Annotated in this window: 50 protein-coding genes and 1 riboswitch (1 of these 51 running past the window's edge); of the genes, 19 read left to right on the forward strand and 31 right to left on the reverse strand. The window is 37.6% G+C overall.

The window, feature by feature from the left end; translation table 11 throughout:
- Positions 1–218: 218 nt before the first annotated feature.
- The 4 genes from F960_RS00795 to F960_RS00810 all read right to left on the reverse strand — a co-directional run bounded on the left by F960_RS00795 (position 219) and on the right by F960_RS00810 (position 3,969).
- Positions 219–920, reverse strand: coding sequence for an XAC2610-related protein (locus tag F960_RS00795; protein ID WP_004854885.1), 702 nt, complete (start codon positions 918–920; stop codon positions 219–221).
- A 128-nt stretch (positions 921–1,048) separates the two neighbouring features.
- Entirely contained in the window at positions 1,049–2,503 is a 1,455-nt protein-coding gene (locus F960_RS00800; protein ID WP_004854890.1) for an NAD(P)(+) transhydrogenase (Re/Si-specific) subunit beta, read from the reverse strand.
- 12 nt (positions 2,504–2,515) lie between these two features.
- Positions 2,516–2,830: a proton-translocating transhydrogenase family protein gene (locus F960_RS00805; protein ID WP_004854893.1), complete on the reverse strand. Its 315-nt coding sequence runs from the start codon at positions 2,828–2,830 to the stop codon at positions 2,516–2,518.
- An 11-nt stretch (positions 2,831–2,841) separates the two neighbouring features.
- On the reverse strand, positions 2,842–3,969 hold the full coding sequence (locus F960_RS00810; protein WP_004854899.1) for a Re/Si-specific NAD(P)(+) transhydrogenase subunit alpha: 1,128 nt from the start codon (positions 3,967–3,969) through the stop codon (positions 2,842–2,844).
- Positions 3,970–4,930: 961 nt separating this feature from the next.
- Here F960_RS00810 and F960_RS00815 point away from each other — a divergent pair.
- Entirely contained in the window at positions 4,931–5,857 is a 927-nt protein-coding gene (locus F960_RS00815) for a DMT family transporter (protein ID WP_004854903.1), read from the forward strand.
- A 58-nt stretch (positions 5,858–5,915) separates the two neighbouring features.
- Positions 5,916–6,785 carry an LD-carboxypeptidase gene (locus tag F960_RS00820; protein ID WP_004854906.1) on the forward strand — a complete coding sequence of 290 codons (870 nt, stop codon included), beginning with the start codon at positions 5,916–5,918 and terminating at the stop codon, positions 6,783–6,785.
- 97 nt (positions 6,786–6,882) lie between these two features.
- On the opposite strand, the gene soxR is transcribed toward F960_RS00820, so the two are convergent.
- Positions 6,883–7,365 (reverse strand): redox-sensitive transcriptional activator SoxR, encoded by a 483-nt coding sequence (gene soxR / locus F960_RS00825; protein WP_004854909.1) that lies wholly within the window; start codon positions 7,363–7,365, stop codon positions 6,883–6,885.
- Between the two features lie 64 nt (positions 7,366–7,429).
- Here soxR and F960_RS00830 point away from each other — a divergent pair, with 64 nt between their 5' ends.
- On the forward strand, positions 7,430–7,861 hold the full coding sequence (locus F960_RS00830) for a RidA family protein (protein WP_004854911.1): 432 nt from the start codon (positions 7,430–7,432) through the stop codon (positions 7,859–7,861).
- 54 nt (positions 7,862–7,915) lie between these two features.
- Complete coding sequence (locus F960_RS00835) at positions 7,916–9,106, forward strand: MFS transporter (protein ID WP_004854914.1); 1,191 nt, start codon at positions 7,916–7,918, stop codon at positions 9,104–9,106.
- 147 nt (positions 9,107–9,253) lie between these two features.
- On the opposite strand, the gene F960_RS00840 is transcribed toward F960_RS00835, so the two are convergent.
- A complete protein-coding gene (locus F960_RS00840) occupies positions 9,254–9,442 on the reverse strand; it encodes a hypothetical protein (RefSeq protein ID WP_004854916.1) in 189 nt (62 codons plus the stop codon).
- A 448-nt stretch (positions 9,443–9,890) separates the two neighbouring features.
- Between F960_RS00840 and dusA the strand changes: the two genes are divergently transcribed.
- Together dusA and F960_RS00855 are read left to right on the forward strand one after the other, a co-directional pair.
- Positions 9,891–10,922, forward strand: a complete 1,032-nt coding sequence (gene dusA / locus F960_RS00845; protein WP_004854920.1) for a tRNA dihydrouridine(20/20a) synthase DusA — start codon at positions 9,891–9,893, stop codon at positions 10,920–10,922.
- Between the two features lie 168 nt (positions 10,923–11,090).
- Complete coding sequence (locus tag F960_RS00855; protein ID WP_154650712.1) at positions 11,091–11,621, forward strand: hypothetical protein; 531 nt, start codon at positions 11,091–11,093, stop codon at positions 11,619–11,621.
- Here F960_RS00855 and F960_RS00860 read toward each other — a convergent pair.
- On the reverse strand, positions 11,618–12,391 hold the full coding sequence (locus F960_RS00860) for an AraC family transcriptional regulator (RefSeq protein ID WP_004854928.1): 774 nt from the start codon (positions 12,389–12,391) through the stop codon (positions 11,618–11,620). The genes F960_RS00855 and F960_RS00860 overlap by 4 nt on opposite strands.
- A gap of 108 nt (positions 12,392–12,499) precedes the next feature.
- Between F960_RS00860 and F960_RS00865 the strand changes: the two genes are divergently transcribed.
- Positions 12,500–13,174 (forward strand): YoaK family protein, encoded by a 675-nt coding sequence (locus tag F960_RS00865; RefSeq protein WP_004854931.1) that lies wholly within the window; start codon positions 12,500–12,502, stop codon positions 13,172–13,174.
- A gap of 48 nt (positions 13,175–13,222) precedes the next feature.
- Here F960_RS00865 and F960_RS00870 read toward each other — a convergent pair whose 3' ends face one another.
- Genes F960_RS00870 through F960_RS00880 form a run of 3 tightly spaced genes read right to left on the reverse strand, consistent with a single transcriptional unit; the run spans position 13,223 to position 14,961 of the window.
- Positions 13,223–13,906 carry a DUF799 domain-containing protein gene (locus F960_RS00870; protein ID WP_004854934.1) on the reverse strand — a complete coding sequence of 228 codons (684 nt, stop codon included), beginning with the start codon at positions 13,904–13,906 and terminating at the stop codon, positions 13,223–13,225.
- Entirely contained in the window at positions 13,903–14,271 is a 369-nt protein-coding gene (locus F960_RS00875) for a DUF4810 domain-containing protein (RefSeq protein WP_004854938.1), read from the reverse strand. The genes F960_RS00870 and F960_RS00875 overlap by 4 nt, the downstream gene beginning before the upstream one ends.
- 15 nt (positions 14,272–14,286) lie before the next feature.
- Positions 14,287–14,961: a CsgG/HfaB family protein gene (locus F960_RS00880; RefSeq protein ID WP_004854941.1), complete on the reverse strand. Its 675-nt coding sequence runs from the start codon at positions 14,959–14,961 to the stop codon at positions 14,287–14,289.
- Positions 14,962–15,288: 327 nt separating this feature from the next.
- A riboswitch (Fluoride riboswitch) is annotated at positions 15,289–15,354 on the forward strand.
- Between the two features lie 122 nt (positions 15,355–15,476).
- On the opposite strand from F960_RS00880, the gene crcB reads away from it, so the two are divergent.
- The gene (crcB, locus tag F960_RS00885) at positions 15,477–15,857 is read left to right on the forward strand and encodes a fluoride efflux transporter CrcB (protein WP_004854942.1); all 381 of its coding nucleotides are present in this window, start codon (positions 15,477–15,479) and stop codon (positions 15,855–15,857) included.
- A gap of 53 nt (positions 15,858–15,910) precedes the next feature.
- Here the strand turns inward: crcB and F960_RS00890 are convergent, their stop codons facing one another.
- The 3 genes from F960_RS00890 to F960_RS00900 form a co-directional block, all read right to left on the reverse strand.
- A complete protein-coding gene (locus tag F960_RS00890) occupies positions 15,911–16,819 on the reverse strand; it encodes a LysR family transcriptional regulator (RefSeq protein ID WP_004854945.1) in 909 nt (302 codons plus the stop codon).
- 336 nt (positions 16,820–17,155) lie between these two features.
- Positions 17,156–18,262, reverse strand: a complete 1,107-nt coding sequence (locus tag F960_RS00895; RefSeq protein WP_004854947.1) for a DUF695 domain-containing protein — start codon at positions 18,260–18,262, stop codon at positions 17,156–17,158.
- A 72-nt stretch (positions 18,263–18,334) separates the two neighbouring features.
- On the reverse strand, positions 18,335–19,102 hold the full coding sequence (locus tag F960_RS00900) for a tRNA threonylcarbamoyladenosine dehydratase (protein ID WP_004854948.1): 768 nt from the start codon (positions 19,100–19,102) through the stop codon (positions 18,335–18,337).
- Positions 19,103–19,207: 105 nt separating this feature from the next.
- On the opposite strand from F960_RS00900, the gene F960_RS00905 reads away from it, so the two are divergent.
- Positions 19,208–19,954 (forward strand): DUF4261 domain-containing protein, encoded by a 747-nt coding sequence (locus tag F960_RS00905; RefSeq protein WP_004854950.1) that lies wholly within the window; start codon positions 19,208–19,210, stop codon positions 19,952–19,954.
- A gap of 61 nt (positions 19,955–20,015) precedes the next feature.
- Here F960_RS00905 and acnA read toward each other — a convergent pair whose 3' ends face one another.
- The 12 genes from acnA to F960_RS00965 all read right to left on the reverse strand — a co-directional run bounded on the left by acnA (position 20,016) and on the right by F960_RS00965 (position 39,243).
- Entirely contained in the window at positions 20,016–22,772 is a 2,757-nt protein-coding gene (acnA, locus tag F960_RS00910; RefSeq protein WP_004854952.1) for an aconitate hydratase AcnA, read from the reverse strand.
- A gap of 408 nt (positions 22,773–23,180) precedes the next feature.
- A complete protein-coding gene (locus F960_RS00915; protein WP_004854953.1) occupies positions 23,181–24,005 on the reverse strand; it encodes a TatD family hydrolase in 825 nt (274 codons plus the stop codon).
- Positions 24,005–25,003, reverse strand: coding sequence for an RsiV family protein (locus F960_RS00920; RefSeq protein WP_020846777.1), 999 nt, complete (start codon positions 25,001–25,003; stop codon positions 24,005–24,007). The genes F960_RS00915 and F960_RS00920 overlap by 1 nt, the downstream gene beginning before the upstream one ends.
- A 124-nt stretch (positions 25,004–25,127) precedes the next feature.
- Entirely contained in the window at positions 25,128–25,937 is an 810-nt protein-coding gene (locus tag F960_RS00925) for a hypothetical protein (RefSeq protein ID WP_004854961.1), read from the reverse strand.
- A 132-nt stretch (positions 25,938–26,069) separates the two neighbouring features.
- Positions 26,070–27,659 (reverse strand): peptide chain release factor 3, encoded by a 1,590-nt coding sequence (locus F960_RS00930; RefSeq protein WP_004854963.1) that lies wholly within the window; start codon positions 27,657–27,659, stop codon positions 26,070–26,072.
- Positions 27,660–27,792: 133 nt separating this feature from the next.
- Positions 27,793–29,133, reverse strand: a complete 1,341-nt coding sequence (locus tag F960_RS00935) for an ATP-binding cassette domain-containing protein (RefSeq protein WP_004854965.1) — start codon at positions 29,131–29,133, stop codon at positions 27,793–27,795.
- A gap of 25 nt (positions 29,134–29,158) precedes the next feature.
- Complete coding sequence (locus tag F960_RS00940) at positions 29,159–30,013, reverse strand: aKG-HExxH-type peptide beta-hydroxylase (RefSeq protein WP_004854967.1); 855 nt, start codon at positions 30,011–30,013, stop codon at positions 29,159–29,161.
- 83 nt (positions 30,014–30,096) lie between these two features.
- Positions 30,097–30,297 (reverse strand): hypothetical protein, encoded by a 201-nt coding sequence (locus tag F960_RS00945; RefSeq protein WP_004854969.1) that lies wholly within the window; start codon positions 30,295–30,297, stop codon positions 30,097–30,099.
- A gap of 520 nt (positions 30,298–30,817) precedes the next feature.
- Positions 30,818–33,574 carry a magnesium-translocating P-type ATPase gene (gene mgtA, locus F960_RS00950; protein WP_004854973.1) on the reverse strand — a complete coding sequence of 919 codons (2,757 nt, stop codon included), beginning with the start codon at positions 33,572–33,574 and terminating at the stop codon, positions 30,818–30,820.
- 116 nt (positions 33,575–33,690) lie between these two features.
- A complete protein-coding gene (locus tag F960_RS00955) occupies positions 33,691–34,389 on the reverse strand; it encodes a PA4824 family protein (protein WP_004854977.1) in 699 nt (232 codons plus the stop codon).
- 356 nt (positions 34,390–34,745) lie between these two features.
- Positions 34,746–36,827 (reverse strand): bifunctional diguanylate cyclase/phosphodiesterase, encoded by a 2,082-nt coding sequence (locus F960_RS00960; RefSeq protein ID WP_004854980.1) that lies wholly within the window; start codon positions 36,825–36,827, stop codon positions 34,746–34,748.
- Positions 36,828–37,053: 226 nt separating this feature from the next.
- Positions 37,054–39,243: a carboxy terminal-processing peptidase gene (locus F960_RS00965; protein WP_004854982.1), complete on the reverse strand. Its 2,190-nt coding sequence runs from the start codon at positions 39,241–39,243 to the stop codon at positions 37,054–37,056.
- 193 nt (positions 39,244–39,436) lie between these two features.
- Here F960_RS00965 and nagZ point away from each other — a divergent pair, with 193 nt between their 5' ends.
- Both nagZ and F960_RS00975 read left to right on the forward strand, forming a co-directional pair.
- Positions 39,437–40,456 (forward strand): beta-N-acetylhexosaminidase, encoded by a 1,020-nt coding sequence (gene nagZ, locus F960_RS00970; RefSeq protein ID WP_004854985.1) that lies wholly within the window; start codon positions 39,437–39,439, stop codon positions 40,454–40,456.
- A 289-nt stretch (positions 40,457–40,745) separates the two neighbouring features.
- Positions 40,746–41,591, forward strand: coding sequence for a class I SAM-dependent methyltransferase (locus tag F960_RS00975; RefSeq protein ID WP_004854990.1), 846 nt, complete (start codon positions 40,746–40,748; stop codon positions 41,589–41,591).
- 154 nt (positions 41,592–41,745) lie between these two features.
- Here F960_RS00975 and F960_RS00980 read toward each other — a convergent pair whose 3' ends face one another.
- Positions 41,746–43,083 carry an alpha/beta fold hydrolase gene (locus F960_RS00980; RefSeq protein WP_004854993.1) on the reverse strand — a complete coding sequence of 446 codons (1,338 nt, stop codon included), beginning with the start codon at positions 43,081–43,083 and terminating at the stop codon, positions 41,746–41,748.
- A gap of 354 nt (positions 43,084–43,437) precedes the next feature.
- On the opposite strand from F960_RS00980, the gene F960_RS00985 reads away from it, so the two are divergent.
- The 3 genes from F960_RS00985 to pta all read left to right on the forward strand — a co-directional run bounded on the left by F960_RS00985 (position 43,438) and on the right by pta (position 48,489).
- Complete coding sequence (locus F960_RS00985; RefSeq protein WP_004854996.1) at positions 43,438–44,700, forward strand: glutamate-5-semialdehyde dehydrogenase; 1,263 nt, start codon at positions 43,438–43,440, stop codon at positions 44,698–44,700.
- Positions 44,701–45,054: 354 nt separating this feature from the next.
- A complete protein-coding gene (locus tag F960_RS00990) occupies positions 45,055–46,272 on the forward strand; it encodes an acetate/propionate family kinase (protein WP_004854999.1) in 1,218 nt (405 codons plus the stop codon).
- A 75-nt stretch (positions 46,273–46,347) separates the two neighbouring features.
- Positions 46,348–48,489, forward strand: coding sequence for a phosphate acetyltransferase (pta, locus tag F960_RS00995; RefSeq protein WP_004855001.1), 2,142 nt, complete (start codon positions 46,348–46,350; stop codon positions 48,487–48,489).
- A gap of 100 nt (positions 48,490–48,589) precedes the next feature.
- Here pta and F960_RS01000 read toward each other — a convergent pair whose 3' ends face one another.
- The 3 genes from F960_RS01000 to F960_RS01010 all read right to left on the reverse strand — a co-directional run bounded on the left by F960_RS01000 (position 48,590) and on the right by F960_RS01010 (position 51,552).
- Positions 48,590–49,714 carry a sterol desaturase family protein gene (locus F960_RS01000; protein ID WP_004855004.1) on the reverse strand — a complete coding sequence of 375 codons (1,125 nt, stop codon included), beginning with the start codon at positions 49,712–49,714 and terminating at the stop codon, positions 48,590–48,592.
- 250 nt (positions 49,715–49,964) lie between these two features.
- Entirely contained in the window at positions 49,965–50,711 is a 747-nt protein-coding gene (locus F960_RS01005) for an SAM-dependent methyltransferase (protein ID WP_004855008.1), read from the reverse strand.
- Positions 50,712–50,940: 229 nt separating this feature from the next.
- Positions 50,941–51,552, reverse strand: coding sequence for a class I SAM-dependent DNA methyltransferase (locus F960_RS01010; RefSeq protein ID WP_004855011.1), 612 nt, complete (start codon positions 51,550–51,552; stop codon positions 50,941–50,943).
- Between the two features lie 254 nt (positions 51,553–51,806).
- Between F960_RS01010 and F960_RS01015 the strand changes: the two genes are divergently transcribed.
- From F960_RS01015 to F960_RS01035, 5 genes are all read left to right on the forward strand, one after another.
- On the forward strand, positions 51,807–53,333 hold the full coding sequence (locus F960_RS01015; protein WP_004855017.1) for a fumarate hydratase: 1,527 nt from the start codon (positions 51,807–51,809) through the stop codon (positions 53,331–53,333).
- A gap of 94 nt (positions 53,334–53,427) precedes the next feature.
- A complete protein-coding gene (locus tag F960_RS01020) occupies positions 53,428–53,979 on the forward strand; it encodes a DUF2059 domain-containing protein (protein WP_004855022.1) in 552 nt (183 codons plus the stop codon).
- A 10-nt stretch (positions 53,980–53,989) separates the two neighbouring features.
- A complete protein-coding gene (locus tag F960_RS01025) occupies positions 53,990–54,526 on the forward strand; it encodes a DUF2059 domain-containing protein (protein WP_004855024.1) in 537 nt (178 codons plus the stop codon).
- Positions 54,527–54,581: 55 nt separating this feature from the next.
- Positions 54,582–55,124: a DUF2059 domain-containing protein gene (locus tag F960_RS01030; protein ID WP_004855025.1), complete on the forward strand. Its 543-nt coding sequence runs from the start codon at positions 54,582–54,584 to the stop codon at positions 55,122–55,124.
- Positions 55,121–55,618: a hypothetical protein gene (locus F960_RS01035; protein WP_004855027.1), complete on the forward strand. Its 498-nt coding sequence runs from the start codon at positions 55,121–55,123 to the stop codon at positions 55,616–55,618. The genes F960_RS01030 and F960_RS01035 overlap by 4 nt, the downstream gene beginning before the upstream one ends.
- Before the next feature lie 100 nt (positions 55,619–55,718).
- Here the strand turns inward: F960_RS01035 and F960_RS01040 are convergent, their stop codons facing one another.
- Both F960_RS01040 and clpX read right to left on the reverse strand, forming a co-directional pair.
- Positions 55,719–56,465, reverse strand: a complete 747-nt coding sequence (locus tag F960_RS01040; RefSeq protein ID WP_004855032.1) for a DUF2846 domain-containing protein — start codon at positions 56,463–56,465, stop codon at positions 55,719–55,721.
- A 148-nt stretch (positions 56,466–56,613) separates the two neighbouring features.
- Positions 56,614–57,671: the 3' portion of an ATP-dependent Clp protease ATP-binding subunit ClpX gene (gene clpX, locus F960_RS01045; RefSeq protein ID WP_004855034.1), read on the reverse strand. 250 nt of this gene lie beyond the right edge of the window; only the last 1,058 of its 1,308 coding nucleotides appear in the window; the start codon falls outside the window, past its right edge — the gene reads right to left on this strand; its stop codon occupies positions 56,614–56,616.

Here is a 57,671-nt window from a genome sequence, read left to right on the forward strand (position 1 = left end):
TTTTATACTGTTGCACTTGCTGCTTGAATCCGCCAAATGAAAAACCATATTTATTATGCGCTTTTATGCAATTTTCTATTCTTTTCCGCACCTATTTACGCTAAAAATACGATACTGCAAAAAGCCTATAACACTTAAAATTGTGCAAATTCAAAAGCTAAAAAATCAGCAATATCTGATTCACATCATCACAAGTGTCGGACCTTTATAGTCGAAAATCATTCTTTATAATATTGATCTATCGGGTAATACTTTGTTTTTTCTTTCCACTTACCATTGACTAGATTACGATCAGTCACTTCGACTTTCTCACCCGATGTAACTACTGCTTCAATAAATTCACGAACAAGTAATAATTCCTTATTTGGCACAACCATGTATTCAGATGTAATGTGATAACAACAACCACTTTTATTAAATGTAATAATTCGTTTTTTAGCAGCATCAATTTGAAACATACCCAAATTTTCTTGCGTTAAACTTGATAACTCATCACTCAGTACAAATTTTTTCTTAGTTTTATTAAACACATAAACATCATAAACAGGCCCACCATAGGAACCATAATTACCATTTCGTATGGCTAAATCCTCAGTACCATCAAAATTAAAATCATCAAAAATAAGTGGGCTTTGTTCGTTATAAAGCTGGATCACATTCACCGAAGGTTTAAAGTTTTTATCTAGATATATCGTAAGTTCATCAGAATCAAAGCTCTGTAGCTCATGTTTCGTGCCTTTTGGATATAAGGTAATTTTAGCTTTACCACCACATTGGTCTTGGTCACATTCCACATTAATTTTTGCATCATATTTTTTGGAACCATTTCTAATCTCAAAAATTTGCGCATGAGAGCTTTGACTTAAAACCATCAAAATAAAAGCTAAATTTATCAATTGTAATTTAAAAAATAATTTCATCTTTATTCTACTTTTTCAAACGATCTAGCTGAGATAGTAGCAAATTTCAGCATATAAAAAACCACCCGTAGGTGGCCTATAACGCCCTCCTTTATTAAAGGAGGGTTAGTGAGGATTAATCTTTAAAATTAATGTCCGCCACCATTAATGGCTTTTGTCATTTCTTCAACGACTTTCTTGGCATCACCAAAGATCATCATGGTTTTGTCGTTATAGAACAAATCATTGTCTAGACCCGCATAACCTGTTGCCATAGAGCGCTTGATCACCATGATGGTACGTGCTTTATGTGCTTCAAGGATCGGCATGCCATAGATCGGAGAACTTGGATCGTCTTTTGCCGCAGGGTTTACCACGTCATTTGCACCAATTACCAACACGACATCTGTTGCAGGGAAATCTGAGTTGATCTCGTCCATTTCCAAGATGTCTTCATAGGCAACGTCAGCTTCAGCCAAAAGTACGTTCATGTGACCCGGCATACGACCAGCAACTGGGTGAATCGCAAATCGAACAGTTACACCTTGTTCTTTTAAGATTTCACACAATTCTTTCACCGCATTTTGCGCACGACCTTGCGCCATACCATAACCTGGTACGATCACAACGCTATCCGCATTTGACATCAAGAAGCCAGCATCATCTGCAGAACCTGAACGGTAGTTACGTTGAACTTGCTCACCTTTGTCCGCAGATGCCGCCGCAGCACCACCCATCGCACCACCAAACAAAACGTTAATGATCGAACGGTTCATTGCTTTACACATGATGTAAGACAAGATCGCACCAGAAGAACCAACAAGCGAACCAGCGACGATCAACATGTTATTTTCAAGTGTGAAACCAATACCTGCTGCTGCCCAACCTGAGAATGAGTTCAATAGCGATACCACAACTGGCATATCACCACCGCCAACTGGCGCAATCCAAACCCAACCAAAAGCAAGTGCAAGTACTGTCATTGCCCAGAATGCTTGCATATTATGCGTTGTAAAGAATGTGATACCACATGCCAACATTGCAATAAAAATCAAAGCTTGAACTGGTTTTACCCAACCGCCAGAAATGGTTTTTGCCCATTTTTTAGCAGCCAATTTACCATAAGCAAATACTGATGCAGTAAAGGTAATCGCACCCACGAAACAGCCTACAAACAATTCAAATAAATGAACATTAGACATGTGTGATGGTTCAACACCAGCAGCAGTTAAGCCCGCAGCATTTTGCGCAAACAAATCTTCGAGTTGGTTGTTATGCAAGATCGCAGCAATCGCAATCAATACCGCAGCCAAACCAACAAGTGAGTGCATCAATGCCACAGTTTCAGGCATTTGAGTCATTGGTACTGTACGAGCACGAGCAATACCGACGATTGCACCAAGCACCATTGCACCAATAATCATCCAAATCACAGGATTATTTGCAACAAAGAATGTGGTAATTACAGCGATCGCCATCGCGATCATACCGTAACGATTCCCTTGGATCGCAGTTTTAGGACCAGACAAGCCACGCAGCGTTAAGATAAAAAGGATTGCACCGATTAGGTATAACCAGTTCGCATTATCACGAATAAATTCCATTTTAATGCCCTCTTATTTCTTTTGTTTCGGCTTAAACATTTCAAGCATGCGTGCAGTTACTGCAAAGCCACCAAAAATGTTAATACTTGCCAAGAACACAGCAACTGCACCGAGTACACTCACTACATTGATACTTTGAAATGCTACTTCACTGCCTTGACCCAAAACTGGTAAGCCAATCGTTTGCAACATTGCACCCACAATAATGATCGATGAAAGTGCATTGGTCACTGCCATCAACGGCGTATGCAAAGCTGGAGTCACACCCCAAACCACGTAGTAACCAACAAAGATGGCTAAGACGAAAATAGTAATAGTTTCAACCATGATGACTCTCCTTAACCACGCTTAAGCAGTACTTGACCGCCATGAGTCACTAAAAGGGCTTTTTGAATTTCGTCTTCTTGATTGATTGCAAATTTTTTATCGTTATCAAAGAGTGTTTCAACGAAATTAAAAACGTTACGTGCATACAGTGCTGAAGCTTCAGTCGACACTGTAGACGGAATATTTGGAATACCTAAGATCTTGACACCATTTGTAGTGACAACATTTTCACCACATTTAGAACCTTCAACGTTACCGCCAGTTTCAACTGCCATATCAAGGATGATTGAACCCGGTTTCATTTTGGCAACTGTTTCAGCTTTGATTAAGCGAGGTGCATCACGACCCGGTAAAAGTGCAGTGGTAATCACGATGTCTGCATTTGAAACCGCTTTATCAACGATCACAGCTTGGTCTTGGATATATTGCTCACCTGGCATCCATCCATAACCATTTTTAGCAGCATCTGCAGCTTTTTGTTTTTCTTCGTCAGACATTGGCACGTCTAACCATTTACCACCTAATGATTCAACTTGATCACGAGCTGTTGGACGCAAGTCAGTTGCTTCAACAACTGCACCTAAACGTTTTGCTGTTGCAATTGCTTGCAAGCCGGCTACCCCAACACCCATGATGACTACACGTGCAGGTTTTACTGTACCTGCAGCTGTCATCAACATCGGGAACATGCGTTGGTATTCTGCAGCAGCGAGAAGTACAGATTTATAACCTGCCAAGTTCGCTTGAGAAGACAATACATCCATGTTTTGAGCGCGTGAAAGTGTACGTGGTAAAAGTTCTAACGCAAATGCAGATACACCTTTGCTCGCAAACTGATCCAACTCTGTATTGCGGTATGGATCAAACATTGCAACCACTGCTGTATTTGGACTAAGTTTTTCAATTTCTTGACCAACTGGAGCACGAACTTTCAGAATAATCTGGCTACCGTTATAAGCATCTTCCGTGATGGTCGCACCTACTTGTTCATAGGCACTGTCAATATAAGCAGCATTTACACCTGCTCCACGTTCAACGACTACACTGTGACCAGCGCTAATCAACTTCTTTACTGTCTCAGGCGTTGCCGCGATACGGCTTTCACCGACGACAGTTTCTGCTGGGATTCCAATCTGCATGAGCGTTCCTCAAGCTAATTTTTTTCTTAGGTCAACATCGCGAAACGCAATGTTCCCCCCACTATCTTTTTTACTGATTTTTTGGATTCTAATTGAACTTTACGAAAATACTACCCAATATTTAGCTAATAAATGACTATATTTTTGACTGATGATTCACATATCATCAATTTATTACATGTTCACTATCGCTCATTTTTTAATTTAATTTTTAGCATGATTGATAATTTGTATCACGCTATTGATTGAATCTTGGGTTTTGAACACAAACTTTTGGTTATGCCCAAGTAAAATTCGCTTTTTAAACGGTTATCAATATATCTGACATCAAGCATCACTTTTGTTGAGTTAAACCTGAAGCACTTTATTTATAATGATTTCACTATTTTTTTAGAGTCAAAAAATAACCCTATTGGCTTTTCTGACAATTTATAGCAGATTTTAACGGTATTAAATTGACTGATTTGACACAATTTTTGGTCAATTTTGTGATTAAAGCTTTTTGCCAATTCTATATGACTTTTAGCTAAAAACAGATTGGCTTTTAGATCTGATTTTTTCAATTTTTTATTTTCATACTAAAATAATTTTTTTTTATTTTTTTTCATTTGCCATTTTCCTGTGTGATATTACCTAGCTTTTTTGTGTGTGAAATGCGTTAATCGCACCAAATTGATGCAGAAATGTGATTTAGACACACACTTTTTGTTTTTTATTTAAACAGCCCAAAACAACACATGCACATTTTTTGGGCTTTTAGAATGTCATTTCCATTTTTCCAGTCTAAATCTTCGCAAAATTTATTTTTTAAAACCACATATAAAATATTGTTTTAGATCATATTAATTATTTTTATGAAAATTTTTATGATCTGTTAATGTTTCATTTATAAATCAAATTATACTGCTAAATATCCAAATGCTTTGTTTTCTATAAACTGGCACGCCTTAAAGTTGAAATCATGAAATTATTTTTATCCAGAACGCAGGTTGGTTCTCTATTTGCGCTCTGCTCGGCTTTCTTATTTAGTACCAAAGCCATCTTTATCAAACAAGCTTATGCCCTGTCACCTGAAGTCAATGGTACTGTTCTCATGGCATTGAGGATGGCAAGTGCACTGCCCTTTTTCCTTTTGCTGTGTTGGCTGAATCGACGACACGATCATGGAATCTCTAAAAAGGATTGGGGCTTACTCATCTTGTCTGGTTTGATTGGCTATTATTTTTCGAGTTGGCTAGATTTCACTGGCTTGATGTATATCAGTGCCTCACTAGAACGGATTATTTTATTTTTATATCCAACTTTAACCGTAATTGCTTCGAGTTTTATCTATAAGCAAAGACTAAATGCCAAAAGTATCTTTGCAATTGCGCTCAGTTATGGCGGTACGGTTTTGGTTATGCTGCAAGAGCATAGCAGCGGTCCGATGCAAGAGAACTTATGGATTGGGATCAGCTTAGTTTTTGCCAGTGCTGTAGCCTTTGCTTGTTATCTTTTACTCACACCACGTTTAATCCAAAAATTTGGTTCATGGAATTTTACTGGTTTAGCCTTAAGTGTGGCATGTATTGGTACTTTAGTTCATTTTACTTTAGCAACACCACATCCTATTGCCTTGATCATGAGCTTACCCAACACGGTACTTTGGTACGGTTTGGCTTTGGGCTTTTTTGTGACGGTGGTTCCAACAGTACTGATTATGCAAAGTATTGAACGTTTAGGGGCTGCACAATCAGCCATGATCGCGTCGATCGGACCGATTTTAACGATCCTCTTGGCCGTTTCTTTTTTAGGCGAAACTATGACCCCTTTACAATGGTTAGGTTGTATTCTCAATATCATTGGTGTCATAATGATCTCATTATCCAAAAAGAAACTTGGACATTGATGGGGAATTTTCTTTTTAGTGGTTTCACTAAACTCCCCTATTAAAATTTCGGACAAATATGCATATACAAATTCTTTCTCCTAGTGCCTGTGTCGAAGCAGAACAAATTCAACTGGCTGCAGCACGTTTAGAACGCTTAGGGCATCAGGTCACCATTTCTCAACATGCTTTTGCTCAATATCGTTATCTTGCAGGCACCACTCAAAATCGCATAGATGATCTCAAAGAAGCGTTTTTAAATGATGAAATTGATGCCATTTGGTGTGCCCGTGGCGGTACAGGTGCAGCACAGCTTTTACCTTATTTAGACACATGGATGCTAAAAAAACCGTTGATTGGCTATTCAGACAGTACGGTTTTACTCAATTATATCGCTATGCATGGTGGTCAATCTTTACATGCGCCAGTATTTCAAGAAATTGCCAGTAAAAACTTAGATGGGATGCCTTTGGCATCGGATGCATTGGAAGTGATTCGCCTGTTGTCTATGGATCAGCCGAGCCATTATGCAATCAGCGCTGTCAATGCTATAGCTCATCAACATCAGCACATCGATGATTGTAAAATATTGGGTGGAAATCTCACCACGCTGTGTAGTTTGCAAGGTACACCGTATGCGCTTGAACTCCAACAAGATAGTATTTTAATGCTCGAAGATGTCGGCGAGCCTTACTATCGGATCGAACGTAGTTTGGTACAATTATTACAAAGTATTGATACATCAAAACTAAAAGCTGTCGTTCTTGGTGATTTTTATCAATGCCCGCAAAAAAATGTGCCACATTCACTCAATTTAATTATTGCAGAACATCTCGATCCGCTTCAAATTCCTTTATATGAATGTCAGTGGTTTGGTCATGGTGAACATAACCGTCCATTTTGGATTGGGAAAAATGGCGAAATTCGCGAAGGACAATTGGTAATTTGAGACTTTGAGGAATGGAAAATGTCCAACATGAGCCATTCCTCTATGACTTGCTGTAGAACATTTGCCTAATACTTAATTCAAAATTGCTTAATTCAAATCAAACTTTCTGATTTACCCCATCCAAAAAAGATAAAATTTCCTGAAAATGTGCCCCTGCCGACTCTTCCGCCAACTGATCATTTGGATTACGTAGTGGGCATTGCTTTAAAGATAAACAACCACAACCAATACACTTATCTAGCTGCTGCCTAAGCTGCAACATTTTAGTGATGTGCTGATCGAGTTCAGCCTGCCATTTTTGTGACATGCGTTGCCAATCTTTTTTACTTGCGACTTTATCTCTGGGTAAAAATTCAAAAGCCTCTTGGACTTTTTGCAGACTGATTCCCACTTGTTGCGCCATTTTTACGATGGCTACACGGCGCAGCATCGCTCGTTGGTAACGACGTTGATTACCCGAAGTCCGAGTACTCCAAATCAAGTTTTTTTCTTCATAAAAACGTATTGCAGCAACGCTTATTCCACTACGCTGTGCCAGTTCACCTATGCTGAGCCATTGATGCAATTCTTTTTCTGACATTTTACTTGACCTCAAGTTAACTTGAGCTTTGATACTAGCAAAAAACCAACTTGCGGAAAATATAATGAACTCAAATGTCGACTTGTATCAGCTCAAGCCATTTAGCCTAGTTAACCCAAATACACTTTATAATCCCAAGCCTTTTGCGTATAGTCACGTGGCTGAAGTCAAACACTTTCTACGTGTTCTTCACATCTCAGGACAAGGTGGTGAAAACCAACGAGGACTATTATCCAAACATTTTTCAGAACAAGTTCATCAAGCATTTTTAAATATTAAACATGCGCTCGAACATGTCGATGCAAAAGTGTTAGATATCGCTGTTTTAAGAATTTTGGTGGTCGATTTTACCCCCAAAAAACATCAGTTTTTAATACAGGAAATGCAATCACTTTGGGGAAACCACGATTTTCCTGCGTGTACGCTGATCCCTGTTCCGTGTCTTGCTATACCCGGTATGCAAATCGAAATCGAAGCTACCGCATATTGTATTTAAAGCTTATTTGATGATTTTTATGTAAATAAGCTCAGATCATAGCAAGGAAATTTTATGGATCCTCATCAAGATATTAGTCAAAATAAGTCTTTACTTTGGCTTATGGCAATCGCCTGTGGTTTATGCGCAGGGTTAAATTATTATTGCCAGCCCTTAGTACATTCTATTCAACAGTATTTTAATGTTCCCGAATCACAAGTTGCACTGACTGTCACATTCGCCCAAGTTTCGTATGCTTTGGGGTTATTATTTTTGGTTCCTGTTGGCGATATCGTCAATAAAACCAAATTTATTCCTCTATTAATGTTTATTGCAGCCTTTGGCTTATTGCTCTGCGGTCTCTCTACCAATCTAAGCATGCTTTGGATCGGGACAATTATCGCTGGCTTATTTTCTGTTGCGGCACAAGTACTCATTCCACTGGCAACCATGGCAGTTAAACCTGAAAAAACTGGGGAAGTCGTCGGCTTCCTGATGAGTGGTTTATTGGTTGGTATCCTATTATCAACGAGTTTATCAGGCTTACTTTCAAATCTTTTTAGCTGGAGAGCTATTTATTTAGTCAGCTCTGTTCTGATGCTGATTTTGATTTTTTTGCTCAAATCTCGTTTACCACAAGTACCGACTTTGAAAATGAGTTATGCGCAAATTTTTAGCTCAATGGGATCATTGCTAACCCAAGAAAAACGTCTAGTGCTACGAGCATTGATTGGTGGTTTTGCTTTTGCTGCGATGAGTATTTTATTTTCAACAATCGCAGTTCTCTTAACAAGTGAACCTTTCCATTTACCAGATGCTTTAGTCGGTGTAGTGACTTTAATCGGTGTATTCGGCGCGCTATCGACCACTTTTGTAGGCAAATTTGCTGACAAAGGTCATACTCGTCTGCTCACTTTTGTTGGCATCGCGATATTGGCATGTAGTTGGGGAATCTTATATCTTGGTGGGAAATCTCTGGTCTTTTACACCATGGGCTACGGTCTGATCAATTTGGGTTTAGCCATCACGCATAGTAGCAATCAAAGTATCATTTTCCGTTTAAGACCTGATGCGAAGTCTCGAATTAACTCTATTTATATGACCACTTATTTTATTGGTGGTGCATGTGGATCTGCACTCGGTATCTATGCTTGGCATCACGGTGGATGGACAATGACCTGTTTGGCAGGGCTATGTTTAGTCCTTTGTTCTGCCTTTTTCGCCATTGTCGATACGATCTATTCTAGTAAAAAACAGATTGCCTGATCATGAAAATGATATGACTATTCACATGATTTACTTAACTTTGAGCAGTCATCAATAAACAAAGCAATGAAATAGACCCAACAAAATAGTCTGAATCTTTTGAAATAGGTTCAGACTATTTTTTTAATTTATTGCTTGAACAATCAACTATTTTTTATCTCTAGAATCTTGAATTTTAGTGATAACCTGCAACAGTTCATTTTGATTTTCAAAATATAATTTGTGCGTTATACCACTGTCCATCGTGATATATAAATGGCGATCTCGGTTTGGATGTGCAACAAAACTTTCAATTTTATCAATATCGATGTATTTCTCTTGATGAACTAAAAACATGTTAAATCGCCTATCTCGTTTTTTAGAAAATTGAACAGTGTAAAATACTTAGCTTTATTTATATTTCAAATTTGCGCCCTTGTCTAAACTTTTTAAGTCTATTTTTACAATACTTTTCTACTTTTTATTTTCATCAACTTAGTATTTTTTCAGATCAAGACACAAATGTATTCGTCTTATTTTTATGCTAATATTGCGCCCGCTGAACTAAACTTTATTTCGGCATTGAAAATAATTTTAGATTTTCATCTTCGCTCCCATCATTTTCCTGCTAACAGGTATAAATCAAAGCTATTTTTTAGAACATGAGTCATTATTTTCATTTGATATTTACTGTATTTAACGACTTTAAATATCTTGAACTTAGACTATAGAATCTAAAAGCCAGCTAAAATGATCGAATCGTTGAAATTCTTGATCGAGTCTCAAATCCAAAACAGGTGTCTTCATGACTGATTTAAATCAAAAGTCTTCTAAATCAATCACGCCACGTATCAGCGTTGCACCGATGATGGATTGGACCACTAAAGATTACAGATTCTTTGCACGTTTATTCAATCCAAATGTGATTTTATACACAGAAATGGTGACTACAGGCGCAATCATTTATGGCGGCGCAAATCGACACCTCGATTTTAACCAAGAAGAACATCCCATCGTGTTACAACTGGGTGGATCAGATCCAAAAGATTTAGCGACCTGCAGTAAAATGGCTCAAGATTGGGGCTACGATGAAATCAATCTCAATGTTGGCTGTCCAAGTGACCGTGTTCAAAATAATAAAATTGGTGCATGCCTTATGGCAGAACCTGACTTGGTTGCTGAATGTATTGCAGAAATGCAAAATGCAGTCGATATTCCGGTGACTGTGAAGCATCGTATCGGTATTGATGATATGCAGTCTTATGAAGAAATGCTGCATTTTGTAGATACCATCGCAAAAACAGGCTGTAATAATTTTATCGTGCATGCTCGTATTGCACTTTTACAAGGCTTATCACCGAAAGAAAATCGTGAAGTTCCACCTTTGCGTTACCAAGATGTCTATCGTTTAAAACAAGACCGCCCTGATTTAATCATTGAAATCAATGGTGGGATCAAAACTTTGGCAGAAACTCAAAAGCACTTAGAACATGTCGATGGCGTCATGATCGGGCGTGAGGCTTATCACAATCCATATCTACTTGCCGAATATTCCGAGTTTTGGGACTTAGATATGCCAAATCGTTTCGATATCATTGAACAAATGTTGCCGTATATCTCCAAACGTATGCAAGAAGGCGCACCACTTTCGATTATTACTCGACATATTTTAGGACTCTTCCAAAATCTTCCGGGTGCTCGAAAATGGCGTCAGGCACTTTCAGGTGGCAATGCCAAAACTTTTGCTGATGTTGAAAATGCCATCAAAAATATTAAAGAAGCCATGCAACGTACTGAAGATTATTTACTAGAAAAAAACCGTGAAGAGCATAGTTAATATGCTCTTTTAAACTCACTTCACTGCTGTAAAAATATGATAAAAAAACCAATAAGTATTCAAAAAATAAAGAAACTGCTTAAAGTTATTTTTCTTATTTCTAGCTTAGTGTTTCTTTTGTTAATCGCAAGCATTGCATCCATATTGATTCTAGATCGGTATTTTGCAGTGAGCATTACATTTGAACAAAGCATCAACATGGTCATAGTCAGTTTTATTTGCCTGATGTTTCCAGTCATTCATCGTGCCCAAGCGCGATGGTTTTGGTTTACTCGCCACAATATTCAAGCAGTGCCAGAATGGATGTCGGTACAAACCCCAGCTTTACCTCAAGTCAGCACCTCTTTGGGGCAGCGAGTTCTTTTATATTTTTTAGATTTAATCGCGATCATTCTGCTCATCGCTATATTTTTACCTTTTCATACACAAGCTTGGATTTATCAATCTATTTCCGCGATCGCCCCAAGTAGTCGACTCTATATTTTATGCCTTGTGATGCTCTGCCTATGTATTTTTCTCCTGTTAAATGGCTTGCTTTTTCTCATTTTTAAACTGCTAAAACAACCTGATTTAGAAACATCTTTAGCAAGGCAATTACTTGAAAATTGGCTGTATAGCTATGTTTTTACTTTTACGATTTGTATTTTTATTTGTTGTTTTAGTGGATTGTTAAATTTGCGCTATCTAGCAACATTTTAAGGTCTTAGTTCTGACTTAGATTGCTGTAAATACTGTTTTGGAGGAATTCCCATAACACGTCGAAATGCGGTGCTAAAGCTGCTTGAACTTTGATACCCCAGATCAATAGCAAGCTCCGTTATACTTTGTCCCGCGATCAAACGCTCGATTGCGATAATCATGCGCAGTTTTTCACGCCACTGACTAAAAGAAAGTCCTATTTCTTGGGCAAATAATCGTGCAATTGTTCGAACGCTACTATGCACCTCGGTCGCAAACTGTTGCAAAGAAGCATCACAGCTCGGATCATTTTTTAGTTTATTGGTAATATATTTCAATCGTTTATCGATACCACTAGCAACATAAAGTGTACTGCTTTGTACTCGTTGTCCAAGCTGTAAAAGCATCAGTTGCTTGATCAATGCCAGTTGCTCTAGATCCATCTGCCGTTCATTTTTTTGGTTTAATAATAATGCCTGCTCAGCTAAAGCCTTCATTAAATTTGATACAAGGATCAAACTAATCTGATCAGGTAAAGCCTGTTCAGGATAAATATCAAATACCAAATTCAATAAAATTGTTTCTTTATTATAAAGTGCACGATGTTCTATATTGGGTGGGATATAAATGGCAGTATCTGGCATTGCTAACCACCAACCCTGCTCACCCTGAATACGAGAAGTCCCTTTTTCAACAATCAAAAGCTGTGCTTGCTGATGCTGATGAAATGAAATTTCCCGCCCAGAGGAATGTTCAGGGCGGGTCACAAGTAGAGGATTTTGCATGAACATAAAATGGCAATCTCGCTAAAAGTATTGGCAGATTCACGAAAGAAATTAAATAATTTTTATCAGAAAATACCTATAAACGCCAGTTGGTCAAAATTACGAGAAAATAAAATGCAACTCAGACTCCCAACACTGCTCAGCTTCAATGCGGGCTATATCGATACCGCCAGCTTTTTGGCGATACATGGATTATTCGCAGCTCACGTGACAGGTAACTTCGTCACTTTAGGTGCAGCATTGGTAACAGATAATCACTCAGGTGCTTTGGCCAAACTGTTGGCTTTACCGATGTTTTGTATCGCTGTGATCGCCAGTAAATTAATTGATCAACTATTTTTGTCTCAACAAAAAAGTTCTTATACATTTTTATTAAAAAGTAAATTTACTTTGTATTTATTGGCAGCTCTAATTTCTGTGAAATATCTTCCTTTTCCAGAAGGAGATCACTGGCCTGCATTTGTTGTCGGGATGCTTTTGATCTGTGGTATGGCGATCCAAAATGCAATGCATCGTTTACATTGGGTTAAAGAATCACCGACAACAGTTATGACTGGTTCAACCACACAATTGATGCTCGATGTTGGAGATCTACTCAGTAAATCTGAAAAAACTGACAAAGTCGCAATCAAAACCCGTTTCAAGAAAATCCTTCCGGTGATGATTAGCTTTGCCATCGGTTGTGCTATCGCAGCGATCGTCTATCACTTTGCTTTAATGTGGATTTTCTTTGTACCACCTGCACTGATGATCTTGATTTATATTAAAAAAGATCAATATGCAAAATAAAAAAACCATTCATAGACGCTATGAATGGCTTCTGATTTGTTGAACAAATTATTTTTTTGCTAAACCTTCTTGTTGAAACTGTGGTGAACGCGGTCCATACAGCAGTCCTACGCCAGGTTTATTGGGTGTAGGACTCAACATTTGCATATTTACATTACTCGCAATCGGATAGGCATGGTCATTCAAACTACTTGAAATTTGCTCTACCAACGCGCCGACCAATGCACCGATCAGACCACTATTGCCATCACTGCTGGATTGAACGATTTTTTTATCACCCGTCCAAAGCACCTCACCACTTTTCAGATCGACAAGTTTGGCTTCAGCCGCAACAGAAGAAACACTTTGAATGACCTGATATTTTGAGCCATATTCTTTAATACGTATGTATAAAGCCGCATCCGCGCCAAAAATTTCTTGAAGTTTTTGTGGAGGAATATCCTGCGCATCATGAGCATTGCTTATGCCATTTTCCTTAAACATATTGTCGACGATGGATAATGGAAAAACATAATAGCCCGCTTCAGCTACAGGTATCACCACCGTTGGCCAATAGCTATAGGTCGCTTTGACATCAGGTGAATCATTTAACGGAGGTAAAATCAAAATAGATTTTGGCATATGTGATTGATATGCTGAAATATCTTTTGGACCACTGCTCGGTGTATTCACGCAGCCTGTAAAGAACAAACTCGTCAGTACAACCGTGCTCGCGATTAAGGTTTTGATCATCGTTGTACCCCACCTGCATTGGCATTCATTTTTTGCAAAAGACGATCCATCAATATCGTGGACTCAGGATAGACTTGACGCTCTAATTGAAAATTTTCAGATGCTTTTTGCGGATTGTTTTGCTGTAAATACATCAGTCCCAAATGCGCATACAAACCCGGTGGTACTGCTAAATTTTTCGCTTTAGCCTTTTCAATCTCGGACTCAAGTTTGATGATTTGCATACTCGGCGTTGCTTTTTCTGGTGTGTTATACATCAAATAAGTTTGCTGAGTAAAAGATCCCCATTGATAGAGCGGTTTAGGTGCTGAAGCACACCCAACTAAGGAAAGTGCAAAGGCAGCAAGCCATATATTTTTTTTCATTTTCATTGCTACTTTTTATTGAATAGACCAACGATTACTTTGAATATCAGCGACAAGATGATTGACCGCTTCACGCACCGCTAAATCTAAAACTTTGCCATTCAATGTTGAATCATAAGATGCAGTTGAGCCAAAACCTAAAACCTCACGGGCACTCAAAGCATACTCACCAGCACCTTGCACTGAATGTACGACTTCAGAAGTACGAACATCGACAACATTTAAATTCACTTTGGCATACGCAACCTGTTGTTTACCACGCCCTAAAATACCAAATAATTGTTGGTCGCCAATTTCCTTACGTCCAAATTCAGAGACATCACCTGTAATCACATAACGTGCACCCTTGATGTTTTGACTGCTATTGCTATATCCAACTTCTTGTTTTAATTCAGATAGATTGTCTCGATTTAATACAGAAAAATAACCTGTTTGCTGTAAATGTGTCTCTAAAATAGTTTTAGCCTGCCCACCTAAACGGTCAACATTATCTGAAAATATGCCACGCATATAGCTTGAACGATTATCAAATTTACCAATAGAAACAGGTGTTTTTACCCCAGTATATTTCACTTGTGCTGTTGCAGCAGTCACTTGTGGACTTTGAATGGTTTTTGAAGTTTCTGTTGTTGAACATGCAGTAAGTACAAGTGTTGAAGCTAAAAAAGCTAAGCTAGAAAATTTATTCATTTTTCACATCATCATATTTTTTAATGTGGATTTACTATAATTGAAAACAATCAAAATATGTAGAAATGATGAAGATCATGTAACTTGTTGGATTATTATTTAATCAAATTAAGTTTTTAATGTGTTGATTAAAATAATATATTCCAAGACATTAGATGGTTTTAAACTATAATTTTCCAGTGATATTGATTGTAAATATGACGCTATAAATTTGAAAGTTTAACGTTCAAATTCATGAAAAATATTGCTTTAAAAACAGCTATAAAATAGCAAGCTCGTCTCACCCCAAATCAGCATTTGATTTTACACAATCAAATTTCTATAATTTGAAGCTTAGGAGATGGTATTCCTCCCATTACAAACCGCCCTTAGGCTGATGATACCTACGTCTTCCCATAAAAACAGGGAGCGTAGGTCTGTGCTCTGTTTTTATAAATAGAATTTTGGAGCACAGAGATGATCCTGATCGTTTCATTATTTGTTCTCCTATCCATCAAAAACGAGGTTAGTGAACAATGTTTTATTCTCTTTTTTCGATCGCAGCAGGTTCCGTTCTAGGCGCATGGTTACGTTGGTTTTTTAGTTTAAAATTCAATAATCAACTCACACATTTTCCGCTTGGCACCATTTTAGTCAATTTAATTGGTGGCTTTATCATTGGATTTGCGATTTCATTTTTTGCCAATAGCGCTTTAAGCCCCAACTACAAACTTTTTGTGATCACTGGCTTTTGTGGTGCACTCACAACATTTTCGACATTTTCAGCCGAAGTAATCGCGTTATTGCAACAACAAAAATTCAGTTATGCTGTGGCTCTCATCGCAATCCACCTGATCGGCTCATTGATTTGTACCATCATCGGTATATACAGCTACCAATGGATCAGCTCACATTAAATCTTTGAAACAATCTGAATTTATTTGAAAATTATTTTAAATAAATGAGATTTTTAAGGTGAAATTGGCACTGTACCCAAAATATCTTTAAGCAATATCGCCGCTTGTTGGATCTTATCTTCGGCATCAATCTTGATCGCCAAGACCACTTCAGAATCAAAACCTTTCTCTTTAAGTGGCAACAATTTGATTTGATCAGGAACGATAGTCGAGAACTCCGCAGGAACGATACAGACGCCAAGTTTAGCCGCAACCAGTTGTAATTGTGCTACTTTTCTCGACTGAATCCGTGCCTGTTTTGGTACAAAGCCCGCTGCTAAACAAAGATTTCTGACTAACTGATTTAAAATACTTCTTTCTCGATGTGGCGTAGATACAAAAGCTTCGTCTTTTAACTGTTTTATTTCAATTACTTGCTGTGTTTGGCACAAAGGGTGTTCAGCATGTATCGCCACATACAAATCTTGTTGATATAAAGGAAAAACTTTTAACTCATCCACGGCTTGCGACATCGGCAAGCGAATCAGCCCCATATCAATTTCGCCACGTAAAATCGCACCCGCCTGTGACTCCGAAGAAAAAGTATTGATATCAAATTTCACATTTAATTGTTCAGTGATCTGCATCAATGCCGCAATTTTATGTTGATCAATCACGATACTACTGGAGTGGGCAATTTTAATCGTAAAATCATCCCCATTGGCGACACTCCTTGAACTTTCTATAATCTGATCAAGATTTTGGATATTATTTTTTATTTTCCGATAAAAAACCCGACCTGCTTTAGTCAAGCTTGCCCGCTTTTCATTGCGATCAAAAAGTTCGAAATTAATTTCCTCTTCAAGAAGTTTAATTTGTCGGCTCAAAGCAGATTGCGCAATAAATAATTTCTCTGAAGCCGCGATAAAACTGCCTTCTTCAACTATTTTTATAAAGTAATTAAATTGTTTGAGTATGGTCATTATCATCTCAAAATTAGATTAATGATGCTTTTTTCTATATTAGATTAGATCAAAAACAAACGCTAGACTGATTTTATCGAAGCAATGTGTGGAATGGTACGATGAGTTTTAGCAGGCAACTCTTTATTTTTATAATGATTATTTTTATGGTTTTACTTTTTAGTGCTTATGATCAGTTAATGCAAGGTAATACATCCCATAATGTCGATCAAAAGTTTGAAATGCCACAGGATTAGTGATTTTGCGATTTCATTGGCTTAAACCAAGCATCAAAAACTTAGCAAGATTTGAACAATCAACCTTAGACCATTCAAATCTTTATCTAAGCACCAAATTTTACAGCCCAAACTTACCCATCGTATGCCAGTATTTATCTTTTAAAATATTGGTTTCGATCTCAAATTGATCTTTATATTTAGATGAAATTTCAGCTGCAAGTTTTGACGGTTTTCTAAAATCTTTACATGCATAATAGAATGTTCGTTTATTTCCCCCAGTCTCTCGCCCAAGAAATAGATAACCGTCTTTATCAATGAGTTGTTCATACAGTTCTTGGTCTATTTGTTCTAGAGCGTCATAGTCTTGTTCAGAAGGCATACCCTGATAATCTTGACCTTGATATGTGAAGTCCATAACAAACATCCACGGATGTGAAGCTTTATGCTCCCATTCTAAAATTGAACTATTTAGCATAACACTGAGCGGCTGATCATCATCAGTCTGCCCTTCCAAAATACTGTATTCATCACTGTCAATATGATCATATTGAATGCTGTTTAAACGTGAAATTTCACTATTTTTTAAAGTTAAAATATTCTTTAATTTATCTATTGGCATTAACTCTTTTTCAGCATCTTGTTTTGAACATACTGTCACATGATCAATATGCATAATCGCATTATATTCACCCAAATAATTATCTAGATAAATATACACAGCCTCAGTAAATGGATTGTGCATTTCAGCTTGATACTCATCATGTACCATGACTAAATCAATCTCATCCGGATAAGCTTCATCATCATTTAGATAAAAGGATAGGTTTTCTTTATTAAAATCATAACCATGCATTTCTAAATATAATTGATTAATATCCATTTCAGGCTTTAGCGCGGTAAATTTCCAACCTGCAATCTCGGGTGCTGCAGCAACAAGCTCCTCAATAAATACAATATTGGGCACTACACCATCAGGTGTAAACACAATTTCTGCAGTATCTTGATCTAACATTCCTGCTAAATAGAAAATACCTTGATGCACTTGATCAAGTTCTTTTCTAAGTGGATTAAATAAAAACTCGCTAAACTTTTCACGATTATTTTCACGAACGATGTCATGAAATTTTTGTTGATGTTGTTCAAACCAAATCCAGAAAGCCCCATAACAATCTGTCTCTGTTTGCGTTGTTTCTTTATTGGAAAATAGTTTCTTAAAAAAGCTCATGGCAAAATATTCTAATTATTCAAACACAAACAGCATATTTTAATTATTTAAAAATAGCAAATAAAGCAAAGATCATCTCTTTGCTTTTAACATTTCCAATTTTTTCAACACTTCTGCAACTGCCACCATCGCAAAACTCGAAGTGACGACAACAGCTGAACCATATCCCCCACAGCGTAGTCCTGCACTGGCACAAACGTCTGCATTTGAAAATGGATTATCAATCGAATAAACACAGGTAATGCCAAATTTTTCTTTTGGTTTTTTACAAATTCCTTTGGCGCGCAATTGTGCTCGAAGTTTAGCAAGCATTGGATCTTGTTCTGTTTTGGATAGGTCTGCGACACGTATTTTCAATGGATCTAGTTTGCCACCCGCCCCACCTGAAACAATCAGTGGGATTTTGTTAAATCGGCAATGCAGCATCAAAGCCAATTTTGCTTTGACATCGTCGATACAGTCCAAGATAAGATCAGGTGCATTTTCAAGTAGTTCTTTGACATTTTCAGGGCTTAAGTAGTCATCGACCAAATTGATTTTGATTCGAGGATTAATCAAGCGACAACGCTCTGCCATGACTTCAATTTTTTCAAAACCAAGTGTCGAACTCATTGCGGGAAGTTGCCGATTGATATTTGAAGCCGCTACTGAGTCCATATCAACCAGTGTAAGCTCACCAATTCCTGTTCTAGCCAAAGCCTCAACAGCCCATGAGCCCACACCACCGATGCCGATCACCATCACATGACTTTTTTCAAAGTGTTGAAAATTATCATCTCCATAAATTTTTGCTACGCCAGCAAAACGGCGTTCATATTCATCATTTTGGAGATCAGTCATTGGCTTTCATAATTTAAATAAATCGGCAGGTATTTTAGCAAAAATATCTCAAAAAAATGTTAAATTTTAAAAAGTACATTTTGCTTCTGAATAAAAGTTAAAACTATGCAAGACAATCAACAAATTATTTTATGTATTCCAGGAATCTGGAAAACCCATGAAGAATTGCTTCATACAATCATCAATAAAACTGACTATATTTTTGCAGGAAAAATTATTAAAGCCTTAGCGTTCGATTTTTTTGCTGAAATTGAAGAAGAATCTCATAATGATAAAGTTAGTAGCGCATTTCGCCAATTAAGTTTAGGTCGATTTTCTGATACTGAACTTGACGAAATTGATCAACATAATATGGTAATTTATATCATATGCGATGGTGGAAATTTCAAAGCCGTACAAAATGCACTTTTAGTTGGACAAGCCTTATTAAGAGCAGGTGGCTTAGCGATTAAAATTGAAACTGCAGGAATTAGCCATTCTAAAAAACAATGGCTTGAATTTTCAGCCACACAGCTGATGGATTTATTTAAAGCTTTTATTCCTCACGTTTCAGACCAAAAGAAATTATATTCTTGTGGTATGCATCAATTTGGTAAACCTGATGCATGTATCAATAAAAATACTCAAGACTCAAATTCAATATTAAATCAGTTTTTACTTTATATATTAGTTGAAGATCCTATATTAAAAACTGGTGATACTTTTGCCATTGAAGAAGGTGCTGAAAAATTTAAATTATCAAAAATCAACTCAGCAGATTTTTTTGATAATGACTCTACTTATTTCAACTCATTCGGGGTCTGGTCATTAAATAAACCATTCTCTTTTAAACAACTCTTAAAATTTTCATAAAGCATAAAAAAAGCCCCGCATAAATGCGGGACTTGGAGTATAACTGTGGCGAAAATATATTTTAGGCTGCAATTAGATTGCGTAAAACATAATGTAAAATTCCGCCAGCCTTAAAGTATTCCACTTCGTTCAATGTATCAATACGACAGAGCACTTTAAATTGATCTGTGCTTCCGTTTGCTCGTTTTACTGTCACTTCAAGGCTTGCATGTGGCTCAATCGCATCAGAAAGACCTGAAATCGAGATTTCTTCTTGTCCAGTTAGATTGAGACTTTGACGTGTTTGTCCATCAACAAACTGCAACGGCAAGACCCCCATACCCACCAAATTTGAGCGGTGAATACGTTCGAAACTTTCTGCAATCACGGCTTTAACACCTAGCAAATTGGTTCCTTTGGCAGCCCAGTCACGTGAAGATCCTGTACCATATTCTTTACCTGCGATGATCACCAACGGTGTATTGTCTTGTTGGTATTTCATCGCTGCATCATAGATCGCCATTTTTTCACCCGTAGGCACGTACAAGGTATTACCGCCCTCTTCGCCACCGAGCATTTCATTTTTGATCCGAATATTTGCAAAAGTGCCACGCATCATCACTTCATGATTACCACGGCGTGAACCATACGAGTTAAAGTCTTTTTGCTCTACGCCCTGAGCTTGTAAATAACGCCCTGCAGGACTGTCTTTTTTGATATTACCTGCTGGAGAAATATGGTCAGTCGTCACCAAATCACCGAGCACTGCCAAAATGCGGGCACTTTGGATATTTTGAATTGGCTGAGGTGGTTGATCGATGCCTTCAAAAAATGGTGGATGACGGATATAAGTAGAATGCTCATCCCATTCATAGGTTTGGCTATCTGGAATTTGAATCGCTTTCCAACTTTCATCGCCTTCAAAAACGGCAGCATATTCTTTATGGAACATGTCCGTATTGACTTTTTGTAGGACTTCATCAATCTCAGCTTGGCTAGGCCAGATGTCTTTGAGATAGACATTATTCCCTTGCGCATCCGTTCCCAAAGCTTCTTGAGTAATATCATTGCGGATAGAACCTGCCAAACCAAAAGCGATCACCAAAGGTGGTGACGCCAGCCAATTGGTTTTAACCAAGGGATGAACACGACCTTCAAAGTTTCGGTTACCTGACAAGACCGAAGCCACATTTAGATCATAGCACTGGATCGCATCTTCGATTGGTTTAGGTAATGGGCCTGAGTTACCAATACATGTGGTACATCCATAACCCACCAAGTTATAACCCAATTTTTCAAGATAAGGCATCAAACCTGAAGCATTGAGATAGTCTGTGACCACTTTTGAACCTGGAGCCAACGAGCTTTTCACCCAAGGTTTACGCTGTAAGCCTTTTTCCACTGCTTTTTTGGCAAGTAAACCCGCTGCCAGCATCACACTTGGATTTGAAGTATTGGTACAAGACGTAATCGCAGAAATCACCACATCACCATGAACCAACGGATAACGTTTTCCATCAATCACACAATGTGGTTCTTCATTTTGTAATGCTGATTGCTTTGCATCTACAGCTGCACCAGCACCACCTTCATTGATTAAACGCTCTTGCTCTTGTTTAGCAGGCTTGAGATCAAGCTCCATTAAAGCACTGAATGTTTTTGGAATATCAGGTAATTCAACTCGGTCTTGTGGACGTTTTGGACCTGCAACACTGGCATTTACAGTTGCCATATCCAACGACAAGGTATCGGTAAATAAAGGTTCATCACCTACATTTCGCCATAAACCTTGCTCTTTACAATAAGCTTCAACCAGTGCACTACGCGCAGCATCACGACCAGTCAGATGCATATAACCTAGCGTAATGTCATCAATTGGGAAGAAACCACAGGTTGCGCCATATTCTGGTGCCATATTGGCAATCGTCGCACGATCCGCCAAAGGTAGATCAGCTAAACCATCACCATAAAATTCTACAAATTTACCGACCACGCCTTTTTGACGTAACATTTGGGTAATGGTCAAGACTAAATCGGTAGCGGTAATGCCTTCTTTCAATTTACCCGTCAATTTAAAACCAATAACTTCTGGAATCAGCATAGAAATCGGCTGACCGAGCATCGCTGCTTCAGCTTCAATCCCACCGACCCCCCAACCCAATACGCCCAAACCATTGATCATGGTGGTATGTGAGTCAGTTCCAACCAATGTGTCTGGAAATGCAAACGTTTGCCCCTCACTTTCTCCGAGCCAAACCGCTTGTGCTAGATACTCCAAATTGACCTGATGACAAATCCCAGTACCAGGAGGCACTACGCTAAAGTTATTAAATGCAGACTGACCCCAACGTAAAAACTGATAACGCTCACCATTACGTTGCATTTCGATTTCTACATTTTCATCAAATGCTTGGTTTGTACCAAAATAATCCACCATTACCGAATGGTCGATTACCAAATCTACTTTGGATAGAGGATTGATTTTTTCAGGATCTGCACCTGCTTTCGCAACAGCGGCACGCATCGCAGCCAAATCCACCACAGCAGGAACACCAGTAAAGTCTTGCATCAATACACGGGCTGGACGATATTGGATTTCGTGGTCAGATTTTTTAGTTTTTTGCCAATCAACAATGGCTTGAATGTCTTCCTTTTTGACTGTTTTATTGTCTTCAAAGCGCAGTAAATTTTCGAGTAGAACTTTGAGAGATTTTGGCAGTTTGGAGAGATCGCCAAGTTGGCTTTCTGCATTTTTTAAACTAAAAATTTGATAATGTTCTGAGGCTACATCTAGACTTTTTAATGCACCAAAACTATTGATTTTACTGTACTTTGCCATAGGTTTATCCTCCGGCTTTGGCATAATGATTATTCGAGCTATAAAGAACGTAAAAGTACATAGTACTTATACAATGTATGCCATTTTTTGATTTGGAGTGTTTGTGATTGGTTAAGATTTGATGTGAAAAAAAGTAATATTTTTAGGGTCTGCTGACATTTCAAATTGGTTGCGACGATGAGTATTTTTTAGATGATATGAGGCGTAGATTGAGAAATTTAGTCATCTAAATGATCAAGCTACAACGAAATAGCGTCAAAAAATACTCTCGTTCCACAGGATTGTGGCTAAAATTATCTCAGGCTTCGTTACGAAATTTGAAAATGGTCTCGCCATTCTCTGCATTTCGTGCCTTGCCTGCTCAATTTTAGCCGACAACGCAATTCAGTTATGAAATGTCAACAGACCCTATATCTTAAGAACGGCTATTGAGTTATTCCACAATTCATGTGCAAGTTCAACTTTTTCCATCATTAAACTGTTGGCTAAACCCTCTAATACAAATGGCAGATTCACTGGTGTATTGCGAGTGTGTTGCTGATTGGAAAGCTGGCAACATAACGGTGTCATATCTGGACAATCCGTTTCAAGAACCAAATGCTTGCTCCCCAACTGTTGAGCTACTGTGTGTAATTTTTTTGCATTTGGATTGGTAATTTGCCCAGTGATCCCGATCTTAAAACCCATTTTCACAAAGGCTTTCGCTTCTTCGACGCCACCACTAAAGGCATGTGCTATCCCGCCATTTTCAAACTTATGCTGTTTCAATATCGCCAGAACATCTGCATGAGATTTTCGTATATGCAACAAAATCGGTAAATCATACTGTTTGGCAAGTTCAATTTGCGCAGAAAAAAACTGTTTTTGTTTTTCTAAAATCGCATTGTTTTTATGTTCTTTAAAAAAAGTATCTAAACCAATTTCACCTACTGCAACACATTTTTCAGTCCGTAAAATCTGTTCAAGATCATCTAAATGTTCAACTAAATGTTGCTCGATATAAAATGGATGCAAACCGGGAGCCAAGTAGCTTTTTGGTGCTATTTGATCGCTTAAACCATTTAAAAAATGTTGGGTTTGCTTCAACTTTGAAAAGCGTGATTGTAAAAAACCAATCAAGACCAAAGCATCTACACCCACCTGCTTTGCTTGATACGCCAAAGTCTCCCGATCATGATCAAAATCGGACACATCAAAATGCGTATGCGTATCAAACAAAGACCAAGTCGCCATTAGGGTTTTGCTTGCTCTGATTTTGCTTGGCTATCTTCGGCTTTTATCTCTTGAGCTTTGATTTCAGGCAAATATTCTTTCTTCAAAATGGTTTGCAATTGCTCATAAGGAATCACCAAACGTGGTAAGCCCACTACATAAGGTCCGATTTCATATTCTGCATATTGTAAAATCAAACCTTGTCGTCCTAAGTAGAAATTATCAGAGAGTTTAAATTTCCAAGACTGTTCGTATTGATCGACATTATCAGCAAGTTTTGAATCTTTGACCCAGATTTTAAATGCTTCGTGTGCTTTATTTTCCAAAGCTGCATGTTGATTTGCTGCTAAGATGTCTTTCAGCTCTACTTGTTTTTGTTTTTTGAGATCAAAATTGAAATATTGCTGAGCGGTTGCGCCATGTGCACCACCTAAATAGCTACTGCTATTAAGTACCACAGTGACCAATGGACCATCCGAATTTAAGATTTTTGGATTGATATTTAAAGTAATTTTGTGGCTCACCCCGAGTTTTTTCAATTCGGTGTCAAGATTAAGAAAATTGTCTAAATAAGGTTGAACCTGTTTTGCCAAAATTTGTGCAGGTGTTTCAGGAGCTGTCTGCCCCATAACTGTACTGCTTGGAACTTCTTGATCTGGCTGTTTACTTTTATCAGTATCTGCTGGTTTATTTTGCTTGTTATATTGTTCAGAAATACTCAGCATCGTTTTGAGTTGTTTTAAAATCGCCTGATCAAGCGCCTCATCTACATAGGACTGATTGGTTTTCAAACGCTCCACATGAAAATCAGGACAATTTTTATCATCACATTCAGGGATGTTTAGAACCAATTCCTCGTTATTGCCAAGGAGTTGCAAAGACGTATCTGGCACTTCAGAGGCACTCGTTTGTGTCTTTTCGGGATCAGATTTTTTGTCGGCATTTTTTGGCTGACAAGCAGTCATTGCAACACTTGCTGCAAGCACAGAGAGCAACAATGTTTTTTTCATTTTTAACATCATACAACCCTAAATCAAAGGTATATACAGGTGATCATTACCATTATAAAGCCAAGCTTATGCTTCAATGTGGCGAGGCACAATTGTGTTTTGTAAGTGTATTTTAGGGCTAAGCATATCCAATTTAAAACATTTTTTGAAATACATCTGCTTTAATCATTTTTTGAGTTTGTTGTTTTGTTAAATAGATATCCAGCTGCATACTATCTTTGGCAATTTGGTTCGCTCGATAATGTAGCCCGATTCCTTCAGTATCAAAAAACCATTCGGCTTGATCCCAAGTTAAACTTTTCGCTGCCAATTTTTGAGTTTCAACACCCTGTGCTTTGTGCCATGTTTGATACTCTTGTTGGATCAAATCATTAAAATATTTTTTCTGAGTTGGATTCAGCACATCCATGATGCTCAAGCCTTTTTTCAACTTTCGATCAGCCACAAAGAAATATTGTCTTTCTTTGACCGTAATTCCTTCTTGCTTTGAGTCTACAGAAATTTGTAGCAACACATATTGGTTTCGCTGTGACGCTATTTTAGTCGTCATATTTAATGCATAAGCTTTATTTTTACTAAATTGTGCCTGCCAAGCATCTGATTTTTTGACATATGCATTGACCGCCTGTTGTAAGGTCAAATCTTGCTTTGAGCCAATCTGATCTTGTACCACGATGGCAAGATGTTGAGTGATCCATTCATTTAACCACGGATCTGCGGTCTGAACAGTTTGAATCTCGATATCATGACAATTTTTCTTTTCACAAAATGGAATGGCAAATTTGGCTTTTTCTTCTTGAATATTGAGATAAGGTAAAACATCAGCCTTAGCTTCAGGCTTTTGTACTTGAGAATCTTTTTTCTGGTTCGAATCAGTTCGATCACATGCGGTCAAAGCCAAAATACTGAACAAAATACAAGCCATTTTTTTTGGATGACGCATGATGATTTCCTCATTTATTTTTAGCTGACAACGCAATTCAGTTTTTGAAATGTCACCAGACCTTCGTTATTTTGATACAAAAATGGCTTCAACTTGAAGCCATTTTTACATTTCAAAGCATTTTCATTTCAATCAATGTTCACGTGTGTTACGGAACTCGATCTCAGGCCAACGCTCTTGCATGATCTGTAAATTGACACGACTTGGTGCAAGATAAGTCAAATGACCACCGCCATCAATAGACAATTGATCATGTGCTTTTTTCTTGAATTCATTCAGCATTTTTTCATCGTCACAGTAAATCCAACGTACTGTATTGATGCTCACTGGCTCATAGATACAATCGACTTTGTATTCCTCTTTCAAACGATAAGCAACAACGTCGAACTGCAAGACACCTACAGCACCCACGATCAAATCATTGCTGATTTGTGGCATAAAGACCTGAGTTGCACCTTCTTCTGAAAGCTCTTTCAAACCTTTTTGTAGCTGTTTAGATTTTAATGGATCACGTAAACGAACACGGCGGAACATTTCAGGAGCAAAGTGCGGAATACCTGTAAAATGTAAATTTTCACCTGATGTAAATGTATCCCCGATTTGAATGGTACCGTGGTTATGTAAACCAATGATATCACCCGGCCAAGCTTCTTCTAGATGTTCACGTTCACCTGCCAAGAAGGTCAATGCATCACTGATGCGCACGTCTTTACCAATACGTACATGATTCATTTTCAAGCCTTTTTCATATTTACCTGAGCAAATACGCATAAAGGCAACACGGTCACGGTGTTTAGGATCCATATTGGCTTGAATTTTAAAGACAAAGCCTGAGAAACCTTCTTCATCAGCTTCAACAACACGTTCTTGTGTCGGATGTGCTTTTGGTTTTGGCGCCCATTTGATAAATGCATCAAGAACATGATCTACAGCAAAGTTACCCAAAGCTGTACCAAAAAGTACAGGGGTTTGTTTACCTTGTAAGAATTGTTCAGGATCAAGTGGATCATTGGCCATTTGCACGAGTTCTAATGATTCTTCAAAAGATGCAAAAGCGAGATCACCAACTTTTTCGCGAATATCTGGATAATCATAACCGTCACGGATTTCAATATCTGTAATGGTTGATCCAAAACCTGCTTTATAAACATAAAGTTTATTTTCTAAAATGTTATAGACACCAGCAAAATCACGCCCCATACCCAAAGGCCAAGTGATCGGCACACAGCGGATATTAAGGACATTTTCGATTTCATCAAGTAACTCTAGAGGCTCGCGGATTTCACGGTCCATTTTGTTGACGAATGAAATAATCGGTGTATCGCGCATACGACACACTTCCATCAGTTTGATGGTTCGTTCTTCGACACCTTTTGCACCATCAATCACCATAAGCGCTGAGTCAACTGCGGTCAAAGTACGATAAGTATCTTCCGAGAAGTCTTCATGCCCCGGTGTATCGAGCAAGTTGATGACATGACTTTTAAATGGAAACTGCATTACAGAAGTGGTAATCGAAATCCCACGTTCTTTTTCCATTTCCATCCAGTCTGAAGTTGCAGCACGGTCAGATTTACGACTTTTCACCATTCCCGCAACCTGAATCGCTTTACCCCACAACAACAGTTTTTCTGTCATGGTGGTCTTACCAGCATCGGGGTGGGAAATGATCGCAAAAGTACGTCGCTGAGCAACTTCTGCCGCTAATTCATCTTTAAACATATGCTAAATCTTAAATTTGTACACACATTTGCACACATAATAAAAAGTGTCTCAAATGAGCGAGAAGAATAAATAAAAATTGGGGTAATTGTATATGATTACTCTATGTGCATCTATAAGTTTTGGTTCTACCTTAGTGCCTGATCTCAACAATAACTTTATTCAAACTAAGAGCATCTAAAATTTTATTAATTTCTTCTGTATTTGATACATCTAAGTTTGCATCCCATTCATCCAAAAGAAGGAATTTTTCATCAGAATTACTAACAATATTTAGAATCCGTTTTATTTTTTGACCTGTAGACAAATGATCAAGATCAGTTGAATTATCCCAAATTAAATTATTTAGATTAGTTGGTACCAATATTGCATCATCGCCGATATCATATTTGAGTTTATTTAAAAAAGTGGTTTTCCCAGCCCCATTCTCACCTCTAATAGTAAACCTTCCATTATTATTTTTTAAGATATAATTAACTCTTTCCTCATTTGAGTTAAAAGAATGATTATTAATTTTTATATTCTTAATTGTTGCCTTATTTTTACAACCATTATCGAAATCCATATCAAATAACACTTTCAACTGCCCCATAATAGATGGAATTTCGATAAAAGAGCTAAGAACTGAATTTAATGAACTAAGAACAGTATATATCCTAGTTAAATTAACAACAATTGCTGCAATCACAGAAGCTTGCATTGACTCTGATATTAAAGCACTATATACCAAATAACTTGTTGGAATCATTGCTATCATTGCAAGCACTAAGTTTATGTTTTGCTTTATAAATTGAGCCTTATATGCAGAATCATAATATAAATTTCCTAATTTTTCAGAATTTTCAAGCCACTTGTTTTTATTTATTTTATTATCAATAGCATAATTCTCAGGAAATTTATTTAAATAACTCCCGTAATCCATCATATTCAACTCAACATTCATGTATAGTTTTTCTATCATTTTCCTCGTTAATACAATTAAAATAAAACTTAAAATAAAACTCAAAACATAACCTATAAAAATTTCGCTAGGCAGTATTATATAAAATATAAAAATACTTAAAAGACTATTTAACAACAAGGATAAAAAATCATGAAAAAAATACAGCGTCGAATTTATAATTTGAAACGAGTTCCTTGATATCAATGAACCCAGTTTTTCTTTTACGTCGCTTTGATTTAAATTCATTACCGTTAGATTATTTTTTCCATAAACATAACATAAATACTTTCTATGAGTATAATTAATCCATTTCTGTAAAAATATGAAAGATATTAAACCTGGTATGTATGGAAAAATCATACAAAAAAGATATAAAATCAAATTATTCTTGAAATCTTGACCATTTTGAAAGCTTTGTATAATTCTTGTTAAAAAAACAACAGATAAAGCGATTAAGGTTTGATGAATCAATATTAAAATTAACGATAAAAATGAGTATTTACTTTTAAAAAGAAATATTTTTTTTGACATAACAGCTTTACCTGTCTATATATTATTAAATTTTCTGTACATGATATTCCGCATTATCAAGAATATCAAAAGATCTAGATTTTAAGGCCATCGGATTTTTTTTAGCACTATGTCTAACAGATTCTATAGATTCTTTAATTTGATTTAATAATAACTCTGTAGGAGGATGAATTTTTGGATCATTTGGATGTCCTATGAAATGTTCTCTAAAAAGCATGACCTCTAGAGAAACCACAATACTATGTAATACCTTGTCTAAAGGTCTATTTGTTAATAAAACAGCAGAAGTAGCCCATGTAGATTCATTAAAAATAGTATTGTAATCATAATGTCTATAACGATGTTCATCAATAAATAAGCAATTATGTGCAAACTCATGTACCAGTAACTCTAATACATCATTTGTTGATCTGGTTAAATTTATATTAGCCCAGATAGTACCAATCGCTGTAGAAGATGAACCACCAGCTGACACATGAGAAGGGAAAATAAAGATATTCGTGATAATAAGCTTAAATAAATTATAATAATCAATCATTTCATTTTTCATTATCTTTAACGTTTTTTCAATTATATTTTTTTGCTCAATTATATTTTCAGAAACCTGTTTAACAATTGCTTCTTTTTGATTTCGATCATCTAAGGCAGCAGAATCCCCATTAAAAATATCTAACAATCTTGAAGACTTATCATAATTCGTAATAATTAAGCCATAATCATTTTCTTCTATCTTTCTTTTTTGAACATCCTCTAAGTAAGCATGATAAATCTGCTTTAATGAATTTTCATCTCTAATTTGATCTAATTTTTGAGGGTATTGTCGACCAACTATATGTATTAAATTATCGATTTGTTTTTCAAAACTTGTTTGTAATAACATTATTCAACTCCTTTATTAAAAAACATCTACTAACTATTGATTTTACTCACTAGCTAGTAAATATTTTTTAGTTAACAAGAAAACTAAATGACTTTTTTAGATTTCATGTCGTTGTATGCAATCATTCGTAAAGGTAAGGTATAACCAGGACAAACTGGCTTTTGCGTAAAAAGAGGTTGGTTTGATATTGTAGGTTCTTCTACCATATTTTTTATATCATTTTCCGATAGGTTATTAATAGTAGAGCTTACAACTTGATTAATATTTTTGTGTTTAATATACATAAATAATTCCTTTATTAACTTTTTATAAAAAGTGAGAAAATTAAATTTACTCACAAAAACAAATTAACAAGAAAATGTTACACCAATATTTAAAAAATAAAATTTAAATCATAAAAACCAAAAAAAATATAAACTCAATATTTATAAAACATTATCTTTTTATTTATAAAAATAAAAAATAATTTATTTTATAATAAAATAATTAATTCAAAAAACACAAACCACAATTACATCTTATTAAAAAAATATTCAACTCAATTTTTAAATCCAATATTTTACAACACTATTAAAAATGGTCTCGATTTTAGCAGATCAGTCAATAATGTGAATGTGAAATACATAAGCTGTGTTGAGATTTCATCAGCGAATCGCGTTGCCGATTAAAATTAAGCAGATGAGATCTGGCTAATTTATTCTCATCGAAATAGAAAAAAACCTGACAGCGTTATTTTTAAAAATATTCTGTCAGATTTCGTTCCAATCAAAACCTAATATTCAAGTCTATTTGAATTTTAAAGTTTTATTGCCAACCGTAACGGCGGATATAGATTGTTTTGACGATCTGCGTCACACACATATAAGCAATTAAAATAAATGGCAAATAGATGAAATAACTCAGCGGCAAAGCTTGTAATTTGAAATACGATGCCAAAGGTCCCATCGGTAAGAAAATTCCCACACACATGATCACCACAGTCATGATCAATAATGGCGTTGCTGCACGACTTTGAATAAAAGGAATTTTTGCTGTCCGAATCATGTGAACAATCAAAGTTTGTGTGAGCAATCCAACAACAAACCAACCTGATTGGAACAGTGTTTGTTGAGCAGGTGTATTTGCCGAAAAGACATACCACATCAATGCAAAAGTAATAATGTCAAAGATCGAACTAATCGGACCAAAAACAATCATAAAACGACCAACTTCTTCAGGCTGCCAACGCTGTGGTTTGGCAATCAATTCGTCATCAACATGGTCAAAAGGGATGGCAATTTGTGAAATATCATAAAGTAAGTTTTGGATCAGCAAGTGGATCGGAAGCATCGGTAAAAATGGAATAAACGCACTTGCCACAAGCACTGAAAAAACATTACCAAAGTTTGAACTGGCTGTCATTTTAATATATTTCAACATATTGGCAAATGTACGACGTCCTTCAGTTACACCTTGCTCAAGCACCATTAAACTTTTTTCAAGCAAAATCAAATCTGCTGATTCTTTCGCGATATCCACCGCGGTATCTACTGAAATACCGATATCAGCAGCACGAATCGCCGCAGCATCATTGATACCGTCCCCTAAAAAACCAACCACATGCCCATTGGCTTTGAGTTGTTCGACGATTCGCTCTTTGTGCACAGGACTCAATTTGGCAAAAATGGTATAACGCTCCACTGCTTTTTTAAGCTGTTGATCAGTCATCGTTTCGATCACACCACCCAACAACACTCGATCACAGTCTATTCCGATTTCACGGCATACTTTTTGTGTGACAAATTCATTGTCACCTGTCAGCACTTTTACAGCTACACCATGTTCATGCAAGGTTTTTATAGCAGCCATTGCTGACTCTTTTGGAGGATCCAAAAAGGTGACATAGCCGATCAAAATCAGATCACTTTCATCCGCAACAGCAAAGTTTTCCTGCTCGTCACTAAACTCCCGATAAGCAACTGCGACTACTCGTAGACCATCTCGATTATAACGTTGGGTTAATGCTTCGATCGCTGCTCGTCTTTGTGCGGTCAATGCTTCAATTTTCCCATCTATCTCGACATAAGCACAGACTTTAACCATCTCCTCGACAGCGCCTTTGGTGATCATTCTGACTTTCGCTTGTGGAGTTTTCACCACCACTGACATACGACGACGCTCAAAATCGAAAGGCACTTCATCTATCTTTCTAAAGGCTAATTTTTGCGTTTTTACCTCTTGGTCTATGGCTTCAAGCACTGCAACATCAAGAAGGTTTTTCAATCCTGTTTGATAGTAACTATTTAAAAAAGCTTGCATTAATACATAGTCTGAGCTTTCACCTTGTACATTGACATGCTGTGATAAAAAGATTTTATCTTGGGTTAATGTCCCTGTCTTATCCGTACAAAGAACATCCATCGCACCAAAGTTTTGAATTGCATCAAGTCTTTTAACAATCACTTTCTTTTTAGAGAGAAATACAGCGCCCTTTGCCAAGGTTGAAGTCACGATCATCGGTAACATTTCAGGGGTCAAACCGACTGCCACAGAAAGTGCAAACAAAAATGCTTCTGACCAATCACCTTTGGTAAATCCATTGATAAATAACACAATCGGAGCCATCACCAACATGAAACGAATCAACAGCCAACTGACTTTATTTACCCCCATTTGAAAAGAGGTTGTGACCCGATCAGTCGCAGTGACTCGATGCGCCAAAGCACCAAAATACGTTTGAATACCCGTACTGATCACCATGGCATGTGCCGTACCTGACACAATATTGGTTCCCATGAACACAATATTTTCCAGATCAAGCGCATTGTTTTCTTTTAAGTTTTTTTGCTGCGCAAATTTTTCTACAGGCATAGACTCACCTGTCATGGCAGCTTGAGAAACAAACAAATCTTTCGCTGTTAAAATTCGACAATCTGCAGGAATCATATCCCCTGCTGAAAGTAAAATAATATCGCCAGGAACCAGATATTGAATTGGAATTTCAAACTCAGTATTTTTTTGATTTTTAATGTTTATTTGATAGCGTTGCTGCATCAAAGCCAAATCATCAAAACTCACCTGATGCCTTAAAACCGTAGCCGTATTACTGACCATCGCTTTTAATGCATCTGCTGCTTGATTGGATTTTGACTCTTGCCAATAACGCAATAATGTTGAGAGAACCACCATCACGCTGATGATAGAAGCTCCAGTTAAATCATCTGTAAAAAATGCCACTAAAGCCAGTAAAGTCAATAAGATATTAAATGGATTACGATAGCAATACCAAAGATGTTGCCACCACATTAAAGGCTTTTCATGTGCAACCTCATTTAAACCGACCTGCTTTTGCCGTGTTATGGCTTGTTGTTCGGTCAAGCCCGATGCTGAACTATCCAATTGTGCAAATAATGCGGTCGAATCAAGCTGTGCTGCTTGGATCAATCGAGTCGATAAGGTGTTATTGATTTCCTGTGCATAGCTCGATTGATGCAATTCTTTAAAAGACTGGCTGCGTCCAAAGAAACGCGTAAGATGGAATCTTTTTAGAAAAGAAGTAAAAAGTCGTTGCCAAAGTTTCATATTGAAGTCCCCTTTTTTTGGGCATACAAAGTCCTTAGCTTTATTTTTTAAAAATAAAACTGATGAAAAATAAATAATTAATAATTAATTAGATGACGAGATGAGTTCTCGAGAGATTAAGGTGTGAAGCTTAAACCCAACCCAAACCATCGCTGTCGGAAGGCGTGCAATCGCTCACCAACGGCAACTTCAAGTGTTAAGGTGTTTGGGATCAAGCTGTAATGAGCAGCAGTTTGAATGAAAGGCGCTTGGTGATCTTGATTAAAAGTTTCAGCTGTGACATCAAAACGCTCATTGAACGAATAATGTGTTGAAACTCCCCAAAGAACGAGGTCAGACTGTGACTCTGAATGCTGATAGCCCAGATTCATATTCATTCCCAAACGATTTTCGATCAGATTAAAACTGGCAGGCAGATTTAAAAACCATTCTTGTTGAGAAGGCTGACCCGCAGGTTTTTCTTGTGTAAATCGAAGACTCGATGCAAGTCCCCAATGCTCATCCATTGACTTGAGCATCGTTTTTGCCTGAACAGAATATCCATCTGTTTTTTCAGGTGCTTGAACCGCATGATAAGCAAGTGCAACTTCAACATTTTGCCCGAGATTACATGCAGGTGAGACTTGATAAGCATCTGCTCCAGACTTCATAAATGTATATGACGTCTCCAATTGACACCGATGCGCTGCCACGATTGAGGCATCATCGGTATTCAATAATGGATCTGCTATGCTCTTTTCTGCAAACAAGAAAATCCCACAGAGTAACAATACAATCAGTTGAAAAAAACATTGAATGGAAGCGTGTAAAAACATTGGCTTCTCCCCATTTTACGTAGGTGAGAAACTAAATGGGCTGTAGTCACTACAACAAATTTTTGCTTAGATGTAAAAATTTTATATATAGGGGGGATTAAAATATTATTTTTGTCAAAACTATCTCATTGCAAGATAGCTGTCCTAAAATGCTAACTTGCTCAGTATACGTTTTGGCTTAAAAGATATTTAAACCCGAACCTCGAACAACTTCCCATTTAGGAACTCCATTGAATAAACTCAAGCGCATTATAGGTTAAGAAAATAGATTAACAAGTCTTTTTTTGATGAATTTTTTATTGCAATATTCTTATTCATTTCGATTATAAACTAAACACTATGAGTTTAGATCATGATCAAGGATGCATCTCAACTTGACTACTATACGCCATTTCCAAGCGATCTACAGGCAATGGCATAGACAACAAATAGCCTTGAAATTGCTGGCAGCCTAGACGTTTTAAAATCTCAGCTTGCATCGGTGTTTCAACGCCTTCTGCAGTCACGATCAGACCTAGACGATTGGCTAAACGGATGATACTTTCCAAAATAATCTCTTCTTTTGAACCGACCGTTAAATCACGGATAAATGCTTTATCTATTTTCAACTCATCAACAGGTAAGTCTTTTAAATACAAGAAACTCGAATGCCCAGTTCCGAAGTCATCAATCGCTAGTCCCACACCAATTTCACGTAATTTTTCAAATACTCGGATACTAGTGCCAATATGGTGCATCGCTGTAGATTCAGTGATTTCGATCACCAAATTGCCCTCTTCTATTCCATATTTTTCAATCAAATTTTCTAGCGTTTGCATCAAAAGCTTATGTTCAAATTGCACCACAGATAAGTTGACTGAAAGCGGTGAAAAATCCAATCCTTGACTTTTCCATGTTTGTAACTGCTTACAAGCCTCCTCCAAAGCCCAATATCCCATACGAATAATCAAACCCGTTTGCTCAGCACTTTCAATAAACATTGCTGGTGCAAGCATCCCTAAAGTTGGATGATTCCATCGAATCAAAGACTCAACGCCACAAACCTTGTATTCGCGATCAAACTTAGGCTGATAAAAGAGCGTAAATTGATTTTCATCAACAGCCCGATATAAATCATTCATCAGTTTTAATTGATTTTTAGAGGTGATTTGCTGATCTGTCGAAGAGTTGAAAACAGAATAAGTATTACGTCCCTGCTCTTTGGAAGTTTTCATTGCTAAATCAGCATTAATCAACAAATCTTGTAGATTTTTACCATGATTTGGATAATAAACAACACCCATACTGACTGTAATATTGATTGATTTTTCTGTTATTTCAAATCCCTGATTGGCAATATCAAGAATTTTTTGCGCCATTTGTTCTAATTCATATTTATTACTATTTTCAACAATTAATAAAAATTCATCTCCACCGAGTCGAATTAATTTTTGTCTATCATTTAAAATACGATAAATACGACTTGAAAAATTGATCAAAAGCGAATCACCAACATGATGTCCAAATGCATCATTAATCGCTTTTAAACCATCAATATCAATATAAATCAAACCAACTTGACGTTCTCTTAATATCGATTCTGAAAATAAAAAATCAGTATAATCATTTAAAAATAATCTATTGGGTAATTTAGTCAGATTATCTTGCATAGCTAAACTTTTTAATTCTTTATTTGCTTTTAATAATTGTTTATTGCGCTCTTCCAAACGTATTTCTAAAATAGCAACGAAAAAAACACCAAGTAGAATAATTGTTGTAATAAAAATAATCGTAAAAATCAACAAACTTTCTGTCGTTTGATGCACATTTAAATGTTCAAAAGATTCATCATTTGGGAAAAAACTTGTGGCAGCCATACCAGAGTAATGCATACCGACAATACTCAGTGCCAGCATCACTGCTACAGCAAGTTTATAGAAAAACTGGTATTTAAAATTTTCCCGATATTTAAAGGCCAGCCAAAAAGCCAAACCAGATCCACAAATGGCGATCATTACTGAAAATACGACAATCAATGGATCATAACGGATATGATAATTAGGAATATCTAGACCTGCCATACCCACATAATGCATGCCTGAAATGCCTATTCCCATCAAGATTGAACCTAAAATCAGACGAGAAAATGGTAAAGTGGATCGTGTAGTCAACCATACAGCAAAGATCGAAGCGACCGCTGCAATGATATAGGAATACAGCGTTAAGCCTTTATTAAAAGAAAAATTTTCAGGTAAGTCACAAGCAAACATCCCAACAAAGTGCATGCTCCAAACCGCCAAACCAAAACTCATGCCCGCAAAACACAGTACAATTTTTTCGGATTTAATATCGATTTGTTTCATGATGAGTTGTTGCAGTGAAAATGCACAATAGCAAATTACGACTGCAAGTAAAGCAGACCCTATGACAAGACTCCAGTCATAACTCATATGGATCATAAAATAATACTTCCAATGATTTGTTTATTCATTGTTGAGGATGGCTTACATAATAAACGTATATTTGAGATAAAGTTGGACTATTTTCAAAAAAAAGTAAAATAATAAACTTAAAAATAAAATAACATTCTCATTTTATAGGTCAAGTTTTTTGTTTTAATAAATAAATAAAAAAGCATATCGAAATATGCTTTTTTAAAATATCTTAATATATTATTTAGATTAACTATTTATTAGCATTTTGCAATTTTGCATAATCCATTAAAATATTTGCAGCTTCAGTGACAAATGCCTCATCTTCTGGCAAGGCAGGACGTTGATTGGCTTTCATTTTGGCACGTGCTTCTGCCAAACCATCCAATGCAGCTTGGTAACTCTCCCAATTCGCATATGGTTTTTGACCTGTTGCCTTACGTCGCTCATTTTCAGAATCTAAAGTGCTTTGTTCCAATGCATGCAATTCTGCTTTGCGTTTGTCGATATCCAGTACCAATTTTTTCTGGTCTTTGGTTTTTTGAGCAATCGCTTTACGTTCTTCCAAATATTTAAATTGCGGATCTAGTTTGACTCGTTGTGCCGAGTATTGATCAAGATCAGCAATATAAGGTTGTACGATACCTTCTCGCTTGAATGGTGCAGTTGGGATGGTATCCCATTTCAAAGCATTTTTGGCTTTACGTTCACCAAACTCTTCATCATAAATGTCGACCAGTTTGACATCAGGAATAACCCCTTTATTTTGGGTACTTCCACCTGTCACACGATAGAATTTACGCTGTGTCAATGTCGCTTGACCATAAGCAAGACTGTCGAGTTGAACTTGCGCTGTTCCCTTACCTGTCGTAGTGCTACCAATCACGATACCACGACCATAATCTTGGATTGCCGCTGAGTAAATCTCGCTTGCTGAAGCAGATGCGAGGTTAATCAGTACAGCCATAGGGCCCGCATAAAGTTGCTCGCCACCATCGCTATCTTGGAACACACTAACATTTCCGTTGCCGTCACGGATTTGCACCACAGGCCCTGATTTGATCACTTGACCAATCATTTTCGATACTTCTTCTAAAGAACCACCTGGGTTATTACGCAAATCTACAATGATCCCTTCAACTTTTTTAGCTGAAAGCTCTTTGAGTGCCTTAGCAGTATCCTCTGCTACCGAACGATACTCATTGCCAGCACGGCGTGCGCGATAGTTTAGATAGAATGATGGAATTTCCAAAACGCCATAAAGATGTTTTTTGCCATCACGTGAAACTTCAACGGTACGTGTGCGTACGCCCGCATCTTCTTCTTGAATCACATCACGAGTCAAAACAACATTGCGTGCTTGGCTCATTGATGCACCCGGTCCCAAAAGCTTGATCGTCACTTTGGTTCCACGTTTACCACGGATCAAACCAACAATTTCAGAACTTTGCCAACCGATCACATCGACCATCTTGTCGCCATCTTGGGCAACCCCTACGATACGATCACCTGATTTAACCTGACCTGACTTGCTTGCAGGACCACCTTCAACAATGGTTTCAATCTTGGTGTAATCTTCATTGCCACGTTCTGGACGAATCGACACCCCGATCCCTTCAAGCTGAAGCGTGGTTTGACGGTTTAATTCCATCGCATCCAAAGGTGGGAAATAGTTACTGTGCGGATCATAAGTCAATGTCATCGAGTTTAAGATTTTCTCTAAGACATCATCACTTTTACTACGCCCAATACGTTCCAATTGACGTGCATAACGCTTGGTCAAGGTTTGAACAGGTGTTAAATCTTCAGGGCTTGCCAGATTTTGACCATCTGCAAGTGTTGGGTCTGCTTTCAAAGCTTTTTGCTTGGCTTGATCTTCTTCTTTTGAAATATTGAGATTGATCAATTGAGAAACCAGCATTTTATGCCAATAATCTTCTTGTTCTGCTTTATTTGCAAAGAATGGTGCTTTTTCACGATCTGTATCAATAAAAGCATTTGGCTGATTTAAGTTTTGTGGCTTTTTCAACTCATCAAGCATGTATTGATAAAATTCGCCCAAACGTTGACGATATTTGGCATGGATCGCATAAGGTCCACTTAGATCACCAGCTTTAAGCGCAGCACCTAAAGTTGCACCATACTGTTTTTTGTATTGATTAATTTCTGAAGCTAAAAATAAACTATGCTCAGGATCTAAACTATCAAAATACATATCTAAAATACGTGCAGAAGTATCTGCATCCAAACGCATATTGAGATAATGTGTTCGGTCAATCAATGTCGACAGTTGACGTGTAACCAGTGCCTGCTCTTGAGTCGGTTGAATCGTTTGAGAAACAGGAGCTGAAGTCGTTGCAGCAATTGCCTGATTAATGGTATGCGTAAAAAATAAACCACCAGTCGCAATAGCAACGGCGCAAGCGATTGTTTGGAGTTTCATATATTCTCAATGCTTCCTATTTGTTCCAGTGACTACGCTGTTTTTCAATCTGAATTCAACAGGTTCAAAATTTTAAACAACTTTTTGTGTTTATGTCGTGTAGTTTTATCATAATCTGTACTGACTAAATGTAGCAAATCATTGCTAAATTCGAGTATTGTTTCATTTTTAAAATTACAACGATGGTATTTTTATGATTGGCGCACTGATGCTTGACATCGCAGGCACAAAACTTACTCAAGACGATATTCAATTATTACAAGCTCCGCAAGTCGGTGGCATGATTTTATTTGCTCGAAATATCGAATCTCCTCACCAAGTCCGTGCGCTCACCGATCATATGCGTCAAATTCGACCTGATATTTTAATTGCTGTCGATCAAGAAGGCGGTCGTGTTCAGCGTTTAAAAAATGGCTTTACCTTATTGCCTGCTATGGGACACTTTGGTGAACTTTACTTAACTGAACCTGAAAAAGCGTTAGAGCTGGCTGAAAAATGTGGCTGGCTCATGGCAACTGAAGTTTTAGCTGTTGGTATTGATTTTAGTTTTGCGCCCGTTCTAGATATCAATGATATTAGTGATGTGATCGGTGATCGAAGTTTTGCCAAAAATGTTAAAGACATCGTGCCATTGGCAAATGCTTTTATGAAAGGCATGAAACGTGCAGGCATGGCGACAACAGGAAAACATTTTCCAGGTCATGGCTCTGTAAAAGCTGACTCACATGTTGCAGCAGCCGTTGATCCACGTTCTTATGATGAAATTTATCAAAATGACATGCAAAGTTTCATCCAACTCCAAGACAGTCTCGATGCCTTGATGCCTGCCCATGTGATCTATGAAAATGTCGATCCAAATCCAGCAGGTTTTTCCGAATTTTGGCTACAAAAAGTTTTACGTCAAGAACTCAAATTTGATGGCGTACTATTTTCAGATGATTTGACCATGCAAGCGGCTTGTGTTGCAGGTGGTGCCGATGCACGAATCAAAGCTGCATTGGATGCAGGTTGTGATATGGGCTTGGTGTGCAATCAACGTGAGGCAGCGTGTATCGCTCTAGAAGGTATCACCGAATATCCATTGCCAAATCAGCAACGTTTAGAACGTATGCGCGGTAAAATCCCTCAGATTCAGATCAATGAGCAATTAGATTTGGGTGAAGAATGGCAAGCTGTCAAAAAGGTCATTGAAGATTTTAAAAAATCGCTCTAATAATAAGCGGAAACATGAAAATCATCAGTTTAAATCTCAATGAATGTTTCTGCGATGAATTGGATGATTTGATGGACGTAAACGAGTTTTGCGAATGACAATTGTTTTGCCTACTTTTCTTTGGGGAAAAGTAGGTCGAGCCGAAGGTTAATTCCTAAATTTAAACCTTGAAAGGTATGACTTCGTAAAAAAGCTTAAAAAATGTATTTTCACAACAACATTTTTTAAGTATGTAATATCAATAGTTCAATCAAAATAGCTTGCAATAAAAACAATTAGGTCAAGGATTATGACAGATCAACTTTCTAAACATCGACATATCTCATTTACAGCACACTATACTGGCTATATCTGGTATCAGATGGGCATTTCGCACTCGGCTTTTGCAACTAAAAAAGGCAAAACACTGGCTGCGATTGCACATCCTATTGAAAGTTGGGCTGAAAAATATGTAGGTGGCAGTATGCGAACTACATTAAAAGCCAGACATACCATGCTTGATGATCGCTTGATCGAATTGATTCAACAATATCCTGATTTACAAGTCCTTGAAATCGCTGCAGGACTCTCCCCTCGTGGTTGGTGGTTTAGAAAAAATTACCCGGATCTGGTTTATCGAGAACTGGATTTGCCAGATATGGCAGCCACAAAGCAAGCAGCACTTGCTGAAATTGATCAACATCAACCACAGCTGATATCGGTTGATTTATTTAGTGATGATTTTCAACGCGCTTTTGATTTATTTGATCCAAAACGTCCACTCGTCGTGATCAGTGAAGGTTTGATTAATTATTTTGACAAAGCTTTACTACAACAATTGATTAGCTCGATTGCGCATTATGGTGCTGCATTTCCTGCGATGCATTATTTGACAGATCTTTATCCAGAGCCTGTTAAAAATAAATTGGCAAAAATTATTTGGAGTAGCAGCAAACTGCTCAAACTGATGTCAAGAAGCGCATTTAGCTTTCATTTTACTGCTCCAGCGCAAGCGGAACAGTTCTTTAAACAGGCTGGCTTTCCAGAAGTTGAGGTGATCCAACCCGCTATTTATTTTGCGACTGAAAATACAGATTTAAATCCTCATGAACATTTAGGTGATTTGGTTTGGATGATTGATGCAAAATTAAAATAATGTTGATTATCAGAGTATTTAACTGGAAATAACTTGCTAAATACTCAAGCTTTAATCTAAATTTTACGAATAAATCCACCAATAAAAAAACCTCTGACTGAGCAGAGGTTTTAAACATTTTAAATTAGCATTTTAAAATCTAAAGATAAAAATTTTAGACCAGATCTAGCGCTAAATTCAGTTGTTGACTCTTTTGATATTCCACAAATTTTAGCAAGCGTTCAGCCACATCAAAACTTCCATGCTTAAAAATCAAACGCACTTCATGCTCAGTCACATCAAAAATCAAACATTCAACTTGAAACACACCTTCTTCATCTTGGAAATGCAACGCCAAATCACGAGGATTGTCACGAACAAAGTCGATTTGTTTCAAATTTTCAACTTCAACCAAAGCACCAAAAAAATTCATATCCATGATTTCAACAGCGACTTCAGTCGCTTGATGTCGATGGCTAAATTTGGTTTTAGGCTCGGTCAAATGAATCCGCTCTTCACCACGACGCTCGATTTTTTGCATTTGCTCACGACTCATCGGAATAATGCCATCGAGATTTGCAAGAGATTGACCTTTTAAATACGTGGTAAACAAATTCATGGTTTCTTTACGACGTTGTAATTGTGGAACATGATCAGCATTGGCAATCATGGCAAATTGCATATTTGGGCATTGCAGAGCAAATGCTGCATTTTCATGTGGCAAAGTAAAACTATCAAACTGACCACAGGCCACCAAAGTATCGCCTTGTGGAGGTGGAACATCATTAAGATTGAGTAAACGATTACAGTTAATCGCATAGCGATCCTGCTCTGTGGCACTAAACTCAGCCATTTGCCTAAAGAACAATTTTTTAGCCGTTGGTGACATGCGCGTGACATCGAGTTTGGCGTGATTGACCAAATACAAAATGACCGCTTGTCCAAACTCGTCCATACGTTGTTCTTGCATCAACTTCAATGATTCTTCGAGCAACATGCGCCAGCTTTTTCGGGTCTTTTGCATTACCCCCATCAACACCATCCGCTCAACCAGTTCTGGACGGTATTTGGAAAAAAATGAAGCAACCACTGAACCCAAAGACATTCCCATGACTGAAACTTTGGAAATTCCAACGATATCTAACCACACACCTAACATCTGTGATAAATCAGGCAATGATAAAATACCTGCAGACTCACCTGTATCAGCATTGGTGATTTGTTGGTTTGACCCCATTGAAGGCAGATCAATTAAAATCACAGGTCCACTTTCAAATAGTTGTTCAACACAATATTTATAGGAATTGAAATTTTGAAATGCGCCGCCCACGATCACAATCGGTGTATTGTGTATGGTTTTCGGGTCGGCTATCGCCATGTATTCTATTTTCCAACCATCTATCCATGTGGTTCGCGCAGGTTGTTTAAAACTGTTTTTTTGATAGATGTCGAAAAACCCAAAACTCGAAAAATTTTGATCATTATCAACATCCATTTGGATAATGGAATTCATTTCCTTCCTCCATCCTTGCTTTATTCTTTTAGTTAGCAAGATAAATTTACCCGCTTTTGTTTAAAACTGTGATGCATTTTTATTTTATGTATCACTTAAGTGTCCTTATCGTTGCATTTTAAACGCATGTTTGAAATATACGCAATCGCTAAATTGACCGCTCATCGTGTTTCAATAGCCAAAAAAGATTGCAAAATATTTAAGTGAATCTAAATAAAGGATTTTTCTCAATCAATAAGAAGGTATCGACATCAAGATACATGCCCGACATTGAATGTTTCCAATAAAGCTTTATTGCTTGTAGTTTGACTGCTAATATGGATTTGAAACCATTCTGAGTGATCATAAAAAGCTATGCAATCTATTGAACAGTATATGCAAACGGTAGGAAACCAAGCACGTCAGGCCTCTTCGGTTCTTGCAGGCACACCTACACTTGTAAAAAATAACGCATTATCTGCAATTTATACTGCACTGGAAAACAGTACTGCTCAAATTCTCGCTGCCAATCAACAAGATATGGCTAAAGCGCATGAAAATAATTTGGACAGTGCCCTACTTGATCGCTTAGAACTCAACCCCACACGCATTAAAGCCATGTTACACGGCTTAAAAGATGTCATTGCTTTGACTGACCCAATCGGTGAAATCACAGATTTGGCTTATCGCCCGACTGGGATTCAAATCGGTAAAATGCGCGTGCCTTTGGGTGTGGTGGGCATGATTTATGAGTCTCGTCCAAATGTAACTTTAGAAGCAGCTTCACTGGCTTTAAAATCAGGCAATGCAATTATTTTGCGTGGTGGTTCTGAGGCGATAAACTCAAATCAAGCCATTGCAGAAGCGATTCAACATGGCTTAAAAGCATCAGGTTTACCTGAAACATGTGTACAAGTGATCAATACCACTGACCGTGCTGCTGTTGGTCAATTGATTACCATGACTGAATATGTTGATGTCATCGTGCCACGTGGCGGAAAAAGTTTGATCGAACGCATCAGCAATGAAGCAAAAATCCCTGTGATTAAACATTTAGATGGCAATTGCCATATTTTTGTCGAAGCGCAAGCAGATTTACACAAAGCCCTTCCTATCGCACTCAATGCCAAAACGCATCGTTATGGTGTGTGTAATGCCATGGAAACTTTGTTGGTCGATGAAAAAGTTGCAGAAGAGTTTTTACCTCGTATTGCAGAACTTTATGCTGAAAAGCAAGTCGAGTTACGTGGTGATGCCGCTGTAAAACGTATACTGGGCAGTTCAGTCGTCGATGTCACAGAAGAAGATTGGTATACCGAATATCTCGGTCCAATTTTGGCGATCAAAGTTGTGACGGGTATTGATGAAGCGATTTCGCATATTAATAAATATGGTTCACATCATACCGATGCCATCATTACTGAAAATTATACGCTTGCACGTAAATTTTTAACCCAAGTTGATTCAAGTTCAGTTGTTGTCAATGCGTCAACACGCTTTGCCGATGGCTTTGAATATGGCTTAGGTGCTGAAATTGGGATCTCGACTGACAAAATCCATGCACGTGGTCCAGTCGGTTTAGAAGGTCTAACTTCTCAAAAATGGATCGTGCTTGGTGATGGTCAGATTCGCCAGTAAACCACAATAAACCATTGAAAATTATAATTAAAAATAAAAAAAAGATAAAAGACAAATAAAAAAGCTCAGCTTCATTTATATGAAAGCTGAGCCCTTTTACATTACGCGACAAGTTATAACAACTCTTCCTTGAGCTGTTTGGGCTTTGTTGATAGATTAAAAAATCAACTGATAAAGTTTAATTATTCATTGTTCTATTTTCGATAGTGCTTAAGTCTAATCACCTAAAGTCTATCTTGGACAGAAAAACAACACATGGTAAAAGTATGTCTTATAGATCTGAACTGCATAAAAATTCTTGCATCCATCAGATATCAGGACGACTACTTCCAATTACAATTCGGGATATAAAACGTGTCTACATCAGTATTAGTCATAAACTGCGGGTCTTCTTCAATTAAATATGCACTCGTTTCTGAACGTCGTGAAGATCGAATTTTTGGCTTAGCAGAGAATTTGGGGTCTGCTGATGCGCGAATTAAAGGAATTACAACAGGTGGACAACCACTTGAATTGTCTATTCCTCATGCAGATCATGAGAAAGCATTAGAAACTATTTTGGGCCGTTTAGCTCATCACAAACCTAAAGCGATTGGACATCGTGTTGTGCATGGGGGCACACTGACCAAAGCTGAATTATTGACACCTGAAATCGTAGAACGTATTCGTGAAGCGACTCCACTCGCGCCATTACATAACCCTGCACACTTGGTAGGTATCGACGCGACTATGCGTTTATTCCCAGAATTACCGCAAGTTGCTGTGTTTGATACTGCATTCCATCAAACGATGCCTGCTCATGCATACCGTTATGCATTACCAAAATTTTTATATACAGAACATAACGTTCGTCGCTATGGTTTCCATGGTACAAGCCATGCTTATGTTTCTGAACGTGGTTCTGAACTTGCAGGTAGCTACAAACAAGGTGGTTGGTTAACAGCTCATCTTGGTAATGGTAGCTCAACTTGTGCGATTTGGAATGGTCAAAGCGTTGATACATCTATGGGCTTAACACCACTTGAAGGTGTGGTTATGGGTACACGTAGTGGTGATGTTGACCCAAGTATTCATAGTTTCCTTGCAAGCAATTTAGGCTGGGATATTTATAAAATTGACAAAATGCTCAATAGCCAAAGTGGTTTGCTCGGTCTATCTGACTTGTCAAATGATATGCGTACATTGATTGAAGCATCTGAGCAAGGCAATGATGATGCTACGCTTGCAATCGAAGTATTCTGCTACCGTTTAGCAAAATCTTTAGCAGCGCTTAGCTGTGGTTTACCACGTATTGACGGTTTGTTCTTTACTGGCGGTATTGGTGAAAATTCAGCATATATTCGTGAAAAAACTTTAGCTTATTTGCCACATTTTGGATTTAACTTAAGTCTCGAAGCAAACAACGAACTTAAACGTGGCACAGAAGGTCGTATCGACTCTGGCGTTGGTCCACAAATCTGGGTTGTTCCAACAGATGAAGAAGGTCGTATTGCTAAAGAAACTGAGCATGTGGTTGACCAAGAGGCTTCAGCACATACAAAAAAGTCTGAAGATGATGCGGCACTTGCTTAATGCAAGTGCAATCATCTATTGTTAAACTTTAGATTTTTACCCCTTTGATATTTCGAATTTTTTAAGAATTTAGCTATGAAAACGATTTTACTTGTACCTACTGGGGAAGGTGTTGGTCTCACGTCAGCATGTTTGGGTCTGATTTATGCTTTGGAATGCCAAGGTATTAAAGCGGGTTTTTTAAAACCTTTTTCACAAGAAAATACCATTGATCCAGACCGTACAACGGCTTTGTATCGACACTTATCTCAACAAGAAACTGTTGAACCGATTGCCTATTCGACGCTAAGCAAGCAATTGAATAATGGTGAAACAGATGAATTGCTTGAAGAAGCCGTGAGTCTGCATCGTAAAATTGCAAAAAAACATGACATTATTATTGTTGAAGGCTTAGTTCCAAATTCACGTGACGCTTTTGTTAGTGAATTAAACGCATCACTAGCACAAGCACTCGATGCAAAAGTTTTATTTATCAGCAATGCTGACATCAATAAACCGTGTCAAACTGCGGATAAAGTAGAAGCACAATTACGCCATTTTGGCGGTGCATTTTCTAGTCGTACCATCGGTGTATTGTTTATGCGTACCCGTGGTTTACCAGAAAATTGTGCACAGATCCCTGTGACCATGGATCCTGAACTACGATTGGTCGATGAAATCAAACAATTCACGACAGATATTCAAAAGTCTCATGCGCAAATGGGTTCTGCTGCATTCCCAGTCGTTGGCTTAGTGCCATTTAGCGATACTTTAAGTGTGCCTCGTGTTTCTGATTTGGCGACACAAATTCAAGCGACTTGGATCAATGAAGGCAAAGCAAAATCACGTCGTGTCTTGCATAGTAGTTTAATTGCTTCAAACATCGAACATGAATTGCATAAATTTGTTGCTGGTGAATTGATCATTAGTGCTTCTGATCGTATTGATGTGTTATTGGCAAGCAGCTTGGCAACGAGCAACGGTATTCCACTTGCTGGTTTAGTCCTGACAGAACATCATGAGCCAAATCATTTGGTTATGGATTTTTGTCAAAGCGCGATCAAAAATGGTTTACCTATTTTACATACTCCGCTCAGCACTTTTGAAACAGCACAGCATCTCACCAATCTCAGCAATGAAATTCCTGTAGATGATACTGCCCGTGCAGAACAAGTGACACGTTTTGTCTCTAGCCATATTGATCCAGACTGGTTAACCCATATTCTAAACGGTGACTACAAACCTCGTCTGTCTCCATCTGCTTTCCGTCATGAATTGGTACAAAAATCAATTGCTGCCAAAAAGCGTATTGTTTTACCTGAAGGTGATGAACCTCGTACCATTCAAGCTGCTGCGATCTGTCAATCACGTGGTATTGCCCACTGTATCTTGTTGGCAAAACCAGAAGCTGTACTTGAAGTTGCAAAAGCACGTGGTATAGAACTTCCGCATGATTTGGAAATCATTGATCCTGATCTCATCCGTGATCAATATGCTCCGAAAATGGTTGAACTTCGCAAAGGCAAAACAACACTTGAACAAGCGAATGAACAATTACAGGATACTGTGGTTCTCGGCACGATGATGCTGGCACTTGATCAAGTTGATGGTTTGGTTTCTGGCGCAGTTCACACTACTGCAAATACAGTTCGCCCAGCTTTTCAACTGATTAAAACTGCACCTGAATATTCACTGGTTTCATCCATATTCTTTATGTTGCTACCAGATGAAGTTTATGTTTATGGTGACTGTGCTATCAATCCAGATCCTGATGCGGCACAGCTTGCAGAGATTGCAATCCAGTCTGCTGACTCTGCTAAAGCATTTGGTATTGATCCACGCATTGCGATGATTTCTTATTCTACGGGGACATCTGGTGCAGGTGCAGACGTAGAAAAAGTGGCTGAAGCAACGCGTATTGCAAAAGAACGTCGCCCTGATCTATTGATTGATGGACCATTACAGTACGACGCAGCATCTGTTGAAAGTGTAGGTAAATCCAAAGCACCTGATTCAAAAGTTGCAGGTCAAGCCAATGTGTTTATTTTCCCTGACCTCAATACAGGTAATACCACGTACAAGGCGGTTCAACGCTCTGCAAATGTCGTCAGTGTAGGTCCAATGTTGCAAGGTCTCAACAAGCCTGTAAATGATCTATCACGTGGCGCTTTGGTAGACGATATCGTGTTTACGATTGCCTTAACGGCGATCCAAGCTGAACAACAAGCAACTCAATGAGTTAGCTAAAGCAACATCATAAAGGCAAGCTTTTTAACGAAAGGCTTGCCTTTTTTAGTGCTTAAAACTCGATAAAAATATATTGACCAGACCAAGTATTTTATTTAGGTTGAGTCTTTTGATCTGTTTCTGAATCTTGATCTCTGGATAATGCTGCTTCAGGCTGAGCATGTGATTTAAAAGTCTGCTGTTGACCACCTACAGGTTTTTTCATGTGAATAGGACGATATTTTTTATTAAAAACTACCCCGCCCAATCGCCAACCATCCAAACAAGTCACACTTCCCCAAAAACGCTTTAATGACTCAACTTGAACACCGATAATGCCTTTTTCATTATCAATATCCACCATCTTATTTCCTCTCACCCCAGTCGGATGCACAGGTTCGTTATATAGAGCTGTTTTAAAAATCACATCCCAAATCGCAAAGACCTGACCAAAATTGCAGTTATGCAAAGTTGGACGTTCAGGGACAAAGTCCATGTGATGTAAGCGATGAAATTCTGGGCTGACAAATATTTTCCCAAAAACTGGACCAAAACCAATTCTGACATTGGCATGTGAAAAATTTTGTACCAATTCACCGAGGAGCATGAGCCAAACAAATTCTTCACCTGAGACACCCCAAAAAATACCTACCCCAGCCAATACAAAAGATTGCACCATTCCATCCAGATAATTGGTTCGATCATTGGTCCAACAGCTCATTTGTCTTTGACTATGATGAAAGCTATGCATCGCCCACCACCACGGCAAAATATGCTGGATGCGATGCATCAAGTAATAAACCAAATCATAGCTTAAATAATAGAGGATAAAAAACACCCAAACATGCTGATTTAACCACGGAAACTGCGTTCGCATGCTCCAAGCTGTTGTATCGCCTGAGCTGGGAGATACTCCACTAAAATAGTTTACGATCGGCGTCATGATCAAAAAAGCAAACAGCGGAAATAGCCCTACCAACATCAACCAAGTCAAATGGAAATCTATACGGGCATAGCGTCGATCATGCCATTTTTCGGCAGGAATTAAATTTTCCAGAGGTCGAAATAGTCCTGCAATAATCAAGAGTTGCAAGGCACCAATCATCAAGGTTGCAGCAATTTCAGTCGGAGAATCTGTATATTTTGTAATATGTAAAAAATCGAGCAAAGGTAAAACAGCATGCTGTCCCAACCAAGTGGCACATTGTTCCCAGAGCGCTACGATTTCGGAAAACATATTTCACTCCGCTTAATTTGCTGCATGCTTTTCGCTGCTAGAAGGTAGTTTTATTAAATGGTTCTAAATATCTTGATTTAACCTGCTAGAGATTAAAATCACATTAATTCTCACATCGTGCAACTTGTTTTTAATTTATGCTTTTTCTTATCTATAAAAAAAGCCTAACTTCATCATGTTAGGCTTTTAAAATTTTCAGATTTTATAGCTCATTTTGATCCATTGGGTCCAAAACAAAAAATAGACTGGGTTAGCGTGCCATCAAAGCAAATATCCCCCACCCCATATATTCACGTGTATATCGAGTATGGCGTTCTGGCTCAGAATGGAGTAAAGCTCGAACTTCTTCAAACAATTCATCTTTTGGGTTTTGCTCAAGCCAACGACGCATCGTTAGCCATTTACTTGCTTCATAACGGTCCCAACCATTTTGATTAGCCAACACCATTTCCACTACATCGTAGTTCAATTGATTAAAAAATGCGAGAAGATCGGGTAATAAAAGGTACTCTGAAATAGCACCTGCAAGACATCCTTTTGCAATTTCTTCTGTAGGTGGTGTTTGTATCCAATAGGGTTCGCCTATTAAAATCATTCCGCCTTTTCGCAAACTTTTATTTAAAAGCTCAATCGTTCCTTGTATCCCCGCACCGATCCATGTCGCTCCCACACATGCGGCTATATCGACTTTTTCAGTAGAAACATAACCAGCAGCATCATTGTGGCAAAAATTGACCAGCCCAGAAACACCGAGCTCCTGTGCACGTGAGTTTGCCTGCGTATGGAACAATTGACTCATATCTACACCAGTACCCACGACACCATAATCTCGTGCCCATGTACAAAGCATTTCCCCTGAGCCACTGCCCAAATCAAGTATTCGTGTGCCTGACCTTAAATCTAAAGCCGCCCCAAGTGTCTCTAAATCTTCTGGCATGAACGGGTTATGTATACGATGTCGGGCTTCGGTAATGTTAAAAATTCTTGGAATATCCATCGAAAAAACCTTATAAAATTTATAAATAGAATGATCATCTAAACAATGTCATCAATAATTAATATTTTGAAAACAAGTCATACTTTATAAAAATAATATTTACTATAATTCGTGACACTATTTATAAGAATAAAAAACATAAAAATTAAATATTTAGCTGTTTAATATTAATACAATCTCGAAAAACAATCCAGTTTAAAAATTGAAACAAATCATGCAAAGATGCTGCTCAAATTTTTCTTGCTAACCATACCGTATGTCCCGCACAGTTTGGATCTTCTGCAATCATTTTCACCACTTCAAATCCATGTTGGTTTAACAACCTCGTGTATTCTTCAGCAGATAAACTGGCATGATATAAAGCCTCCCCAAAAAGTTCACCTATAGCCTCACCTGCCGCTGGTCCACTGCTAAAGAGTAGCGCAGCATCTTTGTCAGCATGATCTTGGAATATCTGGAACATTGCACGTTGATCATCAGGTGTAAGATGAAAAAAACTGTCCCAAGCCAAGATCCCTGCAAATGTTTCATGCAAAGCCAATTTTCGCATATCGTGCAAGATCCAGCGCTGTTCAGGAAAACTTTGCTCTGCCATCTCAAGCATTTGCTCTGAACTATCAACACCTGTCAGCTGATAATTTTGCTTTATAAAATATTGTGCGATGGGCTTTCCTGAACCACAGCCCAAATCAAGGATTTTCGATGATTTAGGCATGATTGCTAAAAACGCATCCAACCATGCTTGCTCGTATAAAAACTCACCACGTAGATGAGTCCAATCACGTCCATGTTTTTGGTAAATATTGATAATATTTTTTGCCAAATCTTGTTGTTTGCTCATGGTTTTATGTTCATTTTGCAGTTTATTCTGAACAATATAGAACAAATATCCTGTGCTTTATGTAAAGTTCTCGATACTTTTGCATCCGATAAAACATGAATATTCACACAATATTAAGTAGATAAATCTCAGATTATTTATTTTATTTCAAAGATTAAACTTTTGACTAAATTTAAAGCAAAACGCCCACAAATCATGCTTTTTAGCTTATAATTTGCCGCGCTAGCTATCAGCCCGCTCAAGAGATTTTTGATATGACAACTATTATCAAGCAAGATGACTTGATCACTTCGATCAAGGACGCGCTTCAGTTCATTTCGTACTATCATCCACAAGACTTTATTCAAGCAATGAGTCGCGCTTATGACCGTGAAGAGAACAAAGCGGCAAAGGATGCAATTGCGCAAATCTTAATTAACTCGCGTATGTGTGCAGAAGGTCATCGTCCGATCTGTCAAGATACTGGTATTGTTAACGTATTTGTTGAAGTGGGCTTGGATGTTAAATTTGATTTAACATTGAGCTTAGACGATGCGATCAATGAAGGCGTTCGTCAAGGTTATCTAGAAAATTCTAACGTGCTTCGTGCATCAGTTCTTGCAGATCCAGCATTTGGTCGTAAAAATACCAAAGACAATACGCCTGCTGTGATCCACTACAAACTCGTACCGGGCAACAAAGTTGATATTACTGTTGCTGCTAAGGGTGGCGGTTCAGAAAATAAATCTAAACTTGCAATGTTAAACCCTTCTGACTCAATCGTAGACTGGGTACTTAAAACTGTTCCAACTATGGGTGCAGGTTGGTGTCCTCCTGGTATGCTTGGTATAGGTATCGGTGGTACTGCTGAAAAAGCCATGATGCTTGCTAAAGAAGCATTGATGGAAGAAATCAACATGGACGAATTGCTTCGTCGTGGTCCACAAAACCAAACTGAAGAGCTTCGTATTGAAATCTTCGAAAAAGTAAATGCGCTTGGTATTGGTGCTCAAGGTCTTGGCGGTTTAACAACTGTTCTTGATATTAAAATCAAAGATTACCCTTGCCATGCTGCTGGTAAACCAGTGGGTATGATTCCAAACTGTGCTGCCACTCGTCATGCACATTTCCAATTGGATGGTACAGGTGTTGCACATATTCAAGCACCTAAACTTGAAGATTATCCTGATGTTGCTTTTGATTCATCTTCTTCTAAACGTGTAAATTTAGACACGATTACTCAAGAAGAAATGAACTCTTGGAAACCAGGCGATACATTGCTTCTAAACGGTACAATCTACACAGGTCGTGATGCTGCGCACAAACGTATGGTAGACATGCTCAATAAAGGCGAGCAACTTCCTGTCGACCTTAAAGGTAAATTTATTTACTACGTTGGTCCAGTTGATCCTGTTGGTGATGAAGTTGTTGGTCCTGCTGGTCCTACGACTGCAACACGTATGGACAAATTTACTCGTCAAGTACTCGAAGCTACAGGTATGTTCGGTATGATCGGTAAAGCTGACCGTGGTCCTACTGCAGTTGAAGCAATCAAAGACAACAAAGCAACTTACTTAATGGCAGTGGGTGGCGCAGCTTACCTCGTGTCTAAAGCAATCCGTGAAGCTGAAGTTGTTGCATTTGCTGATTTGGGTATGGAAGCAATCTACAAATTTGTAGTTGAAGATATGCCTGTAACTGTTGCTGTTGATACTGAAGGTACTTCTATCCATGCAATTGCACCAAAAATCTGGCAAGCAAAAATTGGTAAAATCCCTGTAGTTGATGCTGCTGCAAATTAATTTTAAATCATCGGCTTAATTAAAAATTAACTTGATATTTAAACTAAAAGCACTCTAATATTAGAGTGCTTTTTTTATACATTAGAGAATAATAATGAAAAAAAATTCCCGCTCAAAAATTTTATTTGGTAGCCTGTTTTTTGCTTTTAGTTCAATGACTTTTGCAACACCTGCGACTGATCAGAGCATCAATCTATTTTTTAATAATCTAAACTTAACAGAAATGTTTGAGGTCTATCAAAATAAAAATACAGCCGCATATGATCGTGAAGCAGACCAAATCATCAAGCAATATGCTGGCCATAGTGCATTAACAACTGATGAACATTTACTTAGCATCAAACTCAGTCTGCTCCTACAAAATTTTTCAAAAGATTTTATCCGAAGCCCTGAGATCAAAACTGAATTAAAAAAAATATATAAAGAAAAATTTACTGAAGAAGAAATGCAGGCTTATATCAAATTTTTAGCAACCCCCGAAGGTCGATCAATTTTTTATAAGTCCATTGAAATCTCAGGAGATTTATCTGAAATGGGATCCAATATTATGCACAAGGTCATGCAAACGCCTGAATTTGAAAAAAAATATAGCAAGCAAGTGACCGAAATTATGCAACAATTACATGAATTGAGTCATGAAAATTAAGGATAATCCTATGAAATTTAAAAATTTAAGATCGAGTATCGTATTATCAACAGCAAGTTTATTATTTTCTGGATTGGCTCTTTCAAGCACGAGCTTTGCAGCTGCACCAAGTGATCAGTCGATCCAACAACTCTTTAAAGTCATGAATTTGGAACAACTGACTCAAGAAACAATGCAGCAACTTAAACCACAGCTCGCAAATCAAGCCACACAAATGGTTTCGATGATCACGCATCATTCAGAATTAAATGCAAAAGAACAGAAAGTTGCACAGCAAGTGACTGAAAAATTGTATAGCAAAACCTCTGAAATGGTTTCTTGGAAATACTTACAACCGATATACACCCAAGTCTACAAAGAAGCGTATAGCCAAGAAGAAGTGCAAGCACAAATTGATTTTTACGCAACACCTATCGGTCAATCGATTTTAAAGAAAACGCCTATCGTAGCGCAAAAAACCATGGCATTGATGAGTGATGGCATACAAAAAGCTGCGCTGACTCAAGCACAAGATATGCAAACAATCCTCAATCAATTGCATGAATAACAATGGATAAAGATGCTTACGCACCATTTCTCATCACAATTTAAAGAATATCAAAATGAAAAACAAATTCTTATGTCTATTGTTTTGTATTGCGACTCATGCGACCGCTTCACCTGCAAAAGATGAAACAATCCAAAAGCTTTTTGAATTGACTGATACAAAAAATTCAATTCAAAAAAGCTACGCAATTAAAAACGCTAAATACGATCTACTTGCGCAAAAGCAAGTGATGATGCATTTAAAAAACTTTGATCAAAGTTCATTAACCAATAAACAACTTCTCGTTGCTGCACAAATTGCCAAATTAATGAAAGATCAAGATGAAACTTTTAGAACGCCAGAGCAAGAATATACCTATCGCTTCAACCAGTATAAAAAATACCACAGCGAAGAAAGCTTGCAATATTTGATTCAGCATAGTCAAACGGATGCAGAAAAAGTCTTGATTCAAAAAACTGATTTAGTCGGTTTATATTATCTCTCAACAGGTTCTGAAACCATCCCTTCTTATTTATCTCAGACGGATTTCTACCCTGTTTTAATTAGAGATATTTTAAAAATAAAACCACAAAACTCGGGCATGGAGAACACACCATGAAACGGTATCAATATCTTTTATTGAGTTCATTTATACTGATTTTTTCAAATAGCTGTTTTGCAAGTCCTGCAAGTAAAGACACCGTTTATGAAGTTCTTCATGCCAGCAAAGTTGATCAAATTATAAAATCGATGCAAAACGAACGTTATATAAATTTTTATAGCGATTCAATGATTAAAGGTTTGAAGGAAGCCAATCCGAATATCACTCAACTTCAAGAACAGCAAATACGCGAACATATCAAAAAATACTTACAAAGCACGGATTTTGAAATTTATTTTAAGAATCAGTTGAGTTGGCCATTTTTATCTTATTTTGAAGAAGAAGAATTGATTCACTTATTGCAAATATATGAAGCACCTTTAGCTCAACAATTTTTTGAACAAGAATACAAACGCTATTTAGACTTAAATGATGAATCATTTAAAAAATATAGTTTAACGAAAGATCAAGATTTAGAAGAAAAAATCCAAAAAATGCTGAATACTTTATAATCAGCAACTTATTTATAGACATAAATGAGGGGGATGTAGATCATCCATCCCCCTAATAAAATCAGAGTGTACTTACTCACAATCTAGCACTTTAAGCAGATTACCAAGTAGAAGGTTTCCAGATTTTAAATGGTGTTTCTAAATGAACATCATCACTGACTTTATATTTCTCACCTTTAATCTGCTCTTTTGGCTTGGTCACTCTGCCCTGCTCATCACGAGTCGCGACAAAGTTTAATCCCGGCGATTTCAATTGAGTCATCGCAATTTCTTTAAGCGCACCTTTGGTCGGCATTTGCATCACAGGACCAGAACGAAGCAAATCCACACCATCCTCTCCGTTTGGACTACCTCGGAATTGCTCTTCTTCATACTTGATAAAATATTGCTTGCCAGACTCAACACTAAAATCAACCACCCGAGGTTTTTGAAACTTGACTACAGATAAAGGACGACTGATCGTCAAACGATACGTTCCTGGTGGCAATTCTAACCAATAATAATGATTGCTGATCAAACTCGGAATACGTTTTCCATTGATATAGAAATTGGGTGCAATGATTTCTTGGCGATTCCACTTACTGTCAGGTCGATACAAATAAATGACCGCAGCTTCGGCATTTTGTGGATGAACCAACTTAAAATACGGCGCAGGATCTTGACGAACCCACGACCCAGTTGAAAACCCCGTGACACCATATTGATCAAGTAAGGTCGGCTCTTTATCTAGATTGACTTGTTTTAGGGTCGAAACGAGATTTGAAGTGTTTTCTTTGGGCTTGCTTTGATGACTTTGACAAGCAACTAAAGTCATTGACGTAATAATAACCAAACTAAGATAACGCATGAACATCCCTCACCGCGTATTTTTTTATTTTTTTAAATTAGAATAAAACTCTATTTCTAAGGATCTTACCATTTCACAATCAATTTAAAAATAAAAAACGTGCAAAAAGTCTGACTTCTTACACGTTTCGGATGAATAACAATGATAATTAAGCAGATTTACTGTTTAAAACTTTTAAATCTACCTTATCTGAGTTTTCTTCAGCCTTTTTAGGTTGACGCTCTTTTTGATAAATTGGGGCAGCTTTATCATTGATCACAGCTTCGTTGATAATCACTGTACCCACATCTGTACGACTTGGTAAATCATACATCGTTTCGAGCAATACATTTTCTAAAATAGAACGCAGACCACGCGCACCTGTATTACGTTCAAGTGCTTTTTGAGCAACTGCACGTAATGCAGAATCTTCAAATAAAAGGTCTACATTTTCCATTTCAAATAAATATTGATACTGACGTGTTAATGCATTTTTCGGTTCAGTCAAAATTTGCATTAATGCTTCTGCATCCAATTCTTCAAGTGTAGCAATGACTGGCAAACGACCGATAAACTCTGGAATCAAACCAAATTTAACCAAATCTGCTGCTTCAACTTGACGGAAAAGTTCAGAAAGCTTTTTCGTATCATCTTTATTTTTAACATCAGCAGTGAAACCGATTCCACCTTTTTCCTGACGTTGTTGCACCACTTTTTCAAGTCCAGAGAATGCACCACCACAAATAAACAAGATATTTGAAGTATCAATCTGAATGAACTCTTGTTGTGGATGCTTACGCCCACCTTGAGGAGGAATAGACGCCACAGTACCTTCGATCATTTTCAAAAGTGCTTGCTGTACGCCTTCACCTGATACATCACGAGTAATCGATGGATTTTCAGATTTACGGGTAATCTTGTCGATTTCGTCGATATAGATAATGCCTTTTTGCGCTTTTTCTACATCATAATCTGCTTTTTGCAAAAGCTTTTGTACAATGTTTTCAACATCTTCACCCACATAACCTGCTTCGGTTAAAGTGGTTGCATCTGCCATCGCAAAAGGTACATCTAAAAGACGAGCAAGCGTTTGCGCAAGTAAAGTTTTACCTGAACCAGTAGGTCCAATCAAAAGAATATTACTTTTCGCAAGTTCAACAGCATCTTCGGCTTTATGACCTTGAGTCACTTTTAGACGTTTATAATGGTTATATACTGCAACTGAAA

The sequence above is a fragment of the Acinetobacter gerneri DSM 14967 = CIP 107464 = MTCC 9824 genome, from assembly GCF_000368565.1.
GTDB lineage: Bacteria > Pseudomonadota > Gammaproteobacteria > Pseudomonadales > Moraxellaceae > Acinetobacter > Acinetobacter gerneri.

Bases quoted from the DNA above. Each gene is read 5' to 3' on its own strand.
- F960_RS00795 (WP_004854885.1), bottom strand. From the start codon at position 920: ATGAAATTATTTTTTAAATTACAATTGATAAATTTAGCTTTTATTTTG.
- F960_RS00800 (WP_004854890.1), bottom strand. From the start codon at position 2,503: ATGGAATTTATTCGTGATAATGCGAACTGGTTATACCTAATCGGTGCA.
- F960_RS00805 (WP_004854893.1), bottom strand. From the start codon at position 2,830: ATGGTTGAAACTATTACTATTTTCGTCTTAGCCATCTTTGTTGGTTAC.
- F960_RS00810 (WP_004854899.1), bottom strand. From the start codon at position 3,969: ATGCAGATTGGAATCCCAGCAGAAACTGTCGTCGGTGAAAGCCGTATC.
- F960_RS00815 (WP_004854903.1), top strand. From the start codon at position 4,931: ATGAAATTATTTTTATCCAGAACGCAGGTTGGTTCTCTATTTGCGCTC.
- F960_RS00820 (WP_004854906.1), top strand. From the start codon at position 5,916: ATGCATATACAAATTCTTTCTCCTAGTGCCTGTGTCGAAGCAGAACAA.
- soxR (WP_004854909.1), bottom strand. From the start codon at position 7,365: ATGTCAGAAAAAGAATTGCATCAATGGCTCAGCATAGGTGAACTGGCA.
- F960_RS00830 (WP_004854911.1), top strand. From the start codon at position 7,430: ATGAACTCAAATGTCGACTTGTATCAGCTCAAGCCATTTAGCCTAGTT.
- F960_RS00835 (WP_004854914.1), top strand. From the start codon at position 7,916: ATGGATCCTCATCAAGATATTAGTCAAAATAAGTCTTTACTTTGGCTT.
- F960_RS00840 (WP_004854916.1), bottom strand. From the start codon at position 9,442: ATGTTTTTAGTTCATCAAGAGAAATACATCGATATTGATAAAATTGAA.
- dusA (WP_004854920.1), top strand. From the start codon at position 9,891: ATGACTGATTTAAATCAAAAGTCTTCTAAATCAATCACGCCACGTATC.
- F960_RS00860 (WP_004854928.1), bottom strand. From the start codon at position 12,391: ATGTTCATGCAAAATCCTCTACTTGTGACCCGCCCTGAACATTCCTCT.
- F960_RS00865 (WP_004854931.1), top strand. From the start codon at position 12,500: ATGCAACTCAGACTCCCAACACTGCTCAGCTTCAATGCGGGCTATATC.
- F960_RS00870 (WP_004854934.1), bottom strand. From the start codon at position 13,906: ATGATCAAAACCTTAATCGCGAGCACGGTTGTACTGACGAGTTTGTTC.
- F960_RS00875 (WP_004854938.1), bottom strand. From the start codon at position 14,271: ATGAAAAAAAATATATGGCTTGCTGCCTTTGCACTTTCCTTAGTTGGG.
- F960_RS00880 (WP_004854941.1), bottom strand. From the start codon at position 14,961: ATGAATAAATTTTCTAGCTTAGCTTTTTTAGCTTCAACACTTGTACTT.
- crcB (WP_004854942.1), top strand. From the start codon at position 15,477: ATGTTTTATTCTCTTTTTTCGATCGCAGCAGGTTCCGTTCTAGGCGCA.
- F960_RS00890 (WP_004854945.1), bottom strand. From the start codon at position 16,819: ATGACCATACTCAAACAATTTAATTACTTTATAAAAATAGTTGAAGAA.
- F960_RS00895 (WP_004854947.1), bottom strand. From the start codon at position 18,262: ATGAGCTTTTTTAAGAAACTATTTTCCAATAAAGAAACAACGCAAACA.
- F960_RS00900 (WP_004854948.1), bottom strand. From the start codon at position 19,102: ATGACTGATCTCCAAAATGATGAATATGAACGCCGTTTTGCTGGCGTA.
- F960_RS00905 (WP_004854950.1), top strand. From the start codon at position 19,208: ATGCAAGACAATCAACAAATTATTTTATGTATTCCAGGAATCTGGAAA.
- acnA (WP_004854952.1), bottom strand. From the start codon at position 22,772: ATGGCAAAGTACAGTAAAATCAATAGTTTTGGTGCATTAAAAAGTCTA.
- F960_RS00915 (WP_004854953.1), bottom strand. From the start codon at position 24,005: ATGGCGACTTGGTCTTTGTTTGATACGCATACGCATTTTGATGTGTCC.
- F960_RS00920 (WP_020846777.1), bottom strand. From the start codon at position 25,003: ATGTTAAAAATGAAAAAAACATTGTTGCTCTCTGTGCTTGCAGCAAGT.
- F960_RS00925 (WP_004854961.1), bottom strand. From the start codon at position 25,937: ATGCGTCATCCAAAAAAAATGGCTTGTATTTTGTTCAGTATTTTGGCT.
- F960_RS00930 (WP_004854963.1), bottom strand. From the start codon at position 27,659: ATGTTTAAAGATGAATTAGCGGCAGAAGTTGCTCAGCGACGTACTTTT.
- F960_RS00935 (WP_004854965.1), bottom strand. From the start codon at position 29,133: ATGTCAAAAAAAATATTTCTTTTTAAAAGTAAATACTCATTTTTATCG.
- F960_RS00940 (WP_004854967.1), bottom strand. From the start codon at position 30,013: ATGTTATTACAAACAAGTTTTGAAAAACAAATCGATAATTTAATACAT.
- F960_RS00945 (WP_004854969.1), bottom strand. From the start codon at position 30,297: ATGTATATTAAACACAAAAATATTAATCAAGTTGTAAGCTCTACTATT.
- mgtA (WP_004854973.1), bottom strand. From the start codon at position 33,574: ATGAAACTTTGGCAACGACTTTTTACTTCTTTTCTAAAAAGATTCCAT.
- F960_RS00955 (WP_004854977.1), bottom strand. From the start codon at position 34,389: ATGTTTTTACACGCTTCCATTCAATGTTTTTTTCAACTGATTGTATTG.
- F960_RS00960 (WP_004854980.1), bottom strand. From the start codon at position 36,827: ATGATCCATATGAGTTATGACTGGAGTCTTGTCATAGGGTCTGCTTTA.
- F960_RS00965 (WP_004854982.1), bottom strand. From the start codon at position 39,243: ATGAAACTCCAAACAATCGCTTGCGCCGTTGCTATTGCGACTGGTGGT.
- nagZ (WP_004854985.1), top strand. From the start codon at position 39,437: ATGATTGGCGCACTGATGCTTGACATCGCAGGCACAAAACTTACTCAA.
- F960_RS00975 (WP_004854990.1), top strand. From the start codon at position 40,746: ATGACAGATCAACTTTCTAAACATCGACATATCTCATTTACAGCACAC.
- F960_RS00980 (WP_004854993.1), bottom strand. From the start codon at position 43,083: ATGAATTCCATTATCCAAATGGATGTTGATAATGATCAAAATTTTTCG.
- F960_RS00985 (WP_004854996.1), top strand. From the start codon at position 43,438: ATGCAATCTATTGAACAGTATATGCAAACGGTAGGAAACCAAGCACGT.
- pta (WP_004855001.1), top strand. From the start codon at position 46,348: ATGAAAACGATTTTACTTGTACCTACTGGGGAAGGTGTTGGTCTCACG.
- F960_RS01000 (WP_004855004.1), bottom strand. From the start codon at position 49,714: ATGTTTTCCGAAATCGTAGCGCTCTGGGAACAATGTGCCACTTGGTTG.
- F960_RS01005 (WP_004855008.1), bottom strand. From the start codon at position 50,711: ATGGATATTCCAAGAATTTTTAACATTACCGAAGCCCGACATCGTATA.
- F960_RS01010 (WP_004855011.1), bottom strand. From the start codon at position 51,552: ATGAGCAAACAACAAGATTTGGCAAAAAATATTATCAATATTTACCAA.
- F960_RS01015 (WP_004855017.1), top strand. From the start codon at position 51,807: ATGACAACTATTATCAAGCAAGATGACTTGATCACTTCGATCAAGGAC.
- F960_RS01020 (WP_004855022.1), top strand. From the start codon at position 53,428: ATGAAAAAAAATTCCCGCTCAAAAATTTTATTTGGTAGCCTGTTTTTT.
- F960_RS01025 (WP_004855024.1), top strand. From the start codon at position 53,990: ATGAAATTTAAAAATTTAAGATCGAGTATCGTATTATCAACAGCAAGT.
- F960_RS01030 (WP_004855025.1), top strand. From the start codon at position 54,582: ATGAAAAACAAATTCTTATGTCTATTGTTTTGTATTGCGACTCATGCG.
- F960_RS01035 (WP_004855027.1), top strand. From the start codon at position 55,121: ATGAAACGGTATCAATATCTTTTATTGAGTTCATTTATACTGATTTTT.
- F960_RS01040 (WP_004855032.1), bottom strand. From the start codon at position 56,465: ATGCGTTATCTTAGTTTGGTTATTATTACGTCAATGACTTTAGTTGCT.